Here is a 57,671-nt window from a genome sequence, read left to right as displayed (position 1 = left end):
GTGAAATTTAACTGTCAAAGTCAGGAAAATAAGTAACTTATCAACTATCAAATAATTACAAAGGCAAATTTGTTTAGACGCGATATAAATAGGTATAAAAAAAACAACTAAACGTACAACCTAAACGGATATGCCCTAATTTTACAGGCACAAAAATTTATTGAAATATGTCGAATCCTATCGCTGCTAACCCAAACTCATTAAAGTGGATAGGGCACTTTTTCAGTTCATCATTTGGTCGCAAATTGGTCATGAGTCTTACCGGTTTGTTTCTATGTCTTTTTTGGCAGTACACATGACCGGCAATTTGCAGTTGTTAAAATCAGATGGAGGGGAAGCCTTCAACAAGTATGCTTATTTCATGACTCATTTTGGCCCGATAAAAATCGTCTCATACATCACTTATTTCTTTATCCTTCTTCATGCCGTTGACGGTTTGGTGCTTGCTTTTAAAAACAGGCAGTCAAGGCTGTAAAATACGCCGCCACTCCTAAAGGCAGTTCCTGGGCAAGCCGCAATATGGCGGTTTTAGGCACCGTAATTTTGGTATTTCTGGTGATTCATCTCAAAAGCTTTTGGTTTGAATTCAAATTTGGAACTTCTACCCCTATGGTAACCTATGATGGTGTGGAATATAAGAATTTGTATGCCATAGTGGTAGCATTTTTTCACAGTGGTGGTATGTTTTGCTTTACTTAGTCTCGCTGCTTGCTTTGAGCTATCACCTGATTCACGGTTTTCAGAGTGCATTTCAAACACTTGGAATCAACCATAAAAAATATACCCCAATCATCAAGGCATTAGGTTGGATTTTTTCCATCGGTGTAACTTTAGGTTTTGCAGTTCAACCGGTTTACCTTTATTTATATGGTTTATAACAATTCTGCTTCAACAAATACATTTTTGCTGAGGGTTCACCTGCTTTTTAATAAAATTGTAAACCTTGTAACGAATTGTTGCTCTCTTAGCTTATCAAAATAATTGTCTCAGAAATTAAATATCAGACGACCCAATTAACTTTTTTATATGAAATTAGATTCCAAAATTCCTGCCGGAAGGTTAGAAGAAAAATGGGAAAATTACCGCTCTAAATGCAAATTGGTTTCTCCGGCCAACAAACGCCGGTTGGATGTCATTGTTATCGGTTCCGGGCTTGCAGGTGCCTCTGCTGCTGCAACCTTAGGCGAGTTGGGATATAAGGTAAAATGTTTTTGTTTTCAGGATTCTCCGCGAAGGGCGCATAGTATTGCAGCACAGGGAGGTATCAACGCCGCAAAAAATTATCAAAATGACGGCGACAGTATTTACCGGTTGTTTTATGACACGATTAAAGGAGGAGATTACCGTTCAAGAGAAGCCAATGTTCACCGTCTTGCTGAGGTCAGTGTTCAGATTATTGACCAGTGCGTTGCACAAGGTGTCCCTTTTGCCCGTGAATATGGTGGACTTTTAGCCAACCGCTCTTTCGGAGGCGTTCAGGTTTCGCGAACATTTTATGCTCGCGGTCAAACCGGACAACAATTATTGTTGGGTGCATACAGTGCCCTTAGCCGTCAGATTGCAAGCGGTTCCGTCAAAATGTATAACCGGCATGAAATGCTCGATGTCGTGGTCATTGACGGTAAAGCCCGCGGAATCATTGCCCGAAACCTCATTACCGGAAAACTGGAACGACATGGTGCTCATGCTGTTGTTTTAGCCTCAGGTGGCTATGGCAATGTTTTCTTTTTATCTACTAATGCCATGGGCAGTAATGTAACTGCTGCCTGGAAGGCACATCGCAAAGGTGCTCTTTTTGCCAATCCATGTTTTACACAAATTCACCCCACTTGCATTCCCGTTACAGGGGGCTATCAGTCCAAACTGACTTTAATGAGCGAAAGTTTGCGAAACGACGGGCGAGTTTGGGTGCCTAAAAAGAAAGAAGACCGACTTAAACCCCCTCAACAGATACCCGAAGAAGACCGCGATTATTATTTGGAGCGCATGTATCCTGCTTTTGGCAATTTAGTGCCCCGCGACATTGCTTCACGAGCCGCCAAAGTAGTTTGTGATGAAGGGCGCGGTGTGGTCAAATCGGGCTATGCTGTTTATCTCGACTTTTCCGATGCTATTAAACGGTTGGGCAAATCTGTCATTGCTTCTCGATATGGCAATCTTTTCGACATGTATCAAAGAATAACTGACGACAACCCTTATGAAACCCCGATGAAAATTTTTCCTGCTGTTCATTATACAATGGGAGGTTTATGGGTAGATTATGATCTCAGTACTAATATTCCGGGTTTGTATGCGATTGGCGAAGCCAATTTTTCCGATCATGGTGCAAACCGTTTAGGTGCCTCTGCTTTGATGCAAGGTTTGGCAGACGGATATTTTGTGTTGCCTGTTACCATTGCTCAGTTTTTGGCCGATGAAATCCGCACTCCTTCGGTCAATACGGATCATAAAGCATTTGAGGAAGCTGAGGCTCAAGTCAGCGAGCAACTCGAACGACTGCTCAATATAAAAGGAAATAAATCGGTGGATGACTATCATCAGGCTTTGGGAAAAATCATGTGGGACAAATGCGGAATGGCGCGAAACAAACAGGGATTGCTCAAAGCACGAAAAGAAATACAGGATTTAAGGGATGAATTCTGGCAAAACGTATATGTTCCCGGCACTCAGCTCGAATTTAACTCTGAACTGGAAAAAGCAGGAAGATTAGCCGATTACTTCGAACTTGGAGAACTCATGGTGATTGATGCCCTGAACCGGGAAGAATCTTGCGGAGGACACTTCAGAGAGGAATTTACCGATAACGGCGAAGCCTTGCGCGATGACGAAAACTTTAACTTTGTTTCAGCATGGGAGTTTACCGGAACCGGCAACGACCCTGTATTGCACCGCGAAGCTTTGGTTTACGAAAACGTAAAACCAAGTACCCGAAGCTACAAATAATTTTTAATATTTTTTTATCAAAACAGTATTGTTAATCCGTTTTGTAAACTGTTTTAATTATGAAATTTACGCTTAAAGTCTGGAGACAAAAAAATTCGCAGGATAACGGACAATTTGAAACGTACCATATAGAAGAAATTGATAACGAAATGTCGTTTTTAGAAATGATGGATGTGCTGAATCAGCAACTCATCAAAGATAAAAAAGACCCTGTTGCTTTTGACCACGATTGTCGGGAAGGTATTTGCGGAATGTGTAGCATGGTAATCAACGGACATCCGCATGGACACCAAAAAGCAACCACTACTTGTCAATTGCATATGAGAAGTTTTAAAGACGGTGATACCATTGTCATCGAACCATGGAGGGCAAAAGCATTTCCTGTGTTGAGAGATTTAGCAGTTGACCGAAGTGCATTGGACCATATTATTCAGGCCGGGGGTTTTATTTCGGTCAATACCGGTAGTGCTCCGGAAGCGAATTCTGTTCCTGTTCCGCAAGATATGGCAGAAATGGCGATGGACGCTGCTGAATGTATTGGTTGTGGCGCTTGTGTGGCTGCTTGTAAAAATTCATCGGCTATGCTGTTCTTAAGTGCTAAAGTCTCACATTTAGCCTTGTTGCCACAAGGAAAACCTGAACGCAAAAAGCGTGTAATCAGCATGTTGAAAGCACATGATGATGCCGGTTTTGGTAGTTGTACCAATACAGGAGCTTGTGAAGCCTATTGCCCAAAAAGCATTTCAATCACCAATATTGCGCGGCTAAACAGAGAATTTTTATCTGCAGCACTCTCTTCGGAAGAAGCGCTTTGAGCATTTCCTGAAGAATCTTCAGGAATAAAAATTTAAAGCAACGAATGACTGCCTCTTGTTGATTTTCTCAGATTTCAAAATCTGATTTGCAAAAAACTTTTCCCCGAGACAATAAGTACAAGGATATGCAGAAGCGATACAACGCTGACGTGTATCCTTTGTTTTTTTGTGAAGTGATAGTTGTGATAACAAAAAAAATGTAATTTTGTGAATTGCGAACATACCGGAGCAGTTTAAAAACATCATCCATGCAGTTTTTAGATTTTGAAAAACAAATAGCCGAGCTACATGAAAGAATTGAAAAAGTAAAGGAGATAGGAGGTACGGAAGGGGTAGATATTTCAAAAACGCTTGATGAACTCACCATCAAATTGGCAGAGGTAAAACAACAAGTGTACAGTAACCTGACTCCCTGGCAAAGGGTGCAATTATCCCGACATCCTGAACGTCCCTATTCTTTATTTTATATCAACGAAATGGCAACTAATTTTACCGAGTTGCATGGAGATCGCTTGGTTGGAGACGACAAAGCAATTGTAGGCGGATTTGCCAATCTAAATGGAAGAACTGTGATGTTTATCGGACATCAGAAAGGAACAGACACCAAAAGCCGTCAGTATCGCAATTTTGGAATGGCAAATCCTGAAGGATATCGAAAGGCTCTCCGGTTGATGAAATTGGCTGAAAAGTTTTCAAAACCGGTTATTTGTCTTATAGATACTCCCGGCGCTTTCCCCGGCATAGAAGCTGAAGAAAGAGGGCAGGCAGAAGCAATTGCCCGCAATCTGTTTGAAATGAGTAAGCTGAAAGTCCCTATTGTTTGTGTCATTATTGGAGAAGGTGCATCAGGTGGTGCTTTAGGCATTGGCGTTGGCGATCGGATTTTGATGCTCGAAAACACCTGGTATTCTGTAATTTCTCCCGAATCATGTTCATCAATTCTTTGGCGAAGTTGGGAACACAAAGAAAAAGCAGCCCAACAATTACACCTGACTGCCAACGATATGCTTTACTTTAAATTAGTGGACGAAATCGTCGAAGAACCACTTGGTGGCGCTCACAGAGATTCTCAAAACATGGCTAAAATTCTCAAAGAAAGAATCCTCAAAAACCTTAAAGATCTCGACCAATTAAGCCCGGCAGGAAGAGTGGCTCAACGGATTGAAAAATTTACCGCAATGGGCAAATTTGAAGAAGTTTAAATCATTTTTTCCCCGAACAATTATGTTTTACGATAACCGACAGATATAAATTGTTTTAAAAATAAAAAAGCTCCCTCCTAAACTATAAAACTTGAAATCCTGATTTACATTTTATTATCCCGATTTTAATAGTCAAACTTCAAAAACCTGCTTTTTCATTCTTCTCTTTACCCGTACCTTAGGAATGTGGCAATCAATACAGCTGTTTTTTTACCGCTATTTTATGCAAAAACGACTGAAAGCACATCATGTAACCCATGAAGTCGTAAATTTGCATCAGGCAAATGAAGTCGGGATTTTGTTTGATGCCACCAATGAACAAAACATAATTTGGATAAGGCGTTTGACGGAAGCACTCGAAAAACGCAAAAAAAAAGTAAGTATCTTGGGATTCATCAATTCCAACCATCCTAATGAACAAATAGCTTATCCGTGTTTTTCGCTAAAGGATACCAACTGGTATTTACACCCCGTTCAATATATGCCTGTTTATTTTTGTGAAAAAAAATTTGACATTCTTATTAACGCTTTCGTACATCCTGTTGAAACCTTAGAGTATATCTCAACATTTTCAAACGCAAGGTTTCGGGTCGGTTGCTTTGCCGATGACAAAACCCATTGTTACGACTTGATGATCAATCTGAAAGAATCAGATTCGCTTTCAGAATTTTTAAACAATACTTTACATTACCTCCAAATTATCAACAATAATGAGCGCTAAAATAGAAATTAAAGGATTGGGAGTGGCTTTAGCTACCCCGTTTTTAAAAAACGGCGATATTGACTTCGCCGGATTAGAACGCCTGATTGAATACCAGATACAAAACGGGGTCAACTATTTAGTATCTTTAGGTACAACCGGAGAATCTGTTACTTTGGACGACCACGAAAAACAAGCCGTACTCGACTTTACCATAAAAACCGTGAATCGGCGCATCCCTGTTGTTGCAGGTTTTGGAGGAAACGATACCCGAAAAGTAATCCATCAAATTCAGGATTACCATTTCAACGGAGTTGACGCTATTCTCTCGGTATGCCCCTATTACAACCGTCCAAATCAGGAAGGGCTATATCAGCATTTTAAAGCAATTGCCGAAATTGCGCCAAGACCGGTTATCGTTTACAATGTTCCAAGCCGTACCGCCTGCAATCTGGATGCATCTACTACCATTCGTCTGGCAAAAGACTGCCCGAATATTATTGGTATTAAAGAGGCTTCCGGGAACCTGACCCAATGTTCTCAGATTATTAAATACAAAGGGCGAAAAGACTTTTATGTTATCTCGGGCGATGATTTTATCACTTTGCCCGGCATAGCCTGCGGAATGGATGGGGTAATTTCAGTGATTGGTAATGCCTTCCCTGCTGAATTCAGCGCATTAGTAAGGGCTGCGTTGGAAGACGATTTCAAAACTGCCCGGAAAATGCACTACCGGCTACTTACAGTCATGGAACTCCTGTTTGCCGATGGAAGTCCGGGTGGTGTTAAATATGCCCTCCATGTATTGGGAATTTGTGGCTATACTTTAAGGCTTCCGCTCGTTCCGCCCAATATGCAGGTTCGTGAATCTTTGACCAAAGAAATGACTCTGTTGCTGCAACCGGCAGAACAAGGAAGCATCGGTCAATAAAAGTTGGTTTGGAGAATTTCTATTTATTCGTTCCTGCACATTTTTAAACTGCCTGCAAGGATAGTCTGAATTTTAATCTAAAAATTCAGTTATCCCTCATTTTATATCTTCTATTCAAAAGATAAAGCCAATATTAGGACTTCGGTATAAAAAATTTGAGCTGTTTAATTTTGAACAACTGCCAAGTTAGCCTCAAAACTATGAATATGCAGGAATCTCTGTTAAAAAACTGTTTCATTGCTTGTTTTTTCTATATAACACAAACAGACCCCTCCCCTATTTTACCATAGCCAAAAAACAAAAAATGGCTGCCATTAGCCAAAAAAAGCCGACCAAATCCTTAATTTGGCAAGCCTGTACCGATTTTAAAAAAAATGAGTTAAAAAAGCCCAAAAAAGGTTTCAATTTTAATCTAAGAAATGATAATTTTAAACAAGGAAATTGATTTAAAAACTTATAAAATTGCAATTTTCAAGTGAAAAAAGTCAATTTTATCTATAAGAATTGTAATTTAAAACACAAAAATTATAATTGAACCGAATTAAATTACAATTCAAGGAACAAAAACCATTTTAGAAGAATTTTTATTTATAATTTTCAAAAAGAAAAAGGCAATTAAACTCTCTAAAATTGAAATAAAAACTTTAAAAATTAACAACTTTTTGGGTAAATTTTACATTTTTTTAGCAAATTGTATCCGTTTTATAGCTTAAACAGGTTTTAAATCTATGTTAAAGGGGGCGTTTTTTATCCAAAATGACTACCCCAATAATTTAACATATTTAATATCGTTTAAGTATCTTATTTTAAAGGTAAAAAAATACAATAGGTTAAACTATTGTTTGACAGTTTACAATTCCGTAATTCTTTTGTAATTTTGTTAAAATTTTGAACGAAAAAAAAGTTTGGCATCAATTTTTCTGTGTTAATAATTGATAAAAAAGATTGAAACATATTCAAGGGTAGTTACAATTTAGTACCTTAGTACATTAAAGCCCGATAGTTATGAAAAAAACAGTATTTACAATAGTTTTTGCGGGTATTTTGGGTTTAGTACATCTCAGTTTAAAGTTTCCTGAAACCCAAATTCAAGATCATAAACTTCAGTTTACCTTCAACATAGAGCCGGTTACATTAAATCTTACCGGTGCTCAATTTGCTCCTGCTTTCTTTAAAAACGGAGTGGTTTTCGGCAACAGTAAAAACTACCGTCAGGAAAATAGCGGAGTTTCACCTGCCGGATTTTCTTCCTTATTGTATTTTGCCGAAATGAACAGCGATCATTCTTTGAAATCGCCTCAAAAAATAAAAGGTAAAGGTTTGGTCGGATTTGAAACTTCAGCAGCTTTTTTTAGCCCGAACGGTACTGATGTTATTTTAACAAGGACAAAAGACAAAACCGGAAAGACGAATGAAACCACGCAAGGCTTGTTTTTTGCTTCCATGAAATCTGACATTGAAGTGGGTGACTTAGAAGCATTTGCTCATAATTTCAGCCATTTTGATGTAAAACAGGCTGCCTTATCGCCCGATGGCAGTATGTTGTTTTTTGTTTCAGATTTACAAGGGGGCGTTGGAGGAACTGATTTGTATATTTGTTACAAAATTGGCAGCAATTGGAGCCGTCCTGAAAATTTGGGCAGCAAAGTCAACAGTATATACAACGAGAGTTTCCCTTTTATGACTGACGACGGAACCCTCTTTTTTTCTTCCGCCGGATTTGACAATCAGACAGACGGAACCGACATTTTTTATACCCGTAAATATGCAGGAGAATGGTTACATCCGGTTAAACTTCCTGCTCCGGTTAATTCAGCAAAAGATGATTTTGGATTTATTATTAAATCCGATTCTTATGGTATTGGTTATGGTTATTTTACCTCAAACCGCAACGATCAAACCCGCCTTTTTTCATTCAAATCTACTATTCTCAAAAATGAACCTGAAGTATCTGAAGAATTAGATGGGTTCATTACACAATCACAAAATAATAACGAAGCTGAATATTCTTACCAATCTCAAGCTGTCGGACATGAAGCCCTTCTCAATGGTATTGTTGGGATGAACAAATTGTTTTTCCCGCAAGGAAAATGGACAATTGTTCCGGAAACCGGAAGGGAGTTAGAAAAGTTGGTTTTCTATATGAATCAAAACCCGCGATTGAGCATTTCAATTGGTGTTCATACCGATTCGAGGGGAGATGATGAAGCCAATCTTCAGTTAAGTACCAAACGTGCCAATGCAATTCAAACCTTTCTCCTTTCGCGCGAAATCAGTACTTCCCGTGTTACGGCATTGGGGTATGGCGAAACCCAATTGCAAAACTATTGCCGCAATGGAATGAACTGTAGTGATGAAATGCACGAACAAAATAACCGGGTAGAAATTAAAGCTACTCCCGAAAGTGTTTATGCCGTAAATTGGGGTGCTGCGAATTATTCCGGTTATACCGCAAATGGTCAAACTGTTAGTTATGATGTGCCTGTTGCAAGAGATATTGATTTACAAGGAGCAGACAGGGGAAAATTATTTTACAAAGTTACAATCGGACCTTATGATCGTATAGACAACCGGGTTTTCTATGAATGTCGTCAAATAGACCACACTCTAAATTTTGAAGATACTCCTTCCGGTAAATTTATTGTTTTAGGTCCATTCGACAATATGCAGGAGGCCTATAGGAGCAAGTCTTATCTTGAAATGCGAGGCATTTCAAAAGCCAAAGTTAATAATATCAGCGAACCTGCTCTTACTCGTTTCCAACCTGTTTCCAAAGAACTGTTTGATGAAAGTTCAACTGATGCTACTTTCCAAATTTTTGTGGGACCTTTTAAACATGTGGACAATAACACTTATCACAGGTTTGCCAACTTAGGAACCCCGATTCACATTGAATACTCCCCAAAAGGGATGATGATTGTATTAGGCCCTTACAAAACTATGAATGAAGTTGAACAATATAAAGAATTGGTGAAAGAACGGGTGTCTTCAAACAAAACCAAAGTTGTAGTTTATAACGACGATGAACCGGTTGAAGAAAAACAACAGAAAAACCGATTCAGGTTATTCTCCAAAAAATAATTACAAAAAACCCTGCTTGAGATAATCTGTTATCTCTTCAAATTTTTCTATTTCCGGCATTTGCAAATTGTATGCAGGTGCCGGATTTTGTTTTTGTTTAAAAAATAGCTTGAACAGATGCTCTTCCGGTATGATTGATTTTGTTGTTACCGGCTTTTCGACCATCATATCCAAAATTTAACTGCATATTATTGGCAAGGCGGGTATTTAAATTAATACTCCAAAGATAGTTGCTTCCGGGTTGCAGTCCTTCCAACAAATTATAGGCTGCCGGGGTATTGAGTGTGCCTTTATAGGAAATCAGAACATAAGAAATACGGGCTGTAACATTGCTTTTTACAGCGTTTCCAAACTGAGTGTCGAGACTTAGTTTTTGTTGTTTTGCCGGAAAAACAGTTTCCGTCGAATAATCTGCACTGTTTTTGTAAGTATAGGTTCCGGTTAATCGGAATTTTTTATTCAAAATCAAGTCAGCAGCAGGGTCAATGCTCCAATATTTAATCTGATAGTTCTGGCTGATAAAAGCCTGTGAGTTTCCTCCCAATTTACCTTTGTTTGCCGAAAAACGAATGCTTGTTTTGTTGGTAGGAGAAAATCTTACAGAAGGCTTCCATTCAGTTTTGGTGCGGCGGTCAACTCCATTGATTAAAAAATTAGTGTTAACAAGATGCAATTGTTGTGCGTTCAACTCCCATTTAGGATGATTTCGGTTTACAAATACAGCATTTTGAATATTAACACTTTCTGCCACTATTTGTCCAAACTCAGCATTTCCGCCTAAAGGTATATACGCTTTCCATTTTTTTAGTACCGATTCACGCCGAATTGTAACTGCACTTTGAGTTGACAACAAACTGATTATTTTTTTGAGTCCTCCCGCTTCATTAAACCAGACAGCTTTGGGTGTTAAGTTAAGAGACTGATTAAATTGTACGATATTGGTGGGTTGGTATTGACCGGTTGGTAACAACAGGCGAATGTAAAAAGCCTCAACCATATTGTTTTCGGTTGCCGGAAAAAACTCGTCTAATTCTTCAATTCCGTTTCCGTTGTCCACCCAAACAAAATTGCCCATACCATTACTAACCTTTTCATAATAATACTCCGTTTGCTGCCTTTGTCCTGAACCAATCTGATATTGTGTGGTACTGCGCAACCAACCTTTTCCCACCGATTTTACAAAACTAATATCACCAAGTAATGTGTTGAGTTCAACAGCTTTTAAAATAGTGGTGTCCGTTACTTTGAGGTTTCTGTATGTGAAATTATAGAGCAATTGGTTAGAAGGATTTTTGGTAAAAGCACCGTTTAAATTCAGGGTGTTTCCGGTATTGGCGAGGATAAATTCCTCTTTCTCCGGAGCATAATCCCACCTTTTAATAAAACTGATGGCAAACCTGTTAGCGCTTGTATCTGAAGTTTTGGCAAAAGCCTCTAATTGATTGTAATAAAAGCTTCGGCCTATCAGGGTATCAGCTTGGGTAAAGCGGTTTTTTTCTTGTTCTCCCCTAACTCCTACCTGCCATTTCTGTTTGTTGATTGATTTGCTGATTTCCCCATTAGGTCTGAAAAACCGGCTATTCTGATTATTTGACAAATTCGATTGAAGACGACTCATATTAAAGACTGCTGACCATCCATTTTTACTTTTGTGTTTTAGATTTAAGGTGTGCATCAAACCTTTATAAAGGCCATCTCCTTTGACATAAGCACCCAACTGATAACGAAAGTCTGAGTGATTACCAAATTTTAAAGCCACCGATAAGTTCCCAAGATGTTCGTTTGCCGGTTGATCGGTCGAAGTTGTGCTCCAGTTTCGGGTAAATTCAATTTCGCGGAAAGGTTCAAGCGGATCGAACTTGCCCTGTACAAACTCGTAATGGGAATTTGTCAGCAGTTTAATGTTTTTGTTTTTTTTGAGGGTGATTGTGCTTTGATGTGCAATTCGGGCAGCTATTCCTACATTTTCCTGATTGTTTAAATCTGAAAATGTATTCGGGTCGTTTTGACTGAGTGCAAATTCTGTGGTAATTTTATGATTGATATTGGGGTTTATATCCATAGCTGCACTAATCATCCGGTTTCTTTTAGGGGTGATGATCTTGATAAATGGAGCAAAACTTCCTTGCCTTATCCCGGTAATGCTATCGGGAGCTACCCAATTAAAAATTCGACCGTTTACATTGCCTTCTGACAAAACATAATCGCCGTTGCCTGACCCTACAAAGCTAAAACTAACATTGTAAAGGGCAGTCAGGGGGTTAACTGAATAAACAAATACAGAATCGAAAAGCACATTATTGACCAAACTGTCAATCAGTGCATACATGACCCTGTCTCCGTTAAAACCTGTATTTTGCCAACCCGGTAATACTGCCTTTTCCACATCATTTCCAATACTTTCAAGGATTTCTAAATAATTATCAGGCAATGTTAAGTCTGCTAAAAGTTGATTTTTAGCATCCTGTTCTGAAAAATAATTTACTCTGAAAGCAGTTTTAGGTTGTTTTAAAGAAACACTTGCCTGAAGCAACGACCTAAGATAGGTTTGATTGGTATATTGAAATTCAATGGTTATCCGTTTGTCTTTGTTGATAATTTGCTGAGGGGTAAAAGTTAATTCCGCAGTGTTATAGTCAATCACATAATCGAGATTTGCTCCTCTTGTAAGCAATTTGCCATCAATGAAAACCCGTTCACTTCCAGATAATACTATGATGAACGATTCCCCATTTGCCCCTGTAAGTCTGTACGGTCCTTGGTTGCCCTCCAAACCATTAATGACCAAACGGTGATAACTGCCTCTTGCCACTGCTCCGGATGCAGAAGTAGCCATTTCTGTTTTATAGCGATTTCCAAACGATACCCCGGAAGTTGCGCTAATTCCCTGTAAACGCCTGACATATTGCATAAAATAGTTGTTTTCAGGAGTTCTTAAGTCGTAATCTCCGAGCAAAAGGGCGTGTTTGTTTTTCTTTAATTGAATAAAAATCCGGTCAAACTCCTGAATTTGCTGCGTATTTCCTTCGGGCTGAAAAGGGATATTGTTATCAGTCAGAGCAGCAGTAATTTCAATATCTCCCGGAAGTTTTCCACTCATCTGAAGGTTGAAATTAGCGTTAACAGTAGCATCCTGATTACTGCCAACGGTAATTCCCCTGCCAAAAGTGCCGCTATAATCCAAACCACCCATATTAAAAAGGTCTGTGCCCGATTGTTGTTTGTTTCGCAATATGTATTCATAATAACCTGCAGGTTGTTCGGCCAAAGGTATTACTCTCAAGGTGTCCTTGTGCGAATATTGTTTGATTAGCAAAAAAGGGAAAACCCGGTAAACAACACGAACCGAATCAAAAGAGGGAATCGTCTGCCATAGAATGTTGGCAGCAGCATGATTGATAATATAATGGGCCTCCGGAACTAAGATGGCAGTATCTGTTCTGAAAACCCGGACAGAATTTGGAGCAATTGAAAGCGTATCCAGGGTAAAGGCCTGATCAGTAACCGGAATAACTTTGCTTCTCAGGTTTTCAAGCAACTGTGCATTTGCATTTTGACAAAACAAACATAGACCTACCCAAAAAAACAAAACATTCTTATAACCCCCTGCAACAACAAAAAAGTGTTGATGGTGAGTAAAAAGATGCAATGGATTTCTTAAGGTTTTCCGCAGATGGATAGTCAAAATAAAAGGCAAATATTAAAAAATACCAATCAATCAAGGTGATTATCAAAGATGCTGATTTAACTCATTAGGTTGTACTTGTAAAGCAAAAACCCCACCTGCCTATATAAAAGGTAAGGTGGGGTGTTTATAAAATAAGAATAATATTGCTAACTGAAAAGTTCTGTTAAAATTTGATAGATTACGTAACAATAAAATACCGGTTAAAGATTTACCGGATGGCTGGAAGAAGGACGGGTCCAAACGGTTGTTCTTCCAATAAAAGAAAAACCGATATAACCCCTGATGGACAATGAGCCATTATCATTCAGCCACATTTTACAACTATAAGTTTTACCGGATTTAGGATCATAAATGGTCCCGTTTTGCCATAGTTTGCTGTCAGCGGTATAGGTGAAATTTTGGAGAATTTCTTTGCCGAGCAATTTTAATTTTTGTTTGGAAGCATCCGGGTTCTTCTCATCCAGAGTGTTCGGACCTTTCTTTAGCCAGATAAGTTTACCATAAAAGGAGTCTCCTTTTTTAAAAATTTCTACTGCTCCATCTTGTTCTTCGTTCAGCCATTTTCCGATTACCTTATCGGCGGAATTTAATGTAATAGCCGACAAGAGAGACAACGTAGTACAACAAGCCAAAAAAAAAGCAATCCCGATAGTAAAATTTTGTTTCATAGTCAATTCTTTGGGGGGTGTTTAACTTGAAAATAGCTTCCAAAATAAGACATTTAGCGAAATGTATAACTCTTTTAAAGGAATCTAACAAAACGCAGCTTTCTTTGTTTTATTTTATGTTAAGACATACCTTCAAGGATCTTCCCGCCAACAAATGAAAATAGTCTGCTTAATAGCATCATCATTGCCAATAATCTGTTCAGTGAGGTTCATTGATGATTTTGATGAACATCATGATTTGTCAAAATTTCGCTTTTCGTCAATCTGCCGGTACTCCTTTCTTCTGTTATAATCCTGATAATTGAAACTTTGCTCCGTTTTTGATAGAAATCATTTTATATTTTTTGGGGATAAATTCAGGAAAAATGTTTTATTCTTAGATATTGTTGTACGTCTGAGGGTAGTAGATGTTTTTATTTATAACTTTATGGCAGAAAAGCGTAGAAAAATTGCATTTTCACTATAGTAGTGCATCTAATCTAAAACGGAGCTTCTAACAGCAATTGGCTAATTCTGAAACCTATTAACAATTTCCAGCTAACTATTTTACAAAATTTAAAAAAACTCCTTATGAAGTATTTTAAACTCCTTCCAATATTATTGTTTAGTTGCGCCATCTTTTTATTTGCCTGTAATAGCAATTCTGAAGCCGGCAAACAAGAAGAAGACAAAGAATCGACGATAATTTCTGACCCGCCTGCTATGCCTGATGCAACAACTACTCAAGAGCCAGCTCAAAATGCAGCAGGAGTTTGGCACTATACCTGTAGCAAAGGTTGTCCCGGAGGTTCCGGAACGGCCGGTAATTGCGCCACCTGTGGAGGTCCTTTAGCACATAACTCGGCTTACCATTCCAACACGAATAGTTCACCAACAACATCTCCAACAATTCCTTCACCTACCCCTCCTTCTCCTGCCGAACCCGCTCAAAACGCAGCAGGAGTTTGGCACTATACCTGTAGCAAAGGTTGTCCCGGAGGTTCCGGAACGGCAGGCAATTGTAGCAATTGTGGTGGACCCTTAACACATAACACTGCTTATCATCAGTAAAGAGGTTAGGCAGCATCGTTTACAAAGTTAGTAGTTAATATGGTTAGGCAATTCACCTTCCGTTAGAATAGCCTAATCTAAAAACATTTTAACCCAAATTGGCTTTGGTTACTACACATTTCCGCCATTAAGAATAAAACCTCTGCAAATAAGGTTAAAACTATCTAATCTACATATCAAGATTGGAATACCCGGATGTCTTGCATTATTTCCGGGCTTACACTGTCTATTACCCTTGCCTCATATTTGAGTAGAGAAACCCTATAGGTCAAAACAACTTTGTGTTTTTAGGTTGGCACTTGGAGGGATGAAATGAGTTGGCTGATTTAAAGCGACAGTTAATGACATTTTACGTTTTCTGTCGGATTTTTACCCATTTTGGGGCTGATATAGGGAATCCCAAGGTTTAGTCCCCGAAGGATAAATAAGGCAGCAAAAAATATCATGATAACCGGAAGTGCGTTTTGCAATTTTCGGCGGACATTCAAGCTCATCAAATTGCCTGCCAACGAAGCAGATAGCATCATTGGAATTGTTCCCAAACCAAATAATGCCATAAAAATAGCACCATTTAAAACTCCGGAAGTTGTAAGGGCGGCGGCCAAACCGATATATACAAAACCGCAAGGTAAAAATCCATTTAAAATTCCAATACCTAAAAGGGTAAGCGTTCCGTTTGAACGCAGCAAACCGGATAATTTTTGTTTGATATAGGTGGTGAACTGTCGGACTACACCTATTCTTTGTACCCAGTAATCTAAATTAACTGAAAAAACAGCCATCAACAAAAGAAGTATTCCCAAAACTATTGAAAGTGCCTGTTGATAGCCCGAAAGCGCAATCCCTTTTCCGGCAATTCCTAATAAAGCTCCTAAAAAGCTATACGTCAATACTCTGCCGACATTGTAAATCAAAACATTAGCTATTGTTTGAAATTTGCCCGGACTTCTGAAAGGCAAAGCCAAAGCAATTGGACCACACATCCCAATACAGTGAAAACTGCCCAACAAACCCAATGTAAATGCTGTCCAAAGGTACATGGCAATTTATTGTTTAATCAACAGGTCTTTTTTGAAAGTTATGGTTTGGTTGGAGAAAATAAATTTCAGTTGAATACTCAATCAATAAAAACAGTATGCTCTGTATAAAACGGCGTTTTCCCTGTTGACCATTCTATTTTAACCCTCCACAATCCACTTTTCAGATTGGAAGCACTTATGCTTTGCTTATTGGTACTGTCTGCGTCAATCGGTGTTTCAAAATCAAGTTTTCGGTCCGAAGGTCTGAAAAAAGTGATATTCCCCTGCAATTTTTCCTCTAAATTGGGGTATTCAAATACTAAAAGTTTTTTGTCGGCCTCATAATTTAAAGAAATATCGTTCTGTAAACTTTTGGTGTTTTTTATCTTCTGTATTTGAGTTTCATATTTCAAATCTTGTTCGTAGTAATTATCAGCAACCAGATCAATGTTTTCCCTTACCGACAAAAAAACCATAAATAACATCATAGCGACAAACGAGCAATAAAGAATGACTATTTTCCAACCCCAGGAGATATACATAATTAGATGATTAAACGGTAAAAAAATACTTTAACCTTAGAAGAAATTGTATATGAAATCATTAGGTACTACTTGATAACAAAGGGTCCTATGAAATTGGTTTTTATTCTATCCATTTTTTTGCCTTTCGCATAAACTTCTACAACTACTGGTGTATTTCTACTGCTTAAATCAGATTTGGGCAGGTCAATAAACAATACTTTGTCGGTTGTACTTTGCTTGCTTAGGGTAAAAGTTAACTCATTGACAGCCGAAATTTTGGAAGCATTCACTTTTTCGTTACTGTTTTGTCCTATAATTCTTAAAGTTGCATGTTCAGGAGAAGCTATCTTTACAGTTACCGGTAATTCGTTTGTGCTTTTGTTGACCAATTGAAGGTTATAGAGATTGCTGATGGTTGCAGAATCAACTTCCTGATATAAAGTGCCCGCGGTTCGCAACAATGTTGCTTCAACTTCTCCTCGATTCACAAGTAAATATCCTACTAAAAAAAGCATTAAAACCAAGACTCCGGAATAAGCCGCGATACGGGTTGTAATATGGAAATGGGTCTTATTGACTATTCCATTAAATGAAGAATAACGAATTAAGCCTTTGGGACGATTTACTTTTTCCATTATAGAATCGCAGGCATCTATACAGGCAGTACAATTAATACATTCAAGCTGAGTTCCGTTTCTGATGTCAATTCCGGTCGGACAAACTCTGACACATAAACCACAATCAATACAATCACCTGCTTGTTGTATTTGAACCGAAGCGCTATCGCCTGAAATTTGGAGCGCATCAGCCTGGGGTTTAACGGTATCCGCTTTTTTTATTTTTGTTCTTGGTTCACCTCTTACAAAATCATAGGCAACAACAATAGAGTCTTTATCCAACAAAACTCCTTGCAATCGTCCATAGGGGCAGGCAACCAAACAAACTTGTTCGCGGAAATAAGTGAAAACAAAAAAGAAAACACCAGAAAAGGCAATCATGCTGAAAAAGCCGGCAAGATGCTCTGAAGGTGGTGATGTGATAATGTCTAATAATTGATCAATGCCAATGATATAGGCTAAAAAGGTATTGCTGATAAAAAAAGAGATGCCGTAAAAAAGAGAAAGTTTTGAAACTTTTTTCCTTATTTTTTCACCATTCCAGGGCATGGCGTTCAGTTTTCTTTGTTCGTTTGCATCGCCTTCAATCCAGTATTCTATTTTTCTAAAAACCATTTCCATAAAAATAGTCTGAGGACATGCCCAGCCGCAAAACAAACGTCCAAAAGCAACAGTAAACAAAACAATGAACAGCATCAGGGTCAGCATTGTCAACCCAAACAAGTAAAAATCCTGAGGGAAAAATGTAAGTCCGAATATTATGAACTTTCGTTCCAGGATATTGAACAATAACAAAGGTTCATGATTGACCTTTATAAAAGGTATTCCGAATAACAAAGCCAGCAAGAAAAAACTTACATAAGTGCGCCATTTATAAAAAAAACCTTTTTGTTTTTTGGGATAAATCCATACACGTTTACCATGTTGGTCTATAGTTGATACCGAATCCCTGAACGACTCATCTACGTGTTCGTAGAGTTCTTTCACATTCAATTCGCTCATTAGAAAAATATTAAAATTGGTTATCCGATATAGTGTTTGAGAGCTTACCGGAAATAAAAGGTTCAAAAAAGGTAACCCTAATAGGTTACCTTAATGGATATAGCCCCTAAAAATCAAAAATAAAAAGAAAAGTCCGGTTATAAAATTTTGGTACCGCTATAATTTGCATATTATAGACAATAACACACACTTATTTTCCACTTGATGGGGCTTTAGTTTTAGATGTATCAGCAGGGGCTGCAGTATCGGTTGTTTTAGCGGTGCTGTCTGCCGGAGTTGATGATTTTGGTTCAAAAAGCGTGCCTTCCTGAGCTTTGGCATTTGGTGGGTTAGTTCCCTGAAATGTTAGAATATAACTGGACACCTCATGAATTTTCTGAGGCTTCAACATTGTTTTCCAGGCGACCATACCTTTAGCTAACACACCATTAGAAACTGTATTGTAAATATCTTTTATGTCGCCCCCATGAATCCAATAAGCATCTGACAAATTAGGTCCTACTCCACCTTCACCGGCTTTTCCATGACAAGTAACGCAATTGGTCGTATAAATACTTTTACCGCTTTCAATGCTTGAAGCATCCGTAAGGGCTACTAATTTGGTTAAATCCAGCCCTTCTCCTTTAGCTTCCAAAGCTTTTTGATGGGCTAATTGTGCAATCCGCGCATTTTCCACCTCTGTTTGATATTCAGCAGCAGAAAGTTTTCCGGTTCCTAATAAATGGTAATGGAAAATGTAGGCCACAGCAAAGAAGATAGTAAGATAAAACATATACACCCACCACGGTGGCAAACTATTATCCAATTCACGGATGCCATCATAATCGTGATCGAGCATCACATCTTTTTCCTTTTCTACCGGCACAGCATTTGTCAACGAGTGCATCAGATTTTGCCACCAGGTTTTTTGGGTTGCTGCAATTTTTTGTTCAACAGCATCAATATCAATACCTCTTTCGGCATAGTAGATGCTATGTAACTCAGATCCCAAAGTTTTTATAATTCGAAACAATGTGTACATGACCAACAAAATAGCACCGGCCGCCACTAATAAAACAATGAGGGCTACTTTTTCGGAAGTCAGCATGGAATTGGTAGTTGAAGCAGCTGCATCTGTTTGTTGTGCAAAAACTGCAGTGTTAATCAGGAAAAATATAAAAGCAAGCAGGGATTTATGGAGAAGATTTTTCATAGTACACAATACTTAATTTAAGTTGACCGATTGTTTTTAGAAAGTAAACTATTTTCTGATTGCCTTTTTGCGAAGTTCACTGCTCAAAGTAGTAATGGCCCTTAAGACTATAAAAACCGCAGCAACAACAACTACCCCTGTTACCAGAGTTAATATTACCAACATGTTTGCTTTGTCGCTACCTGATGCGGAACCTGCACCTGTATTTTGTGCAAAAGCAATGAGAGGGAGTAAATTTCCAAGAAGTATAGCCAACAAATTGTTTTTCATAGTAGATATGCCTTTTTTGAAGAGGAGGTAAAATAAGTTTTCAAAAAGATTTAACTTGATTAGGGGATTCATAAGAAACTGTACTGCTGTCTTCGAGAGGAAGTTCAGACATGTGTTGAATATAGCCTTTATTTCGCTTACTTGTCCAGATAGTAAGTAGTATAAAAAACAAAATAAACGCAATCAATGCTCCTATTGCAAGCGGTGCTACACTGTCTAACGATTGTAATATTTGTTTGTACATGTTTTTTACTTTTTTTGGGAGACTTATATAAGTAACGGGCTATCGTTTTTTAGGTAACCCGATGAACCCGTTACTGTTATACACACATCACACTCCACACTTTTTTATTTGTAATAAAGATTTAAAGCACTACTCTTTCGAACTATTCTTTTACTTTGATATCAGTACCTAATCTCTGAAGGTAAGCTATCAAAGCAATAATCTCTTTATTACCGGGGGTTTCAATTTTTCCGTTTTGTTTCAGGTCTGCTGCAATCATATCAGCCTGTTTGTTTAAATCATTCACAGCCTGCTGATCATATCCCTGTTCATAAGGAACTCCTAAATATTGCATCACTCTGATTTTTTTGGCTGTGTAGGTTACATCCAAATCGTTATCCAATAACCATGGATAAGCTGGCATTAATGAACCCGGAGACATACTTTGAGGGTCGAACATGTGGTTGTAATGCCAGGTATTCGGATACTTTCCGCCAATTCTGTGCAAATCAGGTCCGGTACGTTTAGATCCCCATTGGAAAGGATGATCGTAAACAAATTCACCGGATTTTGAGTATTCACCGTAACGTTCGGTTTCTGAACGGAAAGGACGAACCATTTGTGAATGACAAACATAGCAACCTTCCCTTACATAAATATCTCTGCCTTCCAACTCTAATGGAGTATATGGTTTTACGGAAGCAATGGTCGGAATGTTTGACTTAATCATAAACATCGGAACCATTTCTACAATACCACCGATTAAAACAACGACTAAACTGGCAATTAACATTTGAACAGGGCGACGTTCTATCCAACGATGCCAATGCCCTGTATGAACTACTTCGTTCTTATCAAGAGCAGGAGCCTCTGCCTCTTCATTTGCCACAAATTTACCGGCTGCCACAGTTTTGTAAATATTATATGCCATCACAAATGCTCCAATCAGGTATAATAAACCTCCAAATGACCGCATGGCATACATTGGAACTATTTGAATCAGTGTTTCCAGGAAGTTGGGGTATAACAGTGTACCTTCCGGAGTAAATTGTTTCCACATCAGGCTTTGAGTAAAACCGGCCCAATATATTGGAACAGCATAAAAAATAATACCCAAAGTTCCAATCCAGAAATGTATATTGGCTAATCTTTGTGAATACAGTTTTACATTAAACATTTTTGGAAACAGCCAATAAAACATGCCAAAGGTAAGGAATCCATTCCATCCTAAAGCGCCAACATGAACGTGTGCGATAGTCCAATCGGTAAAGTGGCTGATGGCGTTTACATTTTTAAACGACAGCATTGGACCTTCAAAAGTGGACATCCCGTAGGCAGTGATTGCCACGACAAAAAACTTCAACACCGGCTCATTTCTAACCCTGTCCCAAGCACCCCGAAGCGTGAGTAACCCATTGATCATACCTCCCCAGGACGGTGCGATTAACATTACAGAGAAAACAGTACCGAGAGATTGTGCCCAATCTGGTAAAGAACTATACAATAAATGGTGAGGACCTGCCCAAATATAGAGGAAAATTAGTGCCCAAAAGTGAATAATGGATAACCTGTAAGAATAAACAGGACGGTTGACTGCTTTCGGTACGAAATAGTACATCAGACCCAAATAAGGGGTGGTTAAGAAAAATGCGACCGCATTATGACCATACCACCATTGAACCAAAGCATCCTGAACACCGGCATAAATAGGATAGCTTTTAAGAAAAGAAACGGGAATAGCGAGGCTATTAACAATATGCAACATGGCAACAGTTACCCAGGTTGCCAGAAAAAACCAGATTGCAACATACAAATGCCGTTCTCTTCTTTTTAAAATAGTACCAATCATATTGATACCAAAAATCACCCAAATCAAAGCAATTGCAATATCTATCGGCCATTCTAATTCGGCATATTCTTTACTAACCGTATAACCCAAAGCCAAGGTTACAGCAGCAGAAACAATGATTAACTGCCAACCCCAAAAATGAATTCGGGAAAGTACATCGCTAAAAATTCTTGTTTTTAAAAGCCGTTGCAATGAATAATAGACACCGGCAAAAATCCCGTTTCCGACAAACGCAAATATAACTGCGTTGGTATGAATCGGACGGATATGACTAAAAGTCAGCAAATGTGTGGTATGGCTGAAATTTAGCGCCGGAAAAATTAATTGCAAGGTCATCCAAAATCCGACTGTCATGCCGACTATGCCCCAAAAAAGTGTTGCATAGGCAAAATTTCGGGCATGAACATTGTCATAACTAAAGCGTTCGATTTGACTCATAGTAAACTCGTTGGTGGTGAGCTGTTGTTATTTCTGATTGTATTCTATTCTGGCTGGTCTGGGGTTTCAGTTTTTGAAGCAGATTTGTTGTCTTCAAACAATATTCGAACTGAGGGAGTATAACTATCGTCATATTGACCACTCCTTACAGCCCAAATAAAGATAATTAAAAAAATTGCCGCTACGAAAATACTGGCAATTATTAAGAAAAACATAGCACTCATAGTACACTGTTTTCAAGTTGAGGGCAAAGTTATAGGGCAAAAATAACCTTAAAAATGACTTATGTCACTATAGCTTACTTTTTTACGGATTTGTTTAATAATATTTTCTTAGGTGGTTTTTTTAAAATAGATATATATGGATTCTATACCATCTTGCAAAGATTTAACAAAATTAAAATCCGGTTCATTTTTCACAAATAAAAAAGCTGCTTTACCGGAAACTAAAGCAGCTTTTTTTATTGCAAGGTTAAAAAAATCATGCAATCATGGAATCTATGATTCAGCATTCAAAAAAACGAGAATTTATATCCCATTATAAAGAAAAAGGAACGTCTGAGAACAAGGAAAAAACAAGAAAAACCAAAATAGGATCAGTCAAAGCAACGGATGCTTTTTTGAAAAAAAACAGTTTTTACCCTTTTAAAATCTGTTATCAGATTTCATAAGAATCAACAAAACAAAAAAAGTAATGTCCAATTACTTAATGATGGGTACTTTTTGAGTAATGATACCCTTTTCGGTATGAAGTTGAAGGAAATAAACGCCTGTACTCAAGTTTTGCAGGTCAATATTCAATTCTGAATTATAATTTAATACCGTGGAAGAGAATACTGTTTTGCCTGCGTTGTTGACTAAAGTAATCAGATATGTCTTCGTATTTCCCGTTTGAATGGTGAGTTGATGATTTGAAGGGATAGGAAATACCTTGAAGTCCTGAGATATAACAGGAAGTTTTTGATCGAGGGTAAGATCTACTTCTGCACCCTGAGGGATTACCGATAGTTTAGAGCCAGTGGGAGTTGTGGCGGTTATATTATTGAATGTTAAACTCAGATATTCTTCTGTATTTTTGCCGGCCAGCACATCTTCCATAACAAAACTAACAACACCAATTAAACCGGTGCCGTTGGCAAATTCAGAGTTGGTTCTTGTAATTGCAGCTTCTATGGTGTTTTCAACGACCCGTTGAACAGAAATAGTATTTTCACCATTGCTAAGGAAAGAAACCGGAAAATTGACATTCATTGTGCCTTCAAACGGGACAATATTGTAGCTGATTGAAAAAGCCAATCCATATAAATCGGCATCACCATCGGCACCGCTGACTAATATATTGGTAACAACGGTATCGCCTATGGATACACTTGAGTTGAGTATTTCAAGGGTAACCGTCAAATCACCGGTTTCACTTGGCATTTCAGGAATAAAGCTAACCGAACGGGTTAAGCCATAGTTTGCTTCAATAGCTGCTACATCGTCATTGTTAATCCAGCCGTCTCCATTGCAGTCAGCATGTTTGTAGTTTAAATCGCCGCTAAAACTATTAGTCCAATCGTAGCAGTTTTGGCCTTCCCAAAGAATGGAAGCGTCAGGACGTGCATAACCATAAGTGCCGTGTCCAATCCCGATTGGCAATAAATCCCAGGCATTGCAAATTCCATCTGCATTCACATCACCGGGCCAAACACATTCCTCACATTCTAATTCCAAAAAATAAAGAAACACCGTTGCGACATTAGTAGAAAGGGTTGTTGCAACTTCTCCCCCGTTTTCGAAGGCTTCTATTTCTTCTTTTAACAGATAGGTAAAACTGTCTTCGAAAACAGTTACGCCAAATTCAGAGAAAGGGGTAAAAACAAAACAGTTGCAACTGAAGTCTTTAACCAATGAGCCACGGAAAGGATAATCGGCAACTTCAACATCAAAAATAGACAACTCCTCCCCTTCATCATTGGATAAGACATGAAGTTCAACCGAGGTGTTTTCATATATATATATGGTATCATTCACCGCCCAACGTTGCGCAAAGGCAGGTTGAATCACACCAAAAAGTAAAAAACAACTCAAAACAACCTTTTGAACTAACTTGAAGTACATATCAAAAAAGAGTTGGCAGTTTAAAAATTGAAATCCCCCCTGCAAATATCGGCATAAATAATTTAGAAAAGAAGTACAAATTTATGAAGTTTCCGAAGGTTTTTTTTAAAAAAGAAAAAGTTTAAATGAAGCCCTTGTTGTTTGAAACACTATGTTGGTAAGGGTTCGCATAAATTCCAGATTTAAAAGTAATGGAAAAAAAATTCAGACTTTCCGAAAAAAAACCGATTTTGGAGAAATAAAAAAGTTCCTTTTTTAATTTTCTGACGAAATTGACGACTAAGGATTTTAACCGAAAACGAATAAACATTGTAAAGGGTTGCCTGCCTTGCTATAATTTATGGAAAACAGTAAGCTAATTTCTATTTTAAAATGTCTGACGAATAAACAAGTCAAACAGTTGCGCGACTTTATCGCTTCTCCATATTTTAATAAAAAAGAGGAGGTTTTAGCCTTGTTTGATACTCTGATCCGGTTTTATCCGGACTTTGAAGCAAAACTGGTGGAGAAGGAAGCTGTTTTTTCGCTGACCCGTCCGGAAGAGCCTTACAATGAAAAAGAAATGGGGTATTGGATGAGTGATTTGGTAAAACTTATCGAACAGTTTATCGTTACCGAAGAAGTGCTTCAGCAACCAACTGCACAGTTTTCACACTTGTTGAAAACCTACTTGAAATGGAATCTTGAAAAACCTTTTCAAAGAACCATGAAAAATGCTTTTTCTTACCTAAAGACTTTACCCTATCAGGACTCACAATATTATTACCATGAGTTTTTGTTAAAAGAACAGGAGGTCGCTTTTTTTGACAAACAAAAGGTTCATTCACATGATGAGAGTTTACAGGAAGCCATAGATAATTTAGACATCTACTATCTGTCTCAAAAACTCAAATACAGCTGTGAAATCGTGAATCGCCTGAACATGCTGACCTCTGATTATCGCCTTAAACTGTTGGATGAAATTTTGACCTATTTAGACAATGAGCCGCTAAATCACATTCCGCCTGTTGCCATCTATCAATCTATTTTACTCTGCCTTCGTCAACCTGATGTGGAAACTCATTTCATCAACTTAAAAGATTTGTTAGATAAACATGCCACTATTTTTGATCCCGATGAAGCAAGAGGCATGTATTTATATGCAATTAATTATTGTGTGGGTAAAATCAACAGAGGGAATAGCCAATATGTATCAGAACTTTTTGAGCTGTACCGGCGATTGCTCGAAAATCGTATCATATTTGAAAACAAATATTTATCGCCCTGGAGTTATATGAATATTGTAGTCGTGGGAAGCCGAAATCAGGAATTTGATTGGACCGAAAACTTCATCCATGAATATCATACAAGTTTAGCACCACAGTTTCGTGAAAATGCCTATAATTATAATTTGGCTTATTTGTATTACATCCAAAAAAAGTATGGAAAAGCACTTAAGCTTTTAAACGAAGTACAGTTTGATGATGTATTTTATTATATAGAAGCTAAATCCTTGCTTTTGAGACTTTACTACGAATTAGATGAAACAGAACCTCTGTTGGCGCTTTGTGATGCTTTTAAAATTTATCTGAGACGGAACAAACTTATTGCTGAAAACAAACGGGAGATGTATCTTAATTTCATCAGGTTTGTTTCAAAACTCATAAAAATACAAAAAGGCAAAAATGAACTGCTGCTTGAAACTCAGCAGTTGATCAAAAACACAAAGCTGTTGGTCAATGCCAAATGGCTGCATGAAAAAATTGAACAAAAAATGAAAAAGCAGAGATAGAGGCAATATTTAAAATAACTTCCTTCAACATCTGGTTATGAGTAGAATCATCTCCTAATCAGTGTGGCAATGGCTTTGTTCCGGAAATTCCATAATAGCGGGCAACTATGTTTGTTGCTAAAAAGCCAAACAAAACAACGGTAACTGAACTCAACGGCATAAAAATGGCCGCGACCAAAGGAGAAAGCAACCCTTGAACTGCTATACTTAGACCCACCAAATTGTAACTGAGTGAAATCAGAAAAGCAAAACGGACAATTTTTACAGCAGCCACACAATAGTTTAACAACAGATGTAGTCGTTCAAACTCTGAAGCTTCGACAATAGCATCACAAGCCGGGCTAAAATTGTTGATGCTTTCAGAAATGGCGATACCTACATCTGCCTGTCGCAAAGCACCTGCGTCGTTTAGTCCGTCTCCAAACATAAGAACTTTTTCACCACCCTTTCTAAGCTCGGAAATAAAAGCTAATTTATGATGAGGAGTTTGGTTGAACATCAATTGAGCCTGATTTCCAAAAAACCGGATCAGATTGTTTTTTTCTCCGTCATTGTCTCCGGAAATAAGTGTCAGCTTTCTGTTTTTCCCCAATTCCTCCACCACATTTTTCAACCCTTTTCGATAGACATTTTGAAACAGGTAATAACCTTTTACCAAAACGGTTTTATCCCGTTCTGAAATTCTGTTAATCACCAGATAAGTACGGGTGCTTTGTTGGGCAGGGTTTCCCTCTTCTTCCGTAAAACCTGTAAAGCCGGCCGAACCGATTTTTACTTCGCAATCATAAATCTGAACGGATATACCCTTACCAACGGTTTCTTTATAGGATGTTACCGGAATCACCGGAATATCCGGCAGGCTGTTGTAAATCTGGCGGCTTATGGGATGACCCGACTGGCGAACTGCCGATTTTATCATTGAAAGAAATTCTTTTTTTATTTCATCACCCACAAATACAACCTCCTGATGACCTGCATGAGTGATAGTGCCTGTTTTGTCAAATGCAATATGGTTAACCTGAGCTGTTTGCTCAATGACTGCCGTATTTTTAAGATAAAACCGGTTTCTTCCCAAAATTCTAAGGGCATTTCCCAAAGTAAAAGGAGAAGCCAAAGCCAAAGCACAAGGGCAGGCTATGATTAAAACAGCAGTAAAAACATTAATGGCTGCCGGAACACCGCTAACCGCCCACCAATAAATACCGGACAATGTTGCAACCGTTAAAATAGCAGGGGTAAAAATCCGACTGGTTTTATTGACTAACAAGGTCAGGGTACTTGTTCTGTTTTCTGAAAAAGCATCGTTGTTCCACAGTTCGGTTAAATAACTTTGTGAAACTTTTTTTACCAACCTCAATTCAATGGCAGCCCCAACCTGCCTGCCGCCCGCATAAATCAAACTGCCGGCATTTTTCAAAACAGGTTCCGATTCTCCGGTAACAAAACTATAATCAATTTTGGCGGTTCCCCGGGTTAATACTGCATCTGCCGGGATTAACTCTTCATTTCGCACTAAAATTAAATCGTCTGTTTCCAAATCGTTTAACGCGACACTTTCCTCTTGTCCCTGATGGATTCGGGTAGCAGAAACCGGAAAATAGGATTTATAATCGCGCTCAAAAGAAATTGAATCGTAAGTTCTTTGTTGGAACCATCTTCCGGTTAACAGAAAAAAAATCAAGCCGGCAAAAGAATCTAAATACCCCGCACCTGTATGGGTGAGTATTTCAAAAATACTGCGACCAAACAAAGCTACAATACCCAAAGCTATGGGCACATCAATATTAAGTGTGCGTTGTTTTAACCCGCTGTAGGCATTTTTAAAATAATCGGTACTGCTGTACAACAAAACAGGAAGCGATAAAAGTATATTCAGATAACCGAAAAAACGGCTAAAACTCCCTTCAGCCAAATTATCCAAACCCAGATATTCGGGAAAACTTAGCAACATGATATTGCCAAAACAAAAACCGGCAATTCCTAATTTGAAGGTAAGCTGACGGCTTGTTTTACGGTTAATTCCTGCATTTGAATCCAGATTCCCCAATCTGATATCGGGTTCATATCCGATAGATGCCAATAATATGACGATGTCTTTGAGGGTTGTTTCCGATTCATTAAAAGTCAGGTATAGTTCTTTACGGGGAAAATTGACCGTTGAACGGGAAACTGCCGGATTCAGTTTGTACAGATTCTCGAGCAGCCAAATACACGAACTACAGTGCATTTGTGGAATACTAAACGTTACTTTACTTTGTATTCCATCCGAAAAATTGAGCAATGCTGTTTTAACTTCTTCGTTGTCTAAATAGGCAAACCTTCCGGGTGAAACAGGCTTTCGTTGGGTAATTCCCGGATTGTTTTCCAAACCGTAGTAGTTACAAAGGTCGTTAGCGTTCAAAATTTCATAAACACTTTTACAACCTTCACAGCAAAAAAACTTTTTGTCTTGTTCGTTAATACCCGCAAGATTGATGTCGTCTGTTTCGCAATCCAAACCACAGTGGTAGCAGGCAGTTTTGGTAGTTACAGGTAAAACAGATACAGGTGGTGTCATTAAAATTTGTCAAATGTTGATTAGAAAACTCCGGCAAAGTTACCGAAGGTTTTGATGGCAAACAATGCCTGTGATGCTATGCCCATAAATGGCAGCAATCGAAAAGTGCTGAAACTGCCCGGACGCGATAAAAAACAACCTATTTACCGTAATTCATGGAAAAAACCGGGCTAAACCTTCTTTTTTTTATCCGATATATTGGATAACCGTATTAAATTGTAATTTAGCCTCACTTTAGAGATGAAAAAATACCCGTTAACAATATATTAAGCCCAAAATTGAAACTAATTTGATTTAAAAACGATAACAAATTAAAATTCCTATGTCAAAACAACAAAACGAACCCAATACTGAACACATGAATCAGAATCAAATATCGGCTATCCGCGATATTTTGTTTGGTCAGAACATGAAAGTGTATGACGAGGAGTTTAACCAGTTGCGTCATGTAATTTCCCAGCATCGAAAAGAAACCGATACCAATTTACATCAAGCTATTGATGAATTAACAAGGGCATTGGCAGATGCTGAAAAACGCATTTTTGAGCAAATGCAGAAAAACCACGAAGAAGTATTGGCGGCAATTTCTAAATTAGAGGATGACAAATTAGACCGCCGAAAATTGGGCAAGCTATTGAGTGATATCGGAACGCATATCTCCATGTAAAACAAGATTAACGGTTATAAATAGCCTGCTTTTCCTTTTTCGGGTTTGTTTTATACGGTTCCGGTATTGAACCGGTTCATTTATTCCTTTTTCAGCCTTCTGCATTATCATAATATCAAGGCATTATGAATACACAACAGCATCAACAAGAGCTTTTAGACAAGTATCTGATGGAAAAATTGCAGTCTTTGTTATTGCAGGAAGATCGCCGTCAGTTGCAGGATATAAAAAGCAGTCTGAGCAATTTGCGCATTGATGTGTCGCAACTAAACCGCGAATTGAGCAACGCTCAGGGGGGTATATTTGCTTTGTCTGAAAACATGAACAATCCAGAGCGGCTGAAAGAAAAAGTAACACCAATCGTTAATTTAAGAATACAGCAGCTTAAAAAAAATTTCGGGCTTGAGTTCGGCAAAGAGGTAAAAGAAACGGTAAAAGACGAGCTTGAAAACTCAAAAGACGAGTTTATTGAAGTATTGTTTCCCATCATCGGCAAGCTCATACAAAGATATGTGCGGTATCAGTTCGATATTTTTTTAGAAAACACACAAAAAGGAATTGGAAAAACATTTTCGCTTCAATGGTGGAAACAATTTGTGAACTCTGTTATTAAAGGGGAATCGATGACTACAAGAGGAGTTAAAGCAGCAATGCCCGCACAGATAGAAGAAGTATTTATGATTCAGTCAAATTCCGGTCTGCTGATTGGTTATTATTCGAGAAACAATACTGCCGACCCGGATTTGATTGCTGCCATGCTTACAGCGATTCAAAACTTTGTGAATGAAGCATTTAAACAGGATTCCGGAGGATTGCAAACCATTGATTACGAAAATCAACGAATTATTTTGCACAGTTTCTACAAACATTATACTGCAACCGTAGTTTCGGGATTATCAGATACCGGTACTTCCGAACAGTTAAATTTAGCTTTGTCCGATTTCAGCAGTAGCCATATTCCTGCATCTATTCAGGAAATAGATGATAGTCTGTTTCACAGTGTTTCAAAAAGGTTAAAGGAAACATTTGAGGAGTTTGATTTGTCTTAATGACCGGAAATTGAAGATGGGATTGCCCTTTTGTAAAAAAGCAGTAGTTTTACCACACCTGATCAGACATCCGAAACAGAAACACCTCTAACTAACCCATGAAAACTATAACCAAAAAAATTATCCTTTGCGGAAGTTTCGGAGTTGGTAAAACCTCTCTCATCAGCCGGTTTGTTTTCCAGAGTTTTTCTGCAACTTATAAAACAACCCTTGGCGTAAAAATAGACCGCAAAACCATACAATTAAATGAAGACCTTTCGGTAAGTATGATTATTTGGGATATCGGAGGCGAACAAACCCAACAGCGAATACCGGAAAGTTATTATCTCGGAAGCAGTGGTGCTATTTACGTGTTTGATGTCTCACGCCCCTCTGCATTTATTCAAATTGAAGCAGATTTGGAAATCCTGAAACATAAACTCCATCAATCGCAGGTGGTTGTGGTAGGCAATAAAACCGACTTATTGGACGAAACATCTTTAGAAGAAATCAAACATATCATTCCCGTTTCTACCCATTTTTTTACCAGCGCAAAAACCGGTATTCATGTAGAAAAGGTATTTTATTCTTTAGCAGAACAAATCATACATGACCCTTCTTGATTTAAAACAACAATTTTGCTTTGAACGGTTTCAGACCATCCTATTTGACAGAAACGGACAACTGATTGAATCCTGCAACACTCTTTTTGACCTTGCAACATTTGAAACCCAAAATATCTTTGACCTTTTTCCGGTTTTGGATGGAGTAAAAGATGCCCTTTTTACCTTTTCCCCCAATAGTTCACAAAATATCAATATACCCCGAGTCGAATTTTCATTCGGTAATCATTCTTTTCTAAGTGATTTTACGGTCAGTTCAGTCTTGTTTAACAATACCCCGGTCTTTGTCTGCCATATTCAAAACCTGACCGAACAATACCAACATCTGATTGTCATTCAGCAAGAACGGAATGAATCTATTATTGAAGGTCAGCAACTGCGAATTGAAAACGAAATTCTATCCTTACATAAGGATATTGATTTGCTCAACAAACTGCGTCAGGCACGCAAAGAATTAAATATTAACGTGGCATCGGAGTTAGAAGCCCCCTTGAACAAAATCATGGCGCTTGCCGCAAAACTCAAAGATACGGCTATGACAGAAAATGAAGCCAACTACCTCAGTGCAATAGAGGCTTCGGTTGCAGTTTTGGACGATCAACTCACCCTAAACAGACCCGCACAATTAGACTTGTTTTTAATCCCACCTGAAAGAACCCTGCTCGACCTGCCTGCCTTGATTTGGAATGTTCTTAAAATCTTTGAATACAATCAACAGATTAAGGAAAGCCCTTTTTATCTGCGTGTAAATCCGGGATTCCCAACCTTAGTCATTGGAAACAAACCCCGGATAGCTCAATTACTGCACAACTTTCTGTACCATGGCATTTTTGGATGGAAAAGCCTTTCTACAACCCTGACTGCATCAGTAATCGAAATAAAACCTACACATTGTAATGTAGAGTTTTTTATGTCTTGTGCAGTCAACAAATCTCAAATCGAAGAAACTCAACATCTCTCCAAACAAATCAACGAAGATTTAACCGCTCTCACTTCCAACTTAAAAGGAAAGTTTTCGATGTACTTTTTACCCGAAGACCAAAATTTGCTGATGAAACTTTCTTTACCTTTTCGCCTGCCTAATAATCAGGAAACAAGCACTTGATTCCTTTTTTGTTCAATATTTAACGTGAGGTTGGAAATTGGAGTCTTATTTTACAAGGGATTAAGTGATATTAAGCAACAAATTGGATGGTGTTTGTGTAATTATTTTCGTTGGGGATAAAAACAGATGGTTTTTTATCTAAGTGTTGATAGGCAATTAGAGCAGCCATAAAATGTGTAGCAGCGTTTTCCGGTTTGCGATGTCTTGTGTGTTCTAAATTGCAAACTGTTTTCAGAATATCATTTACCGATTCAATCAATGCTCTTTTTTTACTGAGAGAGACATCTTTAGGCAAAGCGGGATATTGATTTTTACGGTTCTTCTTTGGTTTTAGGATAAGCTGTAAACCTTGTTTAACAAATTCGTCAAAGAGTTTGGTGTAATAGCCTTTGTCTGCTGCACATTTGCCCTGCAAGTTGCCCAACAGATAGCGCAGCAAGTTGTGGTTATTGTCTGCCACATTTCCAGCAGTAAGCGCAAACTTAACAATTTCTCCGAATTGGTTGATGACTAAATGCAACTTCAAGCCAAAGAACCAACCTGTGGAGGTCTTACCTTTGGCAGCGATGTCTTTAAACACCCGATTTTGGCTTTGACGATGTATATGGCATACCGGTAATTTGGTTGCGTCTATGAAGTAACAGCCTGTTTTGAGGGCTTTTTCACATGAACGTAACATCCAAAGCACTAATACCGGCAAGCATTTGTGTATCAATGATAAAAAGTGCTTATAGCCGGGTGCTTTCGGAAAATAATGGTTAAATTCGCCCAAAATGAGTTGTTCATAGTAGTATTGAAAAGTTTTGTAACCGGATAATTGGTAAAATACAAGAATTGTGGCTATTTCCGATGGACTTAAACCAAGCTTTCGTCCCCGAGGTTTATGACCCAAAATACAGTGTGATTGATTGCAGTTAGTATAGTCAAGCAATAAATCGTCAATCTCTATGTACAACGATACCAGTTTGTTTGTTATAACAAGAAGCATAAAGAATAGAGGGGTTGTTGGTTGGTGATTTTTTTTCCAAACTCAAAATTATATCAACCACAACCTCTTTTTTCTATTCCCCCCTATTATTTATCTAAATTTAATTCCAACCTCACGTTATTTAAGAAAAAGAATTCTCCCGGAAAAAACAAATCAAAATTCAGTTTTGATTTTTGTAACCCCGGAAAATATCTGTTATCCTGTGCTAAGTTCTTGTTCCCTGCACATTGCTGTATAACTATCCTGCCGGAATACATGAGTGAAAATCCAATCAATTTGAACTGAAAAGTAGTGCCCTTTTTAAGCTAAAAAATAATTTTTTTATCGAATAAAGGCATTTAAGTCACGAAAAAAAGTTAAACAAAAAGATAAATGAAATAAGAAATGAACCATTTCTTGTTTTCTTAACTTCAAAAAAGTCAATTTTGTGCTTTAAGATTAACTTTTTAAGGGATCAAATTGCAATTTTTGCCCTTTCAATTGCAATTTTTGCCTTTACTATTGTGATTTTTAAATTTTTAATTGACATTTTCTTCTTTAAAATTGAAATTTTGTTCGTTTTTGAAAGTAGATTGGGTTCAAATCTTACTTCAATTTTCTTAAAAAAGTCAATTTTATTCTTTCTTAAAACAGGTTTTTTAACTCAATTTATAGGCATTTTTTTAAAAATCCCTAAAAAGGCTGTTAAATCTACCGAATCTGTTAGTCTTTTTTGGTTCATCATCCCCTTAAATTACTGTGGTGTTGGTCGTTTTTAGGGGTTGGCTCAATCACCACTTTCGACTTAACCCCTTTATGACCCATAATTTGTCGAACATTTTTTAGATGTGGAGAAAATCAGCTTTAAAGACAATACATCAGATGATTCATAATTTTTCTTATGTCTTGTTTCAAAGATATTTTTTGTTGAACTTTACTTAATTAATTTTATCCAGGACAACCACCTAAAAAAAATATACCCCATAGTCGTTAGTGGTAATCCAGTGATATTCCCTAAACTTTTTTAAGACAACTGAAATGAACCCAAAACTCTCAACCACAATTTTCTTTTTTTTCATTTTTACAGCCTGTATTTCCGGAGAAAAGAAAAGTTCTTTTCGTTTCATTGAGGAAGGAACTATTGTCAATCTTTATGATGCTTTTGGCAAAGACACAGGCCTTACCAAAGACTTTGGATTTTCCTGTATCACCAAATATCAGGGTAAAACAATCTTGTTTGATGCGGGCAGTAATGCAGACATTTTTAAATCCAATACCATGCAGTTGGGAATTGACCTTTCACAAGTGGAAATAGTGATTGTTTCTCATGGCCATTTTGACCATTTAAACGGGTTGGATTATTTGCTCGAAGTGAACCCAAAAGTAAAAATCTATTTCCCCTACGATATTTTCTGGGGCGCTCCCGTTCCTTTTGATGCAACAGGACAAGAACCGTCAATCAAAGATTCACTCCATAAACACGAACAATATTTTGATGGTGGAGAAACCAAATTTTTAATCAATCAAAGTGGAAGGTTTTGGAAGGCAAATATTGAATTTGTAAAAACCTCCAAAGAAATTATGCCCGGTTTGAATTTAGTCGCCACCAATTCAAGTTTTATGGGTTATTTTTCTTGCTACCCGAACAAAAGCTTTGTGGAAGGACAATTTACCCAACCAAAAGACGAATGTAAGCAAACAGGTTTGCCCGAACTTTCATTGAGTATGAAAACTGATAAAGGGGAAGTGTTGATTGTAGGTTGTTCTCATACGGGCGTAGAACATATTATCTCAGAAACTCAAAAAGTTACCGGTAATAAAATTGAACTGGTATATGGCGGATTTCACCTCTTGCCGTTTGACCGTTCTCAAACCAATGCACTGGCTGACAAAATCAAAGGGGAATTGAAGGTTCATCGCGTCGCTCCAACACATTGTACTGGGCATCTGGCTTTTAAAATCTTACAAGAAAAATACGGCACCGATTATTTGTTTGCCGGCTTAGGTGAAAAAATCGCTTATTAAGGGTTGATTGGTTTCACATCAAAATTTGCTTGAAAAAATAAACAATTACTTTCTCACGACTAACTATATTAAGAAATGTATAAAAACATTTCACCTGACATAAAGAGAATCTATCTCGACCAGTCGCTGCATCAGATACATAAGAAAAATGTAGTGAATAGTAAATTTGGAATGGATGATACTCCCGAATTGCTGGACGGAGGATTTGGGCTATATTCAACCATTGACTTGAAGGGCAATATTGAACCCATCAAAACAGAATATTTCAGAATTTCGCTTACCCGTCAGGGCAATGTTTGTTTCAATATCGGTTTGGAAAAACATCATCCGGTTCGAAATACTATAGTATTTGGAATTCCGGGACAAATTTTTTCACTTTCCAATCCAAGCGAAGATTTTCTTGCTTACTACATGCTGTTTTCTGAAAAATTTATCGGCGATATTTTCTTTCAGCATAACTCCCGCCAACAGTTCCCGTTTTTGACCTATCAGGGGTTTCAGTGCTTTAATCTTTCTGAAGAAACAGCAGCAGAAATTGATAACATCTATCATAAAATAAACGCAGAAATTAAAAGCCGAAAAAGCAAATGTAGCGATGCAATCCGGCTGTATATCCAACTTATCCTTATTTACGCCAGCCGTGACTATGAAAAAATGATTTTTCAACATCAAAATACAAGCCACAGTGCTGTTGCCCTGTACAACAACTTCATTAAATTAGTCAGTCAGCATTTTCTTACAATTCGCAAGGTTGCAGACTATGCCGTCATGCTCCATGTTTCTGCCGACCACCTCAATCGAACAATAAAATCTCAGTCTGATAAAACAGCAGGTGAGTTCATTCAGGAAATGTTGATGTTGGAAGCAAAAGCCTATTTAATTCATACCAAAATGAGTATTTCCGAAATAGCTTACCAATTAGATTTTTCAGACCCTTCCCATTTTAACCGGTTTTTTAAAAAACTAACCGCTCAAACTCCTGTTCAGTTTCGCAATCAGTTCTCCTGATTTGCAGAAAGTCGTAATTGTTCTGTTATTGGTCGGTTTTATTCTACAATTCTGATTTTCAGGTGGCTCATCTTTGCATCATCAAATTTTATTCACCCACCAAAAATTAAATAACAATGAACACAGAACACAACAAAACGCTTGTACAACGGGTAAACAAAGAGTTTATAGAAGGAGGCAATCTGGATACTTTTTACCAAATCTTTGCAGAAGACTTTGTAAACCACACAGCTCCGCAAGGTTCACCCAATAACCGGGATGGTGTGATTTATTTTTTTAACCATTTATTAAAACCTTCTTTCCCCGACCTTAAGGTAGAAATTCACGACATGATTGCCGAAGGAGATAAAGTAACTACCCGTAAATCTTTTTATGCCACCCATAAAGGGGATTTTTTCGGAATACCTCCCACCCACAAATCAGTAGTGATGGAAGTTATTGACATCATTCAACTTCGGGATGGAAAATATATCGGGCATTGGGGCATCTTAGACCTTCATGGTTTGACTGCACAACTGACCTCCTGATGGTTTCTTCAGAATAAATTCAACTAAACTCCAACGGCAAACATACCCAATGCCATAGGCTTCAAACCAAATCCGGCGGGTTCCATTATTGTTGCTATTCAAATTCCTTCCATAAGGCTTTTTTCTTTCAAACCTATAAGGCTATCCAACCTTATAGGTTTTTCTAATAGTTCCCTTTCTACCCAAAGAACAAACATTCGGAATGTTCAGGAACTAACTGCATAAAACAGCAGGTTGCAATACTGAAACCTATATTCAGTAAGGCATCAAAATACCAAAAGCCCCTTTTACGTTTTGTATGAAAAAACCTGAACAAAGTTTATAACCATTTAAAATAGTGGTTATGTTTTGGTGTGCCTGTATGTACGTTCTGCAAAATTTAAATACATAAAAACCATGAAAATGAAACTCCTCCTCTTAATGCTAACTATAAGTATCAGTTCAGTTGCTTATTCTCAAGATTTACCCTGTCCTGAAGCAAAAGAAAATGCAGAATTTGTAAAAGGAATTTGGATAGGTGAATTCACACAATATTCTTGTGGATTGAACGCGACTTATCCAATGACGATTGAAGTCAGCGAGGTTGAAGGAAAGATATTTTCCGGTATCTTTATTTGGAATGATCTGCCAAACGCGCCAAACAGTAAAACTACACTAAAAGGAGAGTTAAAAGAAAACTCCATCTTATTGTATGAAGACACTTTAGTTTCCGGAGGGAATATTGCGTTAAATGGCATTTATGAAATTGAAATTTTGGACTGCAATTCAATGAAAGGAATTTGGCGATTAAAAGAATTTCAAACTTTTTGCAATGAGCCTCATGTTTTAAAAGACGGGGGCAGATTTCAGATTCAAAAATTGGTTGAACATACTGCAGAAGCGGTAAAACCTGAATCCGAAAAAAGAAAAGTCATCATTAAAGACCATGTAAACACATCATCTGATTATATCACCATTAAATTGTGGGATGATGGCTTGGAAGACGGAGATATTGTAACCTTAAGATTAAATGGGAAAGTTGCAATGGATAAATTCAACGTAACAAAAAAGCCACATGAAATCATTATCCCCTTAGCCGGTGAAGAAAATATCATCGAATTGTATGCTGAAAATGTGGGAAATATTCCACCGAATACTGCTGCGATTGTTGTAATAAGTGGTGGAAAAGAAATCAAAAGTTTGGTTTTGGAGTCTGACCTGAATAAAAGTGAAGCGATTAAAATACTAAGAGCTAAGTGAAACTATGTGTATGGTATCTGGAAACAATACTCAAGTATCTCAACCTTATGTCAGTCAATAAATCATTGTGTCTTTCTTAGTCATGTGTTTATACCGGATTATTTCAGGCAATAATTAGTAACCACAACAAAATGAAAATTCTTTCTGAAATCGAACCCAAAGAAATCATCAAAGGCTATACAGCCCGGTTTGTGCACACAGACTGTATCACAATAGCGTTTTGGGAGGTTAAAATAGGTGCCGTTTTGCCAAGCCATTCACATCTTCACGAACAAACCACTCAAGTTTTGGAAGGCAAATTTGAATTGACGGTTGATGGAAAAACTGAAGTGTATGAACCCGGAATGATTGCTGTTATCCCTTCTAATGTTGTTCACGGTGGAAAGGCTTTAACTTTTTGCAAACTGATGGATGTTTTTTGCCCGGTAAGAGAAGATTATCAATAAAAGAGTAGCAAATAACAAAGAACAGTAGAAATAAATCTGAAATTTACAGCAAGATTGTATTGTCATTCCTGACAATGTCAAACCGTTGTTTCTTCATTTATTTAATAAGAAGACTTTGAAACCTGTTTTGTTCCCATTCAGCATTGATATTGACCCAATGTCCAGAGTTTTGTTGATTAACTTTGAAAAAGACCCGGATACCATTTATGTCGGATTTGAGCCGCAGGTGTTTGATGATGAAATAACCGGAAAGGGGCATTTGGTTATTGGTTGGAGAAAAGATGGCAAAGTAGATGTTTATTATCAGCCTACTTTACATCCAAAACCGGAAAAATATGATATTGCCGGAAAAGGTTTGAATGAGTTGATAAAAACCGGTTTTGAAGTAGCTGAATTCGAAATAAATGAGTCAGGAGTTCAATCCAGTTATGTTTTTTCCGACTGCTACGGCCGAAAAATTGATCTCCACATCGAAGAACAAAACAAAACTGCGCGAAAGCCATTCGATTTACTGGCACCTATGGGACATGCAGCGGAAAATCCTTCAGCATTGCCTCTGATATTGCTGTATGATTTTTATTTCGTCAGAAAAAAAGACACAAAACTCAGGGTTTCAATCAATGGAAAAGAACACCGACCGGATTCGTTGCCGTTACCAATGGATTGTATGTGGATGTATTTCCTGCGATATAGTTCTAAACCACTTATTGCAACTTTAAACCCTCAATTTAAAGGTGAACTAAGCCCTGTTTGGTTAAATGAGATTGATGTGGTTTTGACAGACAATAAGTATGAATGGCATTTCTCTGAGCAGGACGGTGAAATTTTAATAAATAAATTAGTACGGTTAAATCTGATTGCTCCTATAGCCCTGCATTTCAATCCCCCCTTTCCTGACTTGTATCGTTTTCTTCCCAAAAAAAACGTTGAGGGTCGTTTCAACATTACAGGAAAACCAAGCATAGGTTATATAGAAGGAAAATATTCTGTCCGCCGAGTGGAGAATCAATTCTATATCTCCCTCACACCTTCTTCCGGTTGGATACCCAAACCCGATAAACTTGTTCTTCGTTTTCTGTATTTTATCGTAAAACCATTCAAAAACTGGCCAAAAACCTATCGTTGGGAAGCAAACATTACAATCAATTCTGACAAATACTATATGGAATCCAAGTGGATTAGAACGAAATAAATACTTTCCTCAAAATACAAGGAAATGAATTCAGCCTCTGTTAGTTTCAGAAAAACCTGCGTTGTAAAAGCCTTATTACTTTGTGGCTTTATCTCGTCAATACTTTATATTGCTACCGATTTAATTGCGGCATTACAATGGCCGGGCTATAGCATAAACTCCCAAACAGTCAGCGAACTATTTGCTGTCAATGCTCCTACCCGATATATTGTTGTTCCGGCTTTCATCATTTACGCTTTTTTGATCTATGCTTTTGGTACAGGAATGTGGATAGTTGCCGGTCCAACCCGATTTTTGCGCATTGCTTCAATATTAATCATTAGCAAAGAAGTTCTCGGCTTAACCGGAACTTTGTTTTTCCCAATTCATCTTCGTGGCGTTGAAGGGAATTATATGGATGTCATGCATGGTATAATCACCGGAGCAGGAGTGTTTTTATGTATGTTTCCCGCTATAGGTTTTGCTGCCACTTCTTTTGGGAAGTTCTTTCGATTATATTCTATGGCAACTATTGTTGTTTTTATAATATTTGGAATTTTAGCCGGTTTATATGGTGCATCTATGGCTGCTAATTTGCCAACTCCTTGTATGGGTATTTATGAAAGAATCAATATTTATGGCTACATGCTTTGGATGATGGTATTATCCGGCTTATTGTTGAAAAAACACAACATGAATCAACAGTAATGCCGATAACAACCTGTACATAGTTCAATCAATCTAAATGATTGAAATAGGGAGGAACAAGTTATATTTAAGCCTTTTGGTTTGAAAAAATCATTCAGGCTTAACATATAAATCAACCACTAAATATCGGATTGCTTTTTTTTCAATCTATTGCTCTTCAATGAGTTCAGATTTTAAAAAACCTTTTCTCAAAAACAAAGTCTGCCTTGTTTTTGGGAAAAGGTTATACAAATAAAAAAGAAGGGATGTGTTTTAAGCAGCAGGTTATTTTTTTACAAACCGGTTGCTGATTACTTTATTGCCGTTGTTTAAAGAAATGAAATACATACCCGAACTTAGTTCTGAGATATTTATTGAATAAACATTGGTGCCTTTTTGCGCAAAAATATCAAGAGATATGGCAAGTTTTCCTGCCAAATCATAAACTTCAATTGAAACCGGTGTGTCAGATTCTGAAGTAAATGAAATTTCCACAAATTTATCGGCAGGAATCGGGTAAATGGCATTAAATCCAAAAACTGCTTCTTTGCGCTTTAAAGAAATGGTTTCAGAAGTTGAAGAAGTGCCGTTAAAATCCACCTGAACCAGCCTGTAATAAGAAGTTCCTGCAGGTGGTTCTTTGTCAAGATATTCGTACTTATTCGCTGTAATGCTTGTTCCTGCACCTTCAACCAATGCAATACGGGTAAAGTTGGTGCCGTTTTCAGAGCGTTCTAACGAAAAATAATCGTTATCGGTTTCCGTGGCTGTTGTCCATTTAAGTAAGTTGCCCCGTTGTTGAACCTCTCCTTTAAATTCAAGCAAGACAATCGGAGTTTTGATACAAACAAAAGCTTCTGAGGCAGTTACGACATCGGTACAAACTCCATCCGTAATTTCGTATTCATATATTGTAGTGGTACCATTCAGGAAAATATTGGTTACACTTTGCCCGAAAAATGCCTCCATTTGAATATCGCCCGTAATAAAATAGGGTTGCGAATTGTCATACTCAGGCAAACCTCCGCTTAAGAACAACACAGTAGTATAATCGCCGGTCATCCAATCGCAACTTTCATTAATCAGATAAGAAATGGGTTCTAAGAAAACAATAGGCGCTCCTTCACCAACTTTTGTACAGGGGTCATTAAAAATCAAGTTGCCTTCAGGATCGGTTGGTCCTGCAACAGGAGATATATAATAAGTAGTATTGGTCAATAAAGTTACCCCGGGTAAAGCATTGTCCATTCCAAAATTGCCATCGGAACTAATGGCCAGAAAATCTCCAAGGTTTGTCGTGCTTCCATTGTGAAGTATATAAATCAGGGTATCTCCGGGTATCAGTACAGGATTGATGGTCGTCAATGTTACAGAACCACCCCAACAAACAGGAGCAGCTGACAATAAATTGGGCATTGTTCCGGCACTTGTAGCACAAACGCAAGGTGAAACACCGCTGACGACCAATATTCCGGAAGCAACATCGTCAGTGATTTCAAAATTGTAAGAAATTCCACAGGGAATCGGATCGCTGATAAAATCTGCATCAGAAGGAAAGCCATCTATAATATAGTTGCCTGATCCGCCGGTAACGGTAAAAGAAACAGTATAAGTTAATCCGTCACCTGCAGGCGTTTCAGTGAGGTTAATTACAGCAAGCGGGTCTAAACAGGCGATTGCATTTTCGGGCAAACAGGTTAAAGAATAACCATTGATATCAAAATCATAGCAAACATCTGCTACACTGAGATTAAATAACATAGAGGAAATTTCATCCCCAATCACAATCGCACTTTGAACTAAAACGGCATCAATATTTGCATAATTGAGTGCATGAATTTGATAATCCCCATCTCCGGGACATGTGATTTCGGTGTTGTTGCTTAGATCAACTATTAAAACTGAACCACTAACAATGGTTGTAACCAGAAAAACGGTCGTATAACCGGATGTTGCCGCTCCGCTGATAATTGCCGGTGTTGCTGTTTCGTCAGGGCATATTTCAGAGTCAAAAGGAGGTGTTATTGTTCCAAAATTAGCAAAACAAGTTTCAGAACAGGGAGAAACATCAAAAGGAATTACTATAAACTGGGTAGTTCCTTCTGATACATCAAAACAGAAGCCGGTATCTCCTGCACTCGATAAAAAGTCATCCAACAATAAACCTGAATTCAGTGCGGTTTCGATGCCTGAAACAAACTCAACAGCAAAGTTTATAGCAAAAACAGTATAAGAACCATCCGGCAAGCCAAGTGCCGTCCAATTGATTGAAGATTCACCGGTAAATGCCATTATCTGAGTGGTAACAGCATCTGTAATAATCAAATAGGTAAGATATCCCGGGGTGGTATTGTTTGCAGTAAACGTAAATGGCTCTGTAATTCCATTCTCACAAACATTGATTTCTCCCGAATAAGTTACAGTTCCTCCATCTGCGAGACAGTTAAAACATCCGACTGAGGTTTCTCCCAATATCAGCACAGGTAGTCCGGCGGAAAGAGCGGCACAAAACTCAAGAGAAGTTATTGCATTTTGAATATCTGAAATTTCAACTCCGGAATCTAACAAGGTATTTACCAATGCTGAGTCTTCAGTTAAAAAATTGAGAGAATATACAAAGTATGAACCTGAAACACTGATGATGAAATCGCCATTAGTCTGTACCTCTAAGACATTGCCAACATCATCAGTTAATAGCCAATAGGTTTGATAAATGCCCGAAGTTGCTCCAATAATTTGGGTAATCAGCAATTCGTCCGGACAAACATTGGGGTCATCTGTCAAAACAATTCCTGAGTTTGCCAGACAGAGTTCTGCACAGGCAGGGTCGTCCGGTGGCAAAACGCTGATGGAAACACAATTTAACAGTTCAGAAGCACAGCCATTCACTACAACAAAAACACAATATTCCCCGGTGATATCCGGCTGAACATCGCAAAACTCGAGATTGGGTTCGTTGGACTCAAAACCAACAGGGCCTGTCCAGTTATAGACAGCGTCCGGAAGACTTGATACAGCATTCAAGGTAAAACAAGTTCCCTGACAGGGGTTGCTATTGCTGACTGAAACTTCTACCGTTGGCAAAGGGTTGATGATAACTTCTGTACTCGAAGGCTCCGAAACACATCCGTTTGCTGTAACGGTTACGGTATATATGCCTGAATTTTCAAAAGAGCCACTGCTCACCTCAGGATCTTGTAAGGTAGAGGTAAAAGCATTGGGACCTTCCCAGTTAAAAGTTACCGTTCCTGTGGCTGAAGTAACTGCGCTCAACTGAATTTCAGGTCCCTGACATACCGGACTATTGTTGGAAGCTATTACAGTTGGAATTGGATTAACTGTAACGCTTGTTGAAGCGGGTGTGGATTGGCATCCGGCAATGGTAATGGTCAATATATAGGTTCCGGTATTTGAAGTGGTTGCGTTGACTATGACCGGATTTTGTTCAGCTGAAAAATACCCACCGGGACCTTGCCATGAAAAAGAGGCAGTTCCGGGGGACGTGGTATTTCCGAAAAGGTTGATTGTTTCCCCTTCACAAAGCGGGCTATTGCCTGAAGCCGAAATATTAGGAGTTGGAAGAACAGTCAGTGAAATCCCGGTGGCATCAAAATCACTGCACAAACCGGGGGTACCTAAAATGCTGTTGAGTTGAGCGATATTAGCGGGAAATGGGGTGATTGAAGACAAGTCTTCACTGCCGATATTTAAGGCATGCACTGTATAAGTGCCTGCTCCTAAAGCACTTCCCGAAATAGTCAGCGTCGTACCGCTGTTTGATAAAACGATATTTCCTGAAGTAGTATTTACTACAGCAAAAAAACTAACATAGCCGGTTGTATTAGCCCCGGAAGCGGTAAAGGTCAACCCCTCGCTTTCACAAATTACACTTGAAGATGAAGGGGAAACCTCACCAAAGTCGGCTTCACAAAGTGGCGGAGCAACAACTTCCACTACTTCTATACAAAATTCACCCCTTGAGTTTTCGTAACCGTCTATTAAAACCAAATACGTTTCGCCGATTGTTGTGGCAAAATTGGTAATTCCGGCTAAAGTATTGGGTCCGATATCATCATTACAAACCAAAAGAGAATAAGGGCCGCCGCAAGTTCCGGTATAAATGGAAATTTGAGAATCGGACAGCTGAGTTTCGGCAGAGCCTTCACAGTTCCGGGTAAACAAGCTATACGTTCCTCCATTTCCGGTTAAGGTAAACCAAACCGATGCCTGATAAGGGTCGGAATCAAAGCAAGACGACGGAACACCGGAGGGGTCGTCAAAAGCGGTGCTGCAAACATTAGAAAAGTTGCCGTAAATTCCGGGAGAAAGTGTTAAAGATATAGCGCCTTCACATTCGTCGTTTTCTTCGGTCAAACCCTCACATTCGCTGTCGCATATTTCAGGGTTTTCTTCCGGGTTCAGGAAACAAATCATCGGGTAGGAAAACCCGGGAACTATCCCTGTGCAGGTTCCGGGCAAATTGGTAGTTGTATCATTGTTGATGATAGGAACAAGATATACACAAACTACAGGAACTCCGGGAGTCAAAATATTGGTATTGGCAAAAATAGCACTTTGCCCACATCCAAAAATGGGATTTCCCTCCGGGTTGGAGAGTAAAACATTAAAGGTAGCTGAACAAGGATCTGAAAATGGATCGGCAGAAGTTGGCTGACAACTGTAAACTGCCCACATTAACCCTGCTGCCGGCCCCGCTTCTGTTGTATTAAAATCTACACAAGGAATTGGCAAAGGTTCGTTGGCACAAAACTGATTTCCGGGAAATACGATGTCTCCCAAATCTACAAAACAACTAACAGGGGGTTCGTCTGATTCATCTGTTTGTTGAGAGAGTACTATAAAAGGGCTAAACGTAATCAGATAAATCAATATGAAAAACCGGTAAATGGCAGTAAGTGTAGCAAGTTTCATAAAGTCGTAGCGATTTGGGTATGTTGGCAAAATGACTGCCTTTATTTCTTTTTAAAAATGTTCTTATAAATACATAGAGGGGTAAAGGTACAAAATAGTTGTAATCAAGTGATTTTGATAAGTTGGATTTTATGTTATTTATCGTTAAAGATTTCAGAATCACAGTTTTGTCGCAAACCTAGTATCTGAAATTAATTATCCCTGAAAAGCAATGCAAACAAGAACAAACTCATTTTAGCAAGCCGGCTAAATTTAATTTGTTTAGATTGAGCCAAGATTAAACACATGACTCTATTGTTTTCACCGAAGAACACAGAAAATTTCCAAAACCAAAGTAAAAATCTAACTTTTTTGTGCTACGACCATCTTCCAACCCGGGAGCGACATTAAGGTAGTTGGTTTTTGAAGTGTTAAACCTGCGTTTGACTGCCATGATCTGATTTCAGCTTCAGACCATGTTCCGGATTGGCTGGTTAAAGAAAAGTATAAACCGGCAAGAGCAGCCACAGCACCACCTTCTCCAGGTTTTTTAAGTCGTATAAATTCCCCTATACCAAACAATCCTCCTTTTTTCAATGCGCGAGCCACTTTCTTAGCTAATTCCTGGTTTTGTTCGGCGGTAAAATGGTGAACTACATTGTTAATCATTATAAAATCATACTGTTCAGTACCTAAATCATCAGTCAGGGCGTTGCCAGCCTGATATTTTACCCGATCTTGTAATCCATGTTCGGCAGCAATAGCACTTGCCCTGTCTATTGCTCCCGGAAGTTCAAGAATAGTACTGTTCAAAGAAGGATGTTTTTTACACAGTTCAATAGAATAAAGTCCATGAGACCCGCCAATATCTAACATTTTTGAAGCATTTGCAGGCAGCTTAATTTTGCCGGCCAACTCTTTGGCAGTGTTTACAGATAAATCCCGCATACCGTCCTGATAATCTGCCCATTCCTGTTCAGTTAGAATTGAATGTAAATCCATTGGCTGCCCGGTTTTCACAAAGTCTTCGAGTTTAGCCATCCAGTTCCATTCACTTTTTTGAAATCTTAGTTTTCCAATCAGATTTGAGGGATATTCTTTTAAAAGCCATTTGTAATATTTGGGTTTTAATTTGTATTTGTCTTCACTCCAGGTTACATATCCCATTGCCGTCAAGCTATCAAGCAACTGTTTTGTCGCAAAGCTGTGTGTTCCGGCAATTTCTGCAATTTGATCATAAGTTCTGCTTTCTTTGCCCATTGCTTCAAAAATACCGGTATCTGACGCAGCCATAATAGCCCTTGCACCATTAAATGCAATTTGAGTCTCTAAAAGTGGTAAGGGTGCAAGATTCAGAATTACTGCAATTCGCTCAAGAATATTTTCCGGAGAAAGTGAGATTTTCATAATTGTTGGAGTTTGACTTTTATAAATAAAGTATTCAGCTTATTAGCTACATCAAAATTAGAAAAGGTTTTTTCATACTGAAGTATTTAGTTCCCTCTATACCAAAATAATCTTTAGTAGTTACAAATAGCTTGTTGAACCAGTTACTTAAAGTAAATGAAAAATCAAAAAGGTGTAAAATCCTTTTCGGGTTGCCTTTATTAACTGAAAAGTTTACTAAACCGGATTATTAATTATGGCTGTTAAATTAATGTTTACTATATTTGTCCGGGTTTTTTCCAGCAAAATATTCTACATATTGTAATCCTCTTCTTAACCATTTCCCGAATTTTGATTTGCTATGTTGTCCATCCAATCAATTTAAACATTTGGTAATTCAGGAAACGATTTCCCTTTTTAATTTATATTTGAAATCCAAAACCAACCATGATATTCAACAGCAATTATCATTTTATCACTTATTGGGAAGTAGTAGCCACTCAGGAAGAAGTTTACCGACTGTTGGAAGAAGTAGAAGCCTTGCCAAAATGGTGGCCTTCGGTATATTTGGAAGTAACTGTTTTAGAAAAAGGTCAAAAAGGAGGAGTTGGCAAAATTATTGATCTTTATACTAAGGGATGGTTACCTTATACTTTGCGATGGAAGTTTGAAGTAACGGAAACAGAATTTCCGAATGGATTTGCAATCCGGGCTTTTGGCGATTTTGTCGGTAAAGGTGTTTGGACCTTTAAACAACGACCCGATTCCGACATTTGTGATATCGTGTATGATTGGAATATTGTAGCTGAAAAACCGTTGCTCAGGTATTTGAGTTTTTTAATGCGCCCAATTTTTGCAGCCAATCATATTTGGGCGATGAACAAAGGCTTAAAAAGCCTGCAGTTAGAATTGTTGCGCCGCCGCGCAAAAACTCCGGAAGAATTGGCTCAAATTCCACCACCACCGCCTGCCACTTTTGTTTTTAACAAATAAAATTCTACAGGATTTTATGTTGATTACACTTTTCAAACTTTGAATATAACGTTAAAACCCCGATAGCTTTTTTTGAACCAAACTCAATGATTTTTTACTACCAATTTATCTAAATCTCAATTAATTATGCAAAAACTAATTACTTTGTTAGTTTGCTTGTTTTCACTCACCATATTACAAGCACAAGACACAAAAGGAGAAAAAGTAGCGGCTGTTTCAAGGCCTGAAAATAAGACAGTTAAAGACACACTTTGGAAGAAGGGTGGCGAAGGAAAACTTGACTTTAGTCACACAAATTTTGGAAATTGGACTCAAGGTGCATTAAACGCTACAACTGCTATTGCAAATATTACCATGTTCGGGCATTACAAAAAAGCAAAAGTTAGCTGGGACAATGACGCGCGTTTTACTTTGGGTTTTGTCAACACTGAGGGAATTAACGATTGGCGAAAAGCTGATGATGTAATCAGAATACAATCGAAACTGGGTTATGGAATCAGTAAAAAGTTGAATTGGTCTGTTCTTGGTGCTTTTGACAGTCAGTTTGCTCCTACCCTTAACTTTACCGGTGATACCATACCCGGAAGTGATTACAAAGCACCTGCTATTGCCCGGTTTTTATCCCCGGCATTTATAAGTATAGGTACCGGTTTAGACTACAAGCCTACCGATTGGATTTCTGTCTATTTTTCACCTGCAACCTTCAGGGCTTTGCTGGTATTAGACCAAGATATTGCAAATCTCGGCTTATATGGGAACAGAGTCGAAAACGGGATTGGCGATAAGTTTAAACCGGAGATGGGAGCACAACTAATTGGTGACCTGAAAAAAGAAGTGGTGAAAAATGTTACTTTTCTGTCACATTTAGAGTTGTTTTCCAATATTTTGAACAATAGGTTCGGTGAAACAAAGCCACAGAATATTGATATTTTATGGATAAACTCTTTGAGATTTACCGTGAACAAATTTATTGCTGCTACTGTTGAAAACACGCTGCGCTACGACGACGAGGTTGTTGTAGTTAAAAACAGGGGTGAAGCTGATCAATATAATGGAAAAAGTCTCCAAACCAAAAGCTTTTTTGGTATAGGTCTTACTTATAAATTTTTATAAAATTGTAAGGTTTTCATGGTTTTCATAGGTTTAATTGTTTGGTTTTGTAAATGATCCGATTTACAGACCAATCTAACGGAGGCTACAATTTTTTTGTAAGCCTCTTTTTTTTTAACTTTTAGTGTAAAGCCTGCACCCAAATAAAGAGCATTATTTTATCAAGTTTGTTTGTGATAAAACTACCTCACTAACAATCAGATTGCTGTTTATAATCAAGAGAAAATCACCGGATTTTGTAAAAAAAACTTCCGGGTTATTAAGCCGGAAGTTTAATGAGAAATAAGCGTAAACAACTATACTGTTTAATTGTAGCAGATGGAAGGATTAGTCAACGTTGTCGTGCAAAAAATTATTTCTTTTTTTGATTTCGGTATTTTTCTTTTCGTCATCAAAGAGTGAATATTTAGACAAAGAATTGTCGTCAGACGCAGGTGTTTCTTCTAATTTAACATTTCGACGCTTATATGCCGGTTCGTTTTCCAGTTCGTTCAGGTTATCGTTCAGTTTCATATTCAATCCTTGCAGTCTTTTTTTCCTATCCTGAAGTAATCTGGATTGATGTTCGGCACTTTTAAAATTATAACCCGGTGCAGGCTTTAATTTAAGATCATCATCTTCAGTATCTGCTTGGTTTTTTGCATTTTCGAGAAAGCTGATCTGACTTTTTTCATCTTCACTGAGGTAAGAATCGTTTTTTTTGCGGGTAGAATAAGTAGGAGCGTCATCTAAGGTGTACACTTTTTTTTCTTGTTTACTTGCTTTTTGCTCTTTAAATTCGTTGTTGTTGGGCTCAAAACCGGTTGCTATTACAGTAACACAAATTTTCTCCTGCAAAGACTCATCCACACAGTTACCCCAAATAATATCGGCACTAAAACCTGCAGCTTCCTGAATATATCCGGTAATATCAGCTACTTCGTCCATTAAAACTTCTTTTGTACCGGAAGTGATATTGAGCAGAATATGTTTGGCACCCCTGATATCGTTGTTGTTAAGCAGAGGTGAATTCAAAGCCATTTTAACAGCTTTCATTGCGCGATCTTCACCATCAGAAATGCCAAGTCCCATGATGGCAACACCACTGTTGCGCATCACAGTATTGACATCTTCAAAGTCAACGTTTACATAACCGGGTACTGTAATGATTTCTGCGATACCTTTGGCGGCGATTGTCAGAATGTCGTCTGCTTTTGAAAAAGCATTGGAAAGCGCAAGGTTGCCATGAAGTTCGCGAAGTTTATCGTTAGAAATGACAATCAGAGTATCTACACTTTCTTTCATTTCTTCAATTCCTTTTTCAGCCTGTTTCAATCGGCGTGGTCCTTCGAACATAAAAGGAGTGGTTACAATTCCAACAGTTAAAATTCCTAATTCACGGGCTGCTTTAGCTACGATTGGAGCTCCTCCTGTTCCGGTTCCACCCCCCATTCCTGCGGTAATAAAAACCATTTTTGTTCCGTTTCCGATGGTTTTTTTGATTTCATCAATGGATTCAATCGTGGCATTTTTTCCGATTTCAGGTTGAGAACCTGCTCCTCGCCCTTCGGTAAGTCCGGGGCCTAATTGAATTTTAACAAGTACCGGACTTGCTTCCAAAGCCTGATGATCCGTATTGCAAACAATAAAGTTAACCCCTACGATACCTTGTCTGAACATGTGGTTTACGGCGTTACTTCCACCTCCGCCTACACCTATAACTTTGATTATACAATTCTGATTTTTGGGTGCATCAAATTTAATAGTCATGATTGATAAAATTTAAAATGTTGAATAATTAAATTGAAAAGGAGTGAGTATTTTAGTTAAAGTCTTTTACGTCGCCTTCTAACCATTCGCGGCCTTTGCGTAAGAATCTGTCCAACCAGTTGCCGCCAGATTTTGAGTTTTCTGCTTCTTCCTCTGATTCATCTTCGTCAGTGGGTAACTGTTCTTTTATCAGGGTTTGATCTTCTTGCTGTGAAACATTACCATTCATATCAGTTTGTTCTTCAACAATGGGTATTTCTGTAGCAACGGTATTTTTTTGCAATGCCAGCATTAACAATCCGATACCTGTAGCATACATTGGATCGTTAAATTCAGAACGCTGACTGTTAACCGATAAATGTTCGGCAGGCAAACCAACCCGGGCATCTAAACCGGTTAGATATTCGGTAAGATGTTCAATATTCTGAAGCCTTGCACCTCCGCCGGAAATCACTATACCTCCGATAAGTTTGTTTTCATAACCTGAAATTCTAAGTTGAACGTAAACATGTTCTAAAATTTCTTCCATTCTCGATTGAATGATATGAGCAAGATTAATCACCGAAATTTCTTTAGGCTCTCTACCCCGCAACCCTTTAATTGAAACAATAGCATTCTCCGGTGCTTCAATGGCAAGTGCTTTTCCAAATTTGACCTTTAACCTTTCGGCTTGATCTCTCATCACCATACAACCCTCTTTAATATCTTCAGTAATGATATTGCCACCGAGTGGAATAACTGCCGTATGGCGAATTATTCCATCGTGAAATACCGCAATATCTGTTGTTCCTCCACCAATATCAACCAAAGCAACCCCTGCTTCCTTTTCTTCTTCGCTCAAAACTGCGGCAGATGAAGCAATAGGTTCTAAAATCATTTCAACAATGCTTAATCCGGCCTTTTGCACACAACGGACAATGTTTTGTATAGCAGTAATTTGACCGGTTACTATGTGAAAATTGGCTTCCAATCTGACACCGGACATACCTACCGGCTCTTTAATTCCCTGTTCATCATCAATGACAAACTCTTGCGGCAATACGTGTACAATTTTTTCTCCCGGAGGAAGATTCAGTTTGAACATATCGCTGATAAGTTTTTCCACATCGGCAGAAGTGATTTCATCCTGACCATTATCTCGCATCATGCTTCCACGATGACGGATGTATTTGATGTGTTGCCCAGCTATTCCGACATAGACATGATGAATATTGATTCCCGATTTTCGGGAAGCTTCAGCAACAGCTTGTTTGATAGCTTCAACGGTTTTGTCAATATTGGAGATAACCCCTCGCATAACACCGCAGGATTCAGCTTGTCCGATGCCTAAGATTTCAATTTTCCCGGTATGGTTTTTCCGTCCGACTAAGGCACAGATTTTAGTTGTTCCAATATCTATGGCGGCTACAATTGGTAAAGTTTCATGTTTCATACGCTTATTTGTTAAGTTTTTTAAAAGTAGTTGGGTAATTGTTTTTTAATGGGTGCTTTTCTTATACTTCAATTTCTGTTTAATAAAAAAGGATAATGCCTTGCTGTGTTTAATATTTGATAATTTACCGTTTAGTACAGACGATTTGATTAGCAAATTTTAAATTAATGGTTTCATAAGTATTCCATCCAACATGAGGCATTGCCTCGCGGTAAAAAATTTGTAGTTTGTTAAATTTGTCTTCCAGATTTTCGGCATTTCCAATCACAACTTTATGTTTGCCAATTTTTGGAATGATGACCATGTCGCCGTTGCTGTTCACAAAAATTTGCTCTGCTAAAGAATTTAAAAATTCGTTTTGTTTGAGGAAAATGCATAAACTAAAGAGTTGCTTAACAATAGGAGCATCAATTTCTCCTTCTGTTTTATTGTTGTCCCTGATATTTCCGGTAGCCATCGTAACACGGGCAGTAAAGTCTTCAGACACCGGCATTTTTAACCCATCTGTGCTGATATAGTAGCTGATGTTGTTTGAGTTGACAACTCTCAGCAAGGGGGTACGTTGTTTAATTTCAGCCCACATTTTACCATTGTAATCGAAGTAGAGTTCAGCATTTTCGATATGTGGGTTCATTTGCAAATAATCTTCGATGACTTGAAGGTTGATTTGATTTATAAGCGCATTTGAGTTGGAATTAGGCATTTTGCTGATAATCAACTTTCTGACCCCGGCATCATCTACAAACCGGGTGCCTTCTGATTCATCAATTTTTACTTCTATTCCTGTACAATTCATCAAGCTATAGGCATACCGCGCTTTCATCAACATCACCGAAAATGCAATGCCACTCAGCATCCATGCTAAGAAAACATACAGTGATTTATATTTTTGAAAGTGGGTCATGTGCTATTGTAAAATTTTAATTTTTAGTCTTGCATTTGTTTGATGAGTATTTCTTTGATTTTAGGTACCAATGCATCAATATTTCCTGCTCCGATTGTAACCAAAACATCAATCGGATGATGTTGCAATCGTTCTAAAAGGGTATTATATTCATAGAGATATTTGTTTTGGTTTGGTATCTTTTCAAAAATTATTTCAGAAGTCACGCCTTCAATAGGCTCTTCTCTTGCGGGATAAATGTCAAGCAAAATAACCTCATCGGCATATCTGAAACTAATGGCAAATTCGTGTGCCAAATCTCTGGTTCGGGTAAACAGGTGAGGTTGAAAAACAACCGTTACCTTGCGGTCTGCATAAAGTTGATGAACAGACTCCAGGAGTGCAGAAATTTCGTTGGGGTGATGTGCATAATCGTCAATCATCACCAAATTATCTGTTTGTATGATGTATTCAAACCTGCGCTTAATTCCTGTAAAAGTTGCCAAAGAAGCGGCAATATGTTGAGGTTCAATTTGAAGCATATATGCCACACTGATGGCAGCAATGCTGTTTTCGACATTATACTGACCCTGAATGTTAAGTTCAAAATTGCCCAACCGAGCACTTTCACAGGCAACCGCGTATTCAAATCCCCGTTTAGTCCGATTTAAGGAATAAGTATATGCATCAGCAATCGGATAAAACAAATGATAAGTCAACACATCCCCAATTCCTTCTAAAATCGGTGCAATAGGTGAGGAAAGTTTTAATACTAAAGTGCCGCCCGGTTTTATCTTACGGGCAAAGGTTAAAAATGCCTCTTCTACTCCTTTCTGATTGCCATAAACCTCCAGGTGATCACTGTCAACCGCAGTGATGACGGCAATATCAGGACTAAGGCGATGGAATGAACGATCAAATTCATCGGCTTCAATGACTACAACATTGTTGTTTCCCGCAATGAAATTGCTGTTGTAGTTGGTCATAATTCCGCCAACAAATGCAGTACAACCATAACCGGATTGATGCAAGACATGGGCAATCATACTGGTTACCGTTGTTTTTCCATGCGAGCCGGCGACAGCGATTGTAAATGACTGTTCCGTAATCACCTGCAAAACTTCGGAGCGTTTAAGCACCATATAGTTTTTTTGACGATAAAATTTTAACCATTGATTAGTGTCAGGAATAGCCGGTGTATAAACAACCAAATCTACCTGTTCCGGCAAAAAATTTACTTCATCACTATATAAAATTTCAGCACCTTCTTCCTCGAGCGTTTTTGTCAGAGAAGTAGAAGTTCGATCATAGCCAAAAACTTCAACTTTTCGGTTTAAAAAATAGCGGGCCAGGGCACTCATTCCTATGCCGCCAATCCCGATAAAACAGATACTTTTTATGTTGTTCAACTGAAACATATAAAAATGAAGTAAAGGCTTCTAAAATTATGATTTGACCAAACTCAGTATTTCGCGGGCTATATGACCTGCAGCATCGGGTTTTGCCAGTTTCCTGATGTTCGTACTCAGATTTTCTTGTATTTCTATGTCAAATAAAACGGTTTTGAGTGCAGGTAAAAGTTTAGTGCTCGCTTCGCTGTCTTTTACCATTATAGCAGCATTTTTTTGAACCAAATTCATGGCATTGGCAGTTTGGTGGTCTTCTGTTACATTTGGCGAAGGCATTAAAACTACCGGTTTACCTACCAAACAAAGTTCTGAAACAGTTCCTCCTGCTCTCGACAAAATAGCATCAGCGGCTATATAAGCCAAGTCCATCCGGTCAATAAATGCCAAAGTGATTAAGTTTTGTCCAAATTGACGAGTCTTTTCTTTGATTTCATCTATATAAAACTTACCTGCCTGCCATAGCAACTGTATGTTATTGTCTTTTATTAAATCAGGTAAACAGGCCAACACCCCCTCATTGATACCTCTCGCACCTAAACTTCCTCCGGTAATCAAAATGGTTGATTTTTGCTCGTCAAGACCAAAGTATTTCAACGCCTCGCTTTTACTGCCCTTTAGGTTGGCAATATTATCTCTGACGGGGTTTCCGGTCAATACAATTTTTTGAGGGTTAAAATATTGGCTCAAATTATCGTACACCACACAAATTTTGGTAACACTTTTTGCTAAAAGGCGATTGGCGATACCGGGGTAAGAATTTTGCTCTTGAATTAGCGTTGGCAAACCAAACCATGATGCAATTTGTAAAACCGCCCAGCTTGCATATCCTCCTACTCCAACAGCTACATCAGGTTTAAATCTGTTAATTATTCGGAAAGACCGCCATAAACTGTTCAAAACTTTTAAAGGAAACAGCAAATTCTCTACGCTCAGCTTTCTTTGCAATCCGCTGATCCAAAGTGCTTCAATCGGATAGCCTGCTTTCGGGATTAAATCCATTTCCATGCGTCCTTTTGCTCCAACAAACAGTATTTCTGCCGCAGGTTCTATCTCTTTGATAGCATTAGCAATCGCAATCGCCGGAAAAATATGTCCCCCGGTTCCGCCGCCGCTAATTATTATTTTTGGAGTTTGAATAGACATTTTACTGTTTGAAGTTTTGGAAAATAGTTTAGATTATTGTGTGTTGTTTATGTTGCAGTTTCTGTGTTTTCAACCGTTCGGCTTACACTTAGAATTATTCCAATTGCAATACTGCTGAACAAGACGGACGTTCCTCCCATACTGATCAAGGGTAGAGTTAATCCCGTTACCGGTAAAAAATTTACCGTTACAGCCATATTCATCAAGGCTTGAATGACAAGGACTGCTCCTAATCCGACAGCCAGCAATGCACCAAACGGGTCGGGTGCACGGGCAAAAATGCGAATACACCGGTATAATAGTAATATGTATAAAACCATGATTAAAAAGCCGGTAATCAAACCGTATTCCTCAATGATAATGGCATAGATAAAGTCTGAATAAGGATGCGGCAGAAAGTTTCTTTGTACACTTTTTCCGGGAGCAAGTCTTAAAAAACCGCCATTGGCAATTGCAATTTTAGCCTGTTGTACCTGATAAGGTTCCTCAATTTCTTTGTTGGTGTGAGTTTCAATCCTTTTAACCCAAGTCTGAACTCTACCTTTTCCGGTATATGCTGCAATCGCAAAATACAAAGCAAAAGCACTTAATCCGAACCAAACAGTTAAGGATATATGTCTGAAATGTACGCGTCCGATAAACATCAGAACAATGCAGGTCGTAAATAATAAAGTTGCAGTTGATAAATTTGCCGGCACAATCAGCATACAAACGGTAATCATCGGCAATACAATTGGTATAAAGGAACGATCAAAGTCTTTGATGATATGCTGTTTGCGCGATAACATCCGGGAAGTGTACATGATGAGCGCTAATTTGGCAAAATCAGAAGTTTGAAACGATAAGTTCAAAACCGGAACAGTCAACCACCTTCTGGCTTCGTTAATTTCAGAACCAAAAATCAGGGTTAAAGCCAACAAAGGAACAGAAAGGTAAAGCATAACCTGAGCCACCCTGGAATAGTACAAATGATTTACTTTATGGGATAAATACATCAAAACGAAACCAAAGCCAACTATAAACATCTGTTTTAACAGGTAATATTCTGTGTTGCCACCCAATTGCCTGTATGCAAGCGCTCCTGTTGCACTATAGACCCCTAATATAGAAAACAGTGATAGCAGTATCACGATAAACCATATTTTGCGGTCGCCCTGAAGATGATTAAATATTGCCTGCATACTTTTTACTTTTCAAAAACTTGATTTTTATACTCAAGAATTTACATTCTTTTCTTTTAACTTCAGATTTTCAGCTATTTCCAACTGACGTACTGATTCTTTAAACTGCCTTCCTCTGTCCATATAGTTTTGAAACAAATCGAAACTGGCACAAGCCGGTGAAAGCAATACCACATCGCCGGCTTCAGCCAAATGAAAAGCTTTTTGTACCGCTTCATCAGCACCTTTTGTATCTATTATATTTTTCAACAAGTGCCCGAAAGCTTGGTGAATTTTAGAATTATCCACGCCTAAGCAAACGATGGCTTTCACCTTTGTTTTGACAAATTCTTCCAAAACAGAATAGTCATTTCCTTTATCTGTGCCGCCTGCTATCCAAATGACCGGTTGATTCATCGCATCTAAAGCAAACCAGGCAGAATCAATATTAGTGGCTTTTGAATCGTTGATAAACTCAACTCCATTCACTATGGCAACAGGCTCTAACCTGTGTTCCAAAGGTTCGAAAGAAAGCAATCCGGATTCAATAGCCTGGTTTTCAATGCCTGCAAAATGGCCGATAGCAACTGCCACCATCGTGTTATATAAATTGTGTTTTCCTTTCAGTGTCAGGAAATCCAGACTAATCCGAGATTTGTTTGGAAGCACTATTGAATTGTCCTTTACAAATATTCCATTTTCAGGCTCAGTTTGTAATGAAAAAGGATGTGGTTGTGCTTTTACCTGATGACTCATCAACTGTTTCGTCAATTCAGGGCTATCGGCACTATAAATCAAATGATCTTCCGCATGTTGGTTGAGCGTGATGCGAAGCTTCGCTTTTGAATATAAATCAACAGAGTAGTTATACCGGTCTAAATGGTCGGGTGTTATATTGGTAATGACCGCTATATGCGGTTTAAACAAAACTATATCGTCTAACTGAAAACTGCTGATTTCCAAAACATAAAAGTCATATTGAATTCCGGAAGCCAGTTCCATGGCAAAACTGTTGCCTATATTTCCTGCAACAGCTACTTTATATCCTGCTGTTTTCAGCAAATGATAGGTCAATGAAGTGGTTGTGGTTTTTCCATTGCTTCCTGTTATTGCAATTATGCTTGCATTGGTATATCGAGCAGCAAATTCAATTTCAGATATGACCGGAATACCGGCAGATCTGATTCTCTGAATTACCTGAGCTTTTTCGGGTACTCCCGGACTCTTTACGACTTCAAAAGCTTCTAAAATCAAAGGCAAGCTATGACCGTTTTCTTCGTATAAGATATGTTCCGCATCCAAACGGACTTTATTTTCAGGAGAAATTTTGCCCATATCGGATACAAAAACATCCAACCCG

At 38.2% G+C, this 57,671-nt stretch carries 44 protein-coding genes and 1 pseudogene (1 of these 45 only partly in view); 23 read left to right on the top strand and 22 right to left on the bottom strand.

Annotated features, from left to right (window positions below; all coding sequences use genetic code 11):
* Positions 1-251 precede the first annotated feature (251 nt).
* The 7 genes and pseudogenes from IPM47_10390 to IPM47_10360 all read left to right on the top strand — a co-directional run bounded on the left by IPM47_10390 (position 252) and on the right by IPM47_10360 (position 9,672).
* Positions 252-878: pseudogene (locus IPM47_10390) on the top strand (succinate dehydrogenase cytochrome b subunit).
* 148 nt (positions 879-1,026) lie between these two features.
* Complete coding sequence (locus IPM47_10385; protein QQS31293.1) at positions 1,027-2,943, top strand: fumarate reductase/succinate dehydrogenase flavoprotein subunit; 1,917 nt, start codon at positions 1,027-1,029, stop codon at positions 2,941-2,943.
* 59 nt (positions 2,944-3,002) lie between these two features.
* Positions 3,003-3,758, top strand: coding sequence for a succinate dehydrogenase/fumarate reductase iron-sulfur subunit (locus IPM47_10380; GenBank protein QQS31292.1), 756 nt, complete (start codon positions 3,003-3,005; stop codon positions 3,756-3,758).
* Between the two features lie 248 nt (positions 3,759-4,006).
* Positions 4,007-4,960, top strand: a complete 954-nt coding sequence (locus IPM47_10375) for an acetyl-CoA carboxylase carboxyltransferase subunit alpha (GenBank protein ID QQS31291.1) — start codon at positions 4,007-4,009, stop codon at positions 4,958-4,960.
* A gap of 223 nt (positions 4,961-5,183) precedes the next feature.
* Positions 5,184-5,681 (top strand): hypothetical protein, encoded by a 498-nt coding sequence (locus tag IPM47_10370; GenBank protein QQS31290.1) that lies wholly within the window; start codon positions 5,184-5,186, stop codon positions 5,679-5,681.
* Complete coding sequence (locus IPM47_10365; protein QQS31289.1) at positions 5,671-6,591, top strand: 4-hydroxy-tetrahydrodipicolinate synthase; 921 nt, start codon at positions 5,671-5,673, stop codon at positions 6,589-6,591. The genes IPM47_10370 and IPM47_10365 overlap by 11 nt, the downstream gene beginning before the upstream one ends.
* Positions 6,592-7,596: 1,005 nt before the next feature.
* The gene (locus tag IPM47_10360; GenBank protein ID QQS31288.1) at positions 7,597-9,672 is read left to right on the top strand and encodes an OmpA family protein; all 2,076 of its coding nucleotides are present in this window, start codon (positions 7,597-7,599) and stop codon (positions 9,670-9,672) included.
* 97 nt (positions 9,673-9,769) lie between these two features.
* Here IPM47_10360 and IPM47_10355 read toward each other — a convergent pair whose 3' ends face one another.
* Together IPM47_10355 and IPM47_10350 are read right to left on the bottom strand one after the other, a co-directional pair.
* A complete protein-coding gene (locus IPM47_10355) occupies positions 9,770-13,210 on the bottom strand; it encodes a hypothetical protein (protein ID QQS31287.1) in 3,441 nt (1,146 codons plus the stop codon).
* Positions 13,211-13,560: 350 nt separating this feature from the next.
* On the bottom strand, positions 13,561-14,028 hold the full coding sequence (locus tag IPM47_10350; GenBank protein QQS31286.1) for a DUF2147 domain-containing protein: 468 nt from the start codon (positions 14,026-14,028) through the stop codon (positions 13,561-13,563).
* Positions 14,029-14,598: 570 nt separating this feature from the next.
* Here IPM47_10350 and IPM47_10345 point away from each other — a divergent pair.
* The gene (locus IPM47_10345; protein ID QQS31285.1) at positions 14,599-15,078 is read left to right on the top strand and encodes a hypothetical protein; all 480 of its coding nucleotides are present in this window, start codon (positions 14,599-14,601) and stop codon (positions 15,076-15,078) included.
* 338 nt (positions 15,079-15,416) lie between these two features.
* Here the strand turns inward: IPM47_10345 and IPM47_10340 are convergent, their stop codons facing one another.
* From IPM47_10340 to ccoS, 8 genes are all read right to left on the bottom strand, one after another.
* Positions 15,417-16,118, bottom strand: a complete 702-nt coding sequence (locus tag IPM47_10340; protein ID QQS31284.1) for a sulfite exporter TauE/SafE family protein — start codon at positions 16,116-16,118, stop codon at positions 15,417-15,419.
* Between the two features lie 77 nt (positions 16,119-16,195).
* Positions 16,196-16,639 (bottom strand): FixH family protein, encoded by a 444-nt coding sequence (locus tag IPM47_10335; GenBank protein ID QQS31283.1) that lies wholly within the window; start codon positions 16,637-16,639, stop codon positions 16,196-16,198.
* Between the two features lie 68 nt (positions 16,640-16,707).
* A complete protein-coding gene (ccoG, locus tag IPM47_10330; GenBank protein QQS31282.1) occupies positions 16,708-18,240 on the bottom strand; it encodes a cytochrome c oxidase accessory protein CcoG in 1,533 nt (510 codons plus the stop codon).
* Positions 18,241-18,430: 190 nt separating this feature from the next.
* Entirely contained in the window at positions 18,431-19,432 is a 1,002-nt protein-coding gene (locus IPM47_10325) for a c-type cytochrome (GenBank protein ID QQS31281.1), read from the bottom strand.
* A gap of 48 nt (positions 19,433-19,480) precedes the next feature.
* Complete coding sequence (locus IPM47_10320) at positions 19,481-19,702, bottom strand: hypothetical protein (protein ID QQS31280.1); 222 nt, start codon at positions 19,700-19,702, stop codon at positions 19,481-19,483.
* 40 nt (positions 19,703-19,742) lie between these two features.
* Complete coding sequence (locus tag IPM47_10315; protein QQS31279.1) at positions 19,743-19,946, bottom strand: cbb3-type cytochrome c oxidase subunit 3; 204 nt, start codon at positions 19,944-19,946, stop codon at positions 19,743-19,745.
* Positions 19,947-20,088: 142 nt separating this feature from the next.
* Positions 20,089-22,212 (bottom strand): cytochrome-c oxidase, cbb3-type subunit I, encoded by a 2,124-nt coding sequence (gene ccoN / locus IPM47_10310; GenBank protein QQS31278.1) that lies wholly within the window; start codon positions 22,210-22,212, stop codon positions 20,089-20,091.
* Positions 22,213-22,256: 44 nt separating this feature from the next.
* Entirely contained in the window at positions 22,257-22,436 is a 180-nt protein-coding gene (ccoS, locus tag IPM47_10305; GenBank protein QQS31277.1) for a cbb3-type cytochrome oxidase assembly protein CcoS, read from the bottom strand.
* A gap of 136 nt (positions 22,437-22,572) precedes the next feature.
* Between ccoS and IPM47_10300 the strand changes: the two genes are divergently transcribed.
* Positions 22,573-22,755: a hypothetical protein gene (locus IPM47_10300; protein QQS31276.1), complete on the top strand. Its 183-nt coding sequence runs from the start codon at positions 22,573-22,575 to the stop codon at positions 22,753-22,755.
* 158 nt (positions 22,756-22,913) lie between these two features.
* Here the strand turns inward: IPM47_10300 and IPM47_10295 are convergent, their stop codons facing one another.
* Positions 22,914-24,314: a T9SS type A sorting domain-containing protein gene (locus IPM47_10295; protein ID QQS31275.1), complete on the bottom strand. Its 1,401-nt coding sequence runs from the start codon at positions 24,312-24,314 to the stop codon at positions 22,914-22,916.
* 340 nt (positions 24,315-24,654) lie between these two features.
* Here IPM47_10295 and IPM47_10290 point away from each other — a divergent pair, with 340 nt between their 5' ends.
* The gene (locus IPM47_10290; GenBank protein ID QQS31274.1) at positions 24,655-26,085 is read left to right on the top strand and encodes a hypothetical protein; all 1,431 of its coding nucleotides are present in this window, start codon (positions 24,655-24,657) and stop codon (positions 26,083-26,085) included.
* A 58-nt stretch (positions 26,086-26,143) separates the two neighbouring features.
* Here IPM47_10290 and IPM47_10285 read toward each other — a convergent pair whose 3' ends face one another.
* A complete protein-coding gene (locus tag IPM47_10285) occupies positions 26,144-28,642 on the bottom strand; it encodes a heavy metal translocating P-type ATPase metal-binding domain-containing protein (protein ID QQS31273.1) in 2,499 nt (832 codons plus the stop codon).
* 322 nt (positions 28,643-28,964) lie between these two features.
* Here IPM47_10285 and IPM47_10280 point away from each other — a divergent pair, with 322 nt between their 5' ends.
* The 4 genes from IPM47_10280 to IPM47_10265 all read left to right on the top strand — a co-directional run bounded on the left by IPM47_10280 (position 28,965) and on the right by IPM47_10265 (position 32,065).
* Positions 28,965-29,309, top strand: coding sequence for a hypothetical protein (locus IPM47_10280; GenBank protein ID QQS31272.1), 345 nt, complete (start codon positions 28,965-28,967; stop codon positions 29,307-29,309).
* A gap of 125 nt (positions 29,310-29,434) precedes the next feature.
* The gene (locus tag IPM47_10275; GenBank protein ID QQS31271.1) at positions 29,435-30,358 is read left to right on the top strand and encodes a hypothetical protein; all 924 of its coding nucleotides are present in this window, start codon (positions 29,435-29,437) and stop codon (positions 30,356-30,358) included.
* Between the two features lie 98 nt (positions 30,359-30,456).
* Complete coding sequence (locus IPM47_10270) at positions 30,457-30,960, top strand: GTP-binding protein (GenBank protein ID QQS31270.1); 504 nt, start codon at positions 30,457-30,459, stop codon at positions 30,958-30,960.
* Positions 30,947-32,065 carry a hypothetical protein gene (locus IPM47_10265; protein ID QQS31269.1) on the top strand — a complete coding sequence of 373 codons (1,119 nt, stop codon included), beginning with the start codon at positions 30,947-30,949 and terminating at the stop codon, positions 32,063-32,065. Before IPM47_10270 ends, IPM47_10265 begins: the two co-directional genes overlap by 14 nt.
* A 70-nt stretch (positions 32,066-32,135) precedes the next feature.
* On the opposite strand, the gene IPM47_10260 is transcribed toward IPM47_10265, so the two are convergent.
* On the bottom strand, positions 32,136-33,053 hold the full coding sequence (locus IPM47_10260; GenBank protein QQS31268.1) for an IS982 family transposase: 918 nt from the start codon (positions 33,051-33,053) through the stop codon (positions 32,136-32,138).
* Positions 33,054-34,070: 1,017 nt separating this feature from the next.
* Here IPM47_10260 and IPM47_10255 point away from each other — a divergent pair.
* From IPM47_10255 to IPM47_10225, 7 genes are all read left to right on the top strand, one after another.
* Entirely contained in the window at positions 34,071-35,057 is a 987-nt protein-coding gene (locus tag IPM47_10255; protein ID QQS31267.1) for an MBL fold metallo-hydrolase, read from the top strand.
* A 75-nt stretch (positions 35,058-35,132) separates the two neighbouring features.
* Positions 35,133-36,065, top strand: coding sequence for an AraC family transcriptional regulator (locus tag IPM47_10250; protein QQS31266.1), 933 nt, complete (start codon positions 35,133-35,135; stop codon positions 36,063-36,065).
* A 116-nt stretch (positions 36,066-36,181) separates the two neighbouring features.
* Positions 36,182-36,592 (top strand): ester cyclase, encoded by a 411-nt coding sequence (locus IPM47_10245; GenBank protein ID QQS31265.1) that lies wholly within the window; start codon positions 36,182-36,184, stop codon positions 36,590-36,592.
* 402 nt (positions 36,593-36,994) lie between these two features.
* Positions 36,995-37,831, top strand: coding sequence for a hypothetical protein (locus IPM47_10240; protein QQS31264.1), 837 nt, complete (start codon positions 36,995-36,997; stop codon positions 37,829-37,831).
* 131 nt (positions 37,832-37,962) lie between these two features.
* Entirely contained in the window at positions 37,963-38,277 is a 315-nt protein-coding gene (locus IPM47_10235; GenBank protein QQS31263.1) for a cupin domain-containing protein, read from the top strand.
* 115 nt (positions 38,278-38,392) lie between these two features.
* On the top strand, positions 38,393-39,469 hold the full coding sequence (locus IPM47_10230) for a hypothetical protein (GenBank protein QQS31262.1): 1,077 nt from the start codon (positions 38,393-38,395) through the stop codon (positions 39,467-39,469).
* 24 nt (positions 39,470-39,493) lie between these two features.
* A complete protein-coding gene (locus IPM47_10225) occupies positions 39,494-40,156 on the top strand; it encodes a DUF998 domain-containing protein (protein ID QQS31261.1) in 663 nt (220 codons plus the stop codon).
* A gap of 264 nt (positions 40,157-40,420) precedes the next feature.
* On the opposite strand, the gene IPM47_10220 is transcribed toward IPM47_10225, so the two are convergent.
* Entirely contained in the window at positions 40,421-45,067 is a 4,647-nt protein-coding gene (locus IPM47_10220) for a T9SS type A sorting domain-containing protein (GenBank protein QQS31260.1), read from the bottom strand.
* 342 nt (positions 45,068-45,409) lie between these two features.
* Positions 45,410-46,453 (bottom strand): methyltransferase domain-containing protein, encoded by a 1,044-nt coding sequence (locus IPM47_10215; GenBank protein QQS31259.1) that lies wholly within the window; start codon positions 46,451-46,453, stop codon positions 45,410-45,412.
* A gap of 426 nt (positions 46,454-46,879) precedes the next feature.
* Here IPM47_10215 and IPM47_10210 point away from each other — a divergent pair, with 426 nt between their 5' ends.
* Positions 46,880-47,425 carry a polyketide cyclase gene (locus tag IPM47_10210; protein ID QQS31258.1) on the top strand — a complete coding sequence of 182 codons (546 nt, stop codon included), beginning with the start codon at positions 46,880-46,882 and terminating at the stop codon, positions 47,423-47,425.
* Positions 47,426-47,551: 126 nt separating this feature from the next.
* Positions 47,552-48,538 carry a DUF3078 domain-containing protein gene (locus tag IPM47_10205; protein ID QQS31257.1) on the top strand — a complete coding sequence of 329 codons (987 nt, stop codon included), beginning with the start codon at positions 47,552-47,554 and terminating at the stop codon, positions 48,536-48,538.
* 324 nt (positions 48,539-48,862) lie between these two features.
* Here IPM47_10205 and ftsZ read toward each other — a convergent pair whose 3' ends face one another.
* From ftsZ to murD, 7 genes are all read right to left on the bottom strand, one after another.
* A complete protein-coding gene (gene ftsZ / locus IPM47_10200; protein QQS31439.1) occupies positions 48,863-50,278 on the bottom strand; it encodes a cell division protein FtsZ in 1,416 nt (471 codons plus the stop codon).
* A 58-nt stretch (positions 50,279-50,336) separates the two neighbouring features.
* Entirely contained in the window at positions 50,337-51,716 is a 1,380-nt protein-coding gene (gene ftsA / locus IPM47_10195) for a cell division protein FtsA (protein QQS31256.1), read from the bottom strand.
* Positions 51,717-51,840: 124 nt separating this feature from the next.
* Positions 51,841-52,620 carry a hypothetical protein gene (locus IPM47_10190; GenBank protein ID QQS31255.1) on the bottom strand — a complete coding sequence of 260 codons (780 nt, stop codon included), beginning with the start codon at positions 52,618-52,620 and terminating at the stop codon, positions 51,841-51,843.
* 23 nt (positions 52,621-52,643) lie between these two features.
* On the bottom strand, positions 52,644-54,017 hold the full coding sequence (locus IPM47_10185; GenBank protein QQS31254.1) for a UDP-N-acetylmuramate--L-alanine ligase: 1,374 nt from the start codon (positions 54,015-54,017) through the stop codon (positions 52,644-52,646).
* Positions 54,018-54,044: 27 nt separating this feature from the next.
* Entirely contained in the window at positions 54,045-55,151 is a 1,107-nt protein-coding gene (murG, locus tag IPM47_10180) for an undecaprenyldiphospho-muramoylpentapeptide beta-N-acetylglucosaminyltransferase (GenBank protein QQS31253.1), read from the bottom strand.
* A 47-nt stretch (positions 55,152-55,198) separates the two neighbouring features.
* Positions 55,199-56,332, bottom strand: a complete 1,134-nt coding sequence (locus IPM47_10175) for an FtsW/RodA/SpoVE family cell cycle protein (GenBank protein QQS31252.1) — start codon at positions 56,330-56,332, stop codon at positions 55,199-55,201.
* A 33-nt stretch (positions 56,333-56,365) separates the two neighbouring features.
* Positions 56,366-57,671: the 3' portion of a UDP-N-acetylmuramoyl-L-alanine--D-glutamate ligase gene (gene murD, locus IPM47_10170; GenBank protein QQS31251.1), read on the bottom strand. 71 nt of this gene lie beyond the right edge of the window; 1,306 of the gene's 1,377 nt are visible here — the last part of the coding sequence; its start codon lies beyond the right edge, outside the window; it ends in the stop codon at positions 56,366-56,368.

It is taken from the genome of Sphingobacteriales bacterium (genome assembly GCA_016700115.1).
Lineage (GTDB): Bacteria > Bacteroidota > Bacteroidia > Chitinophagales > UBA2359 > UBA2359.
This window is presented reverse-complemented; position numbering and strand designations above follow the sequence as displayed.

Excerpts from the sequence above, each read along its gene's own strand:
- IPM47_10385 (QQS31293.1), top strand. The coding sequence starts at position 1,027 with ATGAAATTAGATTCCAAAATTCCTGCCGGAAGGTTAGAAGAAAAATGG.
- IPM47_10380 (QQS31292.1), top strand. The coding sequence starts at position 3,003 with ATGAAATTTACGCTTAAAGTCTGGAGACAAAAAAATTCGCAGGATAAC.
- IPM47_10375 (QQS31291.1), top strand. The coding sequence starts at position 4,007 with ATGCAGTTTTTAGATTTTGAAAAACAAATAGCCGAGCTACATGAAAGA.
- IPM47_10370 (QQS31290.1), top strand. The coding sequence starts at position 5,184 with ATGCAAAAACGACTGAAAGCACATCATGTAACCCATGAAGTCGTAAAT.
- IPM47_10365 (QQS31289.1), top strand. The coding sequence starts at position 5,671 with ATGAGCGCTAAAATAGAAATTAAAGGATTGGGAGTGGCTTTAGCTACC.
- IPM47_10360 (QQS31288.1), top strand. The coding sequence starts at position 7,597 with ATGAAAAAAACAGTATTTACAATAGTTTTTGCGGGTATTTTGGGTTTA.
- IPM47_10350 (QQS31286.1), bottom strand. The coding sequence starts at position 14,028 with ATGAAACAAAATTTTACTATCGGGATTGCTTTTTTTTTGGCTTGTTGT.
- IPM47_10345 (QQS31285.1), top strand. The coding sequence starts at position 14,599 with ATGAAGTATTTTAAACTCCTTCCAATATTATTGTTTAGTTGCGCCATC.
- IPM47_10340 (QQS31284.1), bottom strand. The coding sequence starts at position 16,118 with ATGTACCTTTGGACAGCATTTACATTGGGTTTGTTGGGCAGTTTTCAC.
- IPM47_10335 (QQS31283.1), bottom strand. The coding sequence starts at position 16,639 with ATGTATATCTCCTGGGGTTGGAAAATAGTCATTCTTTATTGCTCGTTT.
- ccoG (QQS31282.1), bottom strand. The coding sequence starts at position 18,240 with ATGAGCGAATTGAATGTGAAAGAACTCTACGAACACGTAGATGAGTCG.
- IPM47_10325 (QQS31281.1), bottom strand. The coding sequence starts at position 19,432 with ATGAAAAATCTTCTCCATAAATCCCTGCTTGCTTTTATATTTTTCCTG.
- IPM47_10320 (QQS31280.1), bottom strand. The coding sequence starts at position 19,702 with ATGAAAAACAATTTGTTGGCTATACTTCTTGGAAATTTACTCCCTCTC.
- IPM47_10315 (QQS31279.1), bottom strand. The coding sequence starts at position 19,946 with ATGTACAAACAAATATTACAATCGTTAGACAGTGTAGCACCGCTTGCA.
- ccoN (QQS31278.1), bottom strand. The coding sequence starts at position 22,212 with ATGAGTCAAATCGAACGCTTTAGTTATGACAATGTTCATGCCCGAAAT.
- ccoS (QQS31277.1), bottom strand. The coding sequence starts at position 22,436 with ATGAGTGCTATGTTTTTCTTAATAATTGCCAGTATTTTCGTAGCGGCA.
- IPM47_10300 (QQS31276.1), top strand. The coding sequence starts at position 22,573 with ATGGATTCTATACCATCTTGCAAAGATTTAACAAAATTAAAATCCGGT.
- IPM47_10295 (QQS31275.1), bottom strand. The coding sequence starts at position 24,314 with ATGTACTTCAAGTTAGTTCAAAAGGTTGTTTTGAGTTGTTTTTTACTT.
- IPM47_10290 (QQS31274.1), top strand. The coding sequence starts at position 24,655 with ATGGAAAACAGTAAGCTAATTTCTATTTTAAAATGTCTGACGAATAAA.
- IPM47_10285 (QQS31273.1), bottom strand. The coding sequence starts at position 28,642 with ATGACACCACCTGTATCTGTTTTACCTGTAACTACCAAAACTGCCTGC.
- IPM47_10280 (QQS31272.1), top strand. The coding sequence starts at position 28,965 with ATGTCAAAACAACAAAACGAACCCAATACTGAACACATGAATCAGAAT.
- IPM47_10275 (QQS31271.1), top strand. The coding sequence starts at position 29,435 with ATGAATACACAACAGCATCAACAAGAGCTTTTAGACAAGTATCTGATG.
- IPM47_10270 (QQS31270.1), top strand. The coding sequence starts at position 30,457 with ATGAAAACTATAACCAAAAAAATTATCCTTTGCGGAAGTTTCGGAGTT.
- IPM47_10265 (QQS31269.1), top strand. The coding sequence starts at position 30,947 with ATGACCCTTCTTGATTTAAAACAACAATTTTGCTTTGAACGGTTTCAG.
- IPM47_10260 (QQS31268.1), bottom strand. The coding sequence starts at position 33,053 with ATGCTTCTTGTTATAACAAACAAACTGGTATCGTTGTACATAGAGATT.
- IPM47_10255 (QQS31267.1), top strand. The coding sequence starts at position 34,071 with ATGAACCCAAAACTCTCAACCACAATTTTCTTTTTTTTCATTTTTACA.
- IPM47_10250 (QQS31266.1), top strand. The coding sequence starts at position 35,133 with ATGTATAAAAACATTTCACCTGACATAAAGAGAATCTATCTCGACCAG.
- IPM47_10245 (QQS31265.1), top strand. The coding sequence starts at position 36,182 with ATGAACACAGAACACAACAAAACGCTTGTACAACGGGTAAACAAAGAG.
- IPM47_10240 (QQS31264.1), top strand. The coding sequence starts at position 36,995 with ATGAAACTCCTCCTCTTAATGCTAACTATAAGTATCAGTTCAGTTGCT.
- IPM47_10235 (QQS31263.1), top strand. The coding sequence starts at position 37,963 with ATGAAAATTCTTTCTGAAATCGAACCCAAAGAAATCATCAAAGGCTAT.
- IPM47_10225 (QQS31261.1), top strand. The coding sequence starts at position 39,494 with ATGAATTCAGCCTCTGTTAGTTTCAGAAAAACCTGCGTTGTAAAAGCC.
- IPM47_10220 (QQS31260.1), bottom strand. The coding sequence starts at position 45,067 with ATGAAACTTGCTACACTTACTGCCATTTACCGGTTTTTCATATTGATT.
- IPM47_10215 (QQS31259.1), bottom strand. The coding sequence starts at position 46,453 with ATGAAAATCTCACTTTCTCCGGAAAATATTCTTGAGCGAATTGCAGTA.
- IPM47_10210 (QQS31258.1), top strand. The coding sequence starts at position 46,880 with ATGATATTCAACAGCAATTATCATTTTATCACTTATTGGGAAGTAGTA.
- IPM47_10205 (QQS31257.1), top strand. The coding sequence starts at position 47,552 with ATGCAAAAACTAATTACTTTGTTAGTTTGCTTGTTTTCACTCACCATA.
- ftsA (QQS31256.1), bottom strand. The coding sequence starts at position 51,716 with ATGAAACATGAAACTTTACCAATTGTAGCCGCCATAGATATTGGAACA.
- IPM47_10190 (QQS31255.1), bottom strand. The coding sequence starts at position 52,620 with ATGACCCACTTTCAAAAATATAAATCACTGTATGTTTTCTTAGCATGG.
- IPM47_10185 (QQS31254.1), bottom strand. The coding sequence starts at position 54,017 with ATGTTTCAGTTGAACAACATAAAAAGTATCTGTTTTATCGGGATTGGC.
- murG (QQS31253.1), bottom strand. The coding sequence starts at position 55,151 with ATGTCTATTCAAACTCCAAAAATAATAATTAGCGGCGGCGGAACCGGG.
- IPM47_10175 (QQS31252.1), bottom strand. The coding sequence starts at position 56,332 with ATGCAGGCAATATTTAATCATCTTCAGGGCGACCGCAAAATATGGTTT.